Here is a 57,671-nt window from a genome sequence, read left to right on the forward strand (position 1 = left end):
CCGGTCCACTTCGGGAGGCGCTTCTCGACGAAGGCACGCGGGCCTTCGAGCGCGTCCCGGCTGAGCATCCGCCGCTCCTCCCACACGTACCGAGTGGCGAACGCCCGGTCCAGCGGCAGGGTGGCCGAGACTGTCGCGGCTTCCTTGGCGGCGCGCCGGGACAGCGGGGCGCAGCTCAGTACGTCCTCCAGCCAGCCCTCCACACAGGCGTCCAGCTCGCCGGCCGGCACCACGTCGTTGACCAGGCCCAGTTCGTACGCGCGGGCCGCCGTCATGCGGCGGCCGGTCAGCAGGTGTCCCATCGCGATCCGGAAGGGGGCCTGCCGGGTGAGTCGGAACACGCCTCCGGCGCCCGCGACGAGTCCGAGCCTCGCCTCGGTCAGCGCGAACTCGGCGTGTTCCGCGGCGATCACGATGTCGCAGGCCAGGGCCAGCTCGAAGCCACCGCCGAGGGCGTAGCCGTTCACACGGGCGATCAGCGGCTTGGACATCGAGAACCGCTCGGTCAGCCGGGGCCAGCCGGGCTGACCGCGGCTGCCGAACGTCGAGGTGGCGGTGCCCTCCTCGACCCGGCGGACCAGTTCCTTGAGGTCCTGGCCGACGGAGAAGGACCGCTCGCCGGCACCGGAGAGGACACCCACCCAGATGTCGTCGTCCGACTCGAAGTCGTCCCATATCTCAGCCAGTTCGGCATGCATCCGCAGGTTCATCGCGTTCAGCACCTGCGGACGGTCGAGGGTGACGCGGGCGACGTGGCCGTGCTTCTCGTAGCGGACGCACTCCCGTGCCTCAGGCATGCTTCGTCTCCCGTCGGCCGAGTGGATCCCGCTCGCCGGTGCGGGCCGGCGGGCGGCGTTCACGCGGTGCCGGGTGCGTGAGGCGGCCTGCCTCCCCGGCCGTCTCCGTCTCGGAGCAGGGTCCGCGACCACCTCTCCACCGCTTCGGCGGTCGTCACGGAGTGTTCCTCCAGCATCGTGAAGTGGTCACCTGCCACCTCGGCGGCGTCGTGGGGCAGATGCCAGGAGGCGATCCGCGTCCCGTCGGTCCCGTACGGTGTGGCGGCGTGCACCAGCAGGGTGGGGGCGGCGATCGGTTCGGGCTTCCAGTCCCTGAACAGTCGCGTGTAGGCCCCCATCGCGGTCAGCCGGTGGTCGTCGATCGAGACGAGCCGGCTGTCGCGCTCCAGCATGCCGCCGACCATCAGCGCGTACCCGCGCGGGTCGCCCCCGCTCGCCGGGGTGTCGAGCAGCACGACGCCGTCGGGAGTCCGGCCCCTGCGCTCCAGGGCGGCCGCCACCTCGTGGGCCAGCCAGCCGCCCGCGGAGCGCCCGACGAGCAGCAGCGGCACCTCCCCCACCGCCTCGGTGATGGTCCGGGCGTGCATCTCCGCCAGGACCTCCACCGACTCCGGCAGCGGCTCGCCCGCCAGGAACCCCGGATGGACGAGGGCCGCCGCCCGCCAGGCGTCGCTGAAGCCGTCCGCGAAACGGACGTACACGTGCGTGCCGGCGATCGCGCTGAAGGAGGGCAGGCACACGACGGTCGGGCGGGCCGACCTGCGGCCGAACCAGACCGGGGAGCGCCGGACGGCCGGGTCCGCGGGGTCGGTGAAGGTCCTGCGCATCCGTGCGGCGGTTTCCGCGAGAGCCACGGCGTCGTCGATGCGCCCGGCTCCGGCCGCGTCCCGGAACAGCTCCGTCAGCAGGCCGGCGTCGTCGTCCTCGCCGGACCGGCTCTCGCCCGCCGGCCGTCCGGAGGAGGCGTCCTCCAGGCGCGCGTCGACGAAGGCCGCGATCGAGGCGAGGTCCTCGCAGTCGAGGACGAGCGTGGCGGGCAGGCGGAGACCGAGCGCGCGGCCGAGCCGGTTGCGCAGCTCGATCGCGGTCAACGAGTCGAAGCCCAGCTCCTTGCGGGTACGGTTCGCGGTGAGCGGTGTACCGGTGTGGCCGAGGGTCTGCGAAGCCTCGGCCCGTACCAGCTCCGTCACGGCGGCCAGCCGCTCGGCCCCGCTCAGTCCGGCGAGCGCCCCGCCCGCGGCGCCCGGTCCGTTCGCTTCCCTTCCGTCGCCGTCCCCGCGGTCGAGGGCGGGGGCGGCGTGCGGCGCGGACGGCGCGGCGGATGGGGCCGCGGTAAGGGGCTGGTCCTCGATCCAGTACGGCCGGTACTGGAAGGGGTACGTAGGGACGTCCACCAGCCTGCCGTGTCCGTGCGGGAGCAGGCTCCAGTCGACCGTGCCTCCGTCGACGTGCACCTGTGCCAGGGCCACGAGGAGCGATTCGGTCTCCGGGCGGTCGGTGCGCAGTGCCGCGGCGAAGACCTGGTTCTCGGCCTCGGGCACGATCCGTTGCGCGAGCGCGGTCAGGACGCCGCCCGGACCCACCTCGAGCCAGCGGACGGCGCCGGCCTGCCGGGCCCGCGCCACGGCGTCGGCGAAACGTACCGGGCGGCGCACGTGCCGTACCCAGTACTCGGGGTCCACGACATCGCGGAACTCCTCCAGCATCGGGTCCATCAGCGGCGAGTGAAACGCGTGACTGACCGTCAGCCAGTGTGTCCGCAGGCCTTGTCCGTGCCACGCGTCCACCAGCTTGCGGACCGCGCCCTCCTCGCCGGAGAGCACCACGGACGTCGGACCGTTGACCGCGGCCAACGCCACCCGGTCCTCCAGGCCGGCCAGGGACGCCGTCGCCTCGGCCTCGGAGACCTCCACCGCCGCCATGGCGCCACCGGGCGGCAGCGCCTGCATCAGACGGCCGCGCGCCTCCACCAGACGGCAGGCGTCCGCCAGGGACATCACGCCCGCGGCGTGGGCGGCGGCCACCTCGCCCACCGAGTGGCCCACCACGGCCCGGACGTCGACGCCCAGGCCGCGTACGAGCCGGCAGAGGGACACCTCCACCGCGAACAGGGCGGCCTGTGCGTAGCGCGTCCGGTCCAGGAGCCCGTCCCGCGCATCGCCGAAGACCACATCCTTCAGCGGCAGCCCGGTGTGCTCCGCGACGGCGTCGAACGACTCCGCGAAGACGGGGTGGGCCTCGTACAGCTCCCGCCCCATGTGAGGGCGTTGGCTGCCCTGGCCGGAGAACAGCAGCGCGGTCCCGCCGGGCCGCGCGACACCGCTGACCTCGCGGACGCCGGCGCCGCTCCGCAGGAGGACCGCCCGGTGCCGGAAGACGGAGCGCCGGGCGAGCGTGAAGCCCACGTCCACGGGGTCGGCCTTCGCCTCCTCGACGTACGTCCGCAGCCGCGCGATCTGGTCCCGCAGCGCGCCGGCGTCCCGCCCGGAGAGCGGCCAGGGCACCAAGGACGGTACGGCGTCCGGCGAGCCGTCGCCGGTGGCGGCGACGGTGGCGGTGGCGGTGTGCGGCCCGGGTGCCTCGGGCGGGGCCGCCTCCAGGATCACGTGGGCGTTCGTGCCGCTGATCCCGAACGAGGACACCGCCGCCCGGCGCGGCCGGCCCGTCTCGGGCCAGTCGCGCCGGCTCGTCAGCAGCTCCACCGCTCCCGCCGACCAGTCGACGTGCGGCGAGGCCTCATCCGCGTACAGGGTCCTCGGCAGCACGCCGTGCCGCATCGCCTCGATCATCTTGATCACCCGCCGACCCCGGCAGCGGCCTGCGCATGGCCCATGTTGGACTTCAGCGACCCCAGGTGCAGAGGGTGGTCGGCCTCGCGTTCCCGGCCGTACGTGGCGAGGAGGGCCTGCGCCTCGATCGGGTCGCCGAGCTTCGTGCCGGTGCCGTGTCCCTCCACCACGTCGATGTCCCGCGCCGTGAGGCCCGCGTGGGCCAGGGCCTTGCGGATCACGCGCTGCTGGGAGGGGCCGTTGGGGGCCGAGAGTCCGTTGGAGGCACCGTCCTGGTTCACCGCCGACCCGCGCAGGAGCGCGAGCACCGGGTGGCCGTTGCGCCGGGCGTCCGACAGCCGCTCGACGAGCAGCATTCCCGCGCCCTCCGCCCAGCCGGTGCCGTCGGCCCCGGCGCCGAACGCCCGGCACCGCCCGTCGGGCGACAGCCCCCGCTGCCGGCTGAAGGACAGGAAGGCGCGCGGCGTCGCCATGATCGTCACTCCGCCGGCCAGCGCGAGGCCGCACTCGCCGGAGCGCAGCGCGTGCGCCGCCTGGTGCAGGGCGACCAGCGACGACGAGCACGCCGTGTCCACCGTCACCGCCGGGCCCTCGAACCCGAACGTGTACGAGATGCGGCCGGAGGCCACGCCGCCGGAGAGGCCGGTGACGAGGTAGGGCTCCAGGCTGTCCGGCACGTGCCCGGTCGCGTAGTCGTGGTGGACGACACCGGTGAACACTCCCGTATCGCTGCCCCGCAGCGAGGCCGGGTCGATCCCGGCCCGCTCGCACGCCTCCCAGGCGGTCTCCAGGAGCAGCCTTTGCTGCGGGTCCATCGCCTGCGCCTCGCGGGGCGAGATCCCGAAGAACTCCGCGTCGAACAGGGCGGCGTCGTGCAGGAAGCCTCCCGCACGGGTGTTGCACCTGCGGGGCCGGTCGGGATCGGGATCGTAGATGCCGTCGACGTCCCAGCCCCGGTTGGTGGGGAATCCGGAGATGACGTCCCGCTCCTCCAGCACCAGCCGCCACAGGTCCTCGGGCGAACGCACGCCGCCGGGGTAGCGGCACGCCATGCCCACGATGGCGATCGGCTCACGGCTCGCCGCCGTTGCGCTGTTCAGCTGCCGACGGGTCTCGTGCAACTCGGCGGTGACCTTCTTGAGGTAGTCGACCAGCTTCTCCTCGGTGCCCGTCACGTCAGGGTCCCTTCAGTTCGTCGTCGATGAGGTCGAAGAGCTGGTCGACCGTCGTGACCCCGGCGATCCGGTCGCCGAGCGAGATCTCCTCCGCGCTCTCGGGGTGCCCCGGCGAGCCGTCGGTGAGCCGCGCGGCCAGGGCGTGCAGTCGTTCGACGAGCCGGTGGCGCGCGGTGGCGTCGGGGCGGTCCCGTTCGACGGATGCTTCGAGCCGGGCCAGTTCGCCGAAGACCGTTCCCTCCGGTGCCCGGCGCGCGCCGTCCTCCCGGTCGAGGCCGAAGGCGTGCAGCTCGGTGAGCAGGTGGCGTGCGATGGCCGTCGACGTCGGGTGGTCGAAGGCCAGTGAGGCGGGCAGGTCGAGTCCGGTCCGTGCGCCGAGACGGGTGCTCAGGTCCACGGCGGAGACGGAGTCGAGTCCGACGTCGGTCATGCTGCGGTGGGCCTCCACCTCGTGCGGGCCGTCGAAACCGGCGACGGCGGCGACCTCCGCTCGTACCAGCTCGGTCAACGCTCCCTCCCGCGACTCCTCGGAGAGGCGCGTCAGGTCGGCGCGGAGCCGTTGCGCGGCCGAGGGCTCGTCGGGCGGGGCCGCGACCGCCGGTACCTCCGTCCGCGCGGGCAGGCCGGCGTCCGCCGGTGCGGAGGCGAGCCAGTACCGCCGGTGCTCGAAGGGGTAGACAGGCACGTCGACCGGACGGGCGGGGCGGCCGGCGAAGAGTTCCGGCCAGTCGACGGCGACACCGTGCGCATGCGCCTGGGCCACCGCCTCGAGGAGCGAACGCACCTCGGACCGGCCGCGGCGCAGTCCTCCGCACAGCGCCGGTCCGGAGCCGGGCACGCACTCGCCCGCCATGGCGGTGAGCAGCCGGTCGGGGCCGAGTTCGAGGAAGGCGGTGATCCCCTCACCGGGCAGTGCGCGTACGGCGTCGGCGAAGCGGACGGCCTGCCTGGCGTGGCTGACCCAGTAGTCGGGCGAGCAGAGCCGTGCCGTCTCGGCGAGCCGGCCGGTGAGGTCGGAGATCACCGGGAGGAGGGGCGGCCGGTAGGTGAGTTTCCGCGCCGCCGCCGCGAACTCCTCCAGCATGGGGTCCATGAGGGGCGAGTGGAAGGCGTGGCTGACCCGCAGTGCGGTCACCCGGCGCCGCCGTGCCCGGAACGCCTCGCCGACGGCCCCTACCGCCCCCTCGGCGCCGGACACCACGACCGAGCGCGGGCCGTTCACCGCGGCGACGGCCACGGCCGGCGGCGTCGCCGCGAGCGCCGTACGGGCTCCGTCCTCGATCGCGGCCATGACGGTACGGACCTCCTCCTCGGTCGCCTCGATCGCGGCCATGGCGCCGCCGGGCGGCAGTGCTGCCATCAGCCGGCCACGGGCCGCGACGAGCGAGGCGGCGTCCTGGAGGGACAGCACTCCGGCCGCGTGGACCGCGGCCAGCGCGCCCACGGAGTGCCCCATGACGAGGTCGGGGACGACGCCCCAGGACTCGACGAGCCGGAAAAGAGCGCTCTCCAGGGCGAACAGGGCGGCCTGCGTGAAGTCGGTACGGTCGAGGAGCACGGCCTGCGGCGTGCCCTCGGAAGCCCACATGACGTCGCGCAACGGGCGGTCGAGATGCGGGTCGAGGGCGCCGCAGGCCGCGTCGAGGGCCTTGGCGAAGGCGGGGTAGGCGGCGTAGAGCTCCTTCCCCATCTGCGGGCGTTGGCTGCCCTGGCCGGTGAACCCGATGGCCAGCGACGCTTCCGCGGACGCCCCTTCCGGTTCGACGCCGGTGTCCTGGCCGTCGGCGACGGCGGCGAGTCGGCGCTCCAGCTCCGCGGCGCCGTCGACGACGAACGCGGTGCGCCGCGGGAAGGCGGTACGGGTGGTGGCGAGGGCGGCCGCGAGGTCGGGAATGTCGAGCCCCCGGTCCCCGCGGACCATGTCCAGCAGGTCCTCGGCTCGCCGGCGCAGCGCGGATCCGGTGCGGGCCGACAGCACGACCGGCACGGTGTCGGGGAGTCCGGCCGGCACGGTGGCCGGCAGGGGGTCGGGGACCTGTTCCAGGATGAGGTGGGCGTTCGTGCCGCTGACACCGAAGGAGGACACGGCGGCGCGGCGGCGGCCCCCGGTGTCCGGCCAGGCGGTCCGCTCCTGGATCAGACGGACCGCGCCGGAGGCCCAGTCGACGGCCGGGGCCGGCTGCTCGGCGTGCAGCGTGCGGGGCAGTTCGCCGTGGCGGATCGACTGCACCATCTTGATGACGGCCCCGACGCCGGCCGCGGACTGGGCGTGGCCGATGTTGGACTTGAGCGAGCCGAGCAGCAGCGGGCGTTGCGGGTCCCGGTCCTGGCCGTAGGTCGCGAGGAGCGCGTGGGCCTCGATGGGGTCGCCGAGTACGGTCCCGGTGCCGTGCGCCTCCACGGCGTCCACGTCGGCGGGCGTCAGGCCCGCGTCGGCCAGGGCCCGGCGGATGACCTGCTGCTGGGCCGGTCCGCTGGGCGCGGTCAGGCCGTTGCTGGCACCGTCCTGGTTGACCGCGCTGCCCCGGATCACGGCGAGCACGGGGTGGCCGGAGCGGCGTGCGTCGGAGAGGCGTTCCAGGACGACGACGCCGACGCCTTCGGACCAACCGGTGCCGTCGGCGCCCGCGGCGAAGGCCTTGCACCGGCCGTCGGGGGCGAGGCCGTGCTGGCGGCTGAACTCCACGAAGGTGCTCGGGGTCGCCATGACGGCGACGCCGCCGGCCAGGGCGAGCGAGCAGTCACCGCGGCGCAGGGCCTGCGTGGCCAGGTGGATGGCGACGAGCGAGGAGGAGCAGGCCGTGTCGACCGTGAGGGCCGGGCCGTTGAGGCCCAGTGTGTAGGCCAGGCGACCGGAGGCGACACTGCCCGCGGTGCCGGTGCCGAGCAGCCGCTCCAGGTCCTCGGGCAGGGGGCCGGGGTTCTTGGCGTAGTCGTGGAACATCAGCCCGACGTACACGCCGGTGTCCGTCTGCCGCAGGTCGGTCGGGTCGATACCGGCGCGTTCGATCGCCTCCCAGCCGACCTCCAGAAGCAGTCGCTGCTGCGGGTCCATGGCGAGGGCCTCGCGGGGGCTGATGCCGAAGAACGCGGCGTCGAAGTCGCCCGGCGCGTCCAGGAACCCACCGGAACCGGTGGCCGAGGTGCCGGGTTGCGTGCCGTCGCCGCGCAACAGCCGCTCCAGGTCCCAGCCGCGGTCGGTGGGGAAGGGGCCGATCGCGTCGCGGCCTTCGGCGACGAGCCGCCACAGGTCCTCGGGGGACGCGACGCCGCCGGGGTAGCGGCAGCTCATGCCGACGACGACCACGGGGTCGTGAGCGTGGTCGTCCCCACGACGCGCAGGGCGCTGCCCGGTGGCCCCCTCCGGCCGGCGGCCGGACAGCTCGCGGTCCAGGGCGGCGGCGAGCGCGGCGGGCGTCGGGTGGTCGAAGGCGATCGTCACCGGCAGGCGCAGGCCGGTCCGCGCGGCCAGCCGGTCGCGCAGCGCGACGGCGGTGAGCGAGGTGAGCCCGAGGTGGGTCAAGGCACGGCCGGTCTCGATGCGCCGGGGCTCGTCGAGTCCGAGCACCCGTGCCGCCTCGTCCCGTACGAGTTCGGTCAGGGTCCGCTCACGGGCCCTGGGGGGCAGCCCGTCGAGCCGCTCCCGCCACCCGTCGCCGGCGGCCGGGCCGTCGGCGGGGGCGGGGGCGCGCAACAGTCGGCGGAGCCGGGCGGCCCCGGCGGAGCGCAGGGCCCACGGGTCGGTTCGCATGACGAGGGTCCGGCCGCCCGACGTGGCCCGCCCGACGTCGAAGGCGTCGGCCACCGCTCGGGCGCTGAGCCCCGCGAGGCCCGGCGGTGTGGCCCCGGGGGCGTCCCCGTCGGCGGTGATCGGGCCGAAGGCCAGGAAGGTGGCGTGGGGGGCGTCGTGGGTGAGCGCGGCGGCGTACGCCGCGGCCGCCGCCGCGGCGGGGGCGAGGGGGTGGACGCCGGGGTCGACGAGTGGACCGCAGAGGGTGAGCGTCGGGTGCCCGGCGCCGCGGGTCAGGGTGAGCAGCCGCTCCGCCGCCGCCGCGTCGGCGAGGGTGGCCACAGGGTGGACGACGGTGTGGAGGGGGCGGTCCGGGCCGAGGGCGGCGAGCAGCGCGGCGGCGCCCTCGAGCGTGTCCGGGGTTTCCGTGCGTACGGTCACGCCGGCACCGAGCCGCGTCAGTTCGGCCGCCAGGGACTCGGCCGCGGCCGGGTCGGTGTCGGTGAGGGCGAGGTGGCGGACCCCGTGGTCCACGACGAGGTGTGCCGCGAGAAGGTGGGCGAGGCGGGTGCCCGCTCCCGTCACGAGGGCGGCGCCACCCTGTCGCGGTGGGAGCGCGACCTCGGCGGCGGCCCGTACGCGCGCGAGCCGCGGCACGAGGACCTCTCCGCCGCGGACGGCGAACTCCGGCTCCGCCGCCGGTGCTTCCAGGACGGTGCGCCAGGCGGCGACGTGCGCGTCGTCGGTCCGCTCCCCGGGCTCCACGTCGACCAGGACCGTACGTCCGGCCCCGTGGGCGAGGAGCCGGGCGCGCGCGGCCGCGGCGGCCGGTTCCACCCGCTCGCCGGGGCGGCCGGCCACGGCGCCCAGGGTGAGGACCACGATCCGGGGCGCGGGCGCCCGCTCCGCCTCCGGGGCGGGCACCACGACGGCCACGTCGTCCGGCACACCCGCGTCCGGCACGCCCATGCGCGTCGCGCCAGGCACCTCGGCCCGCTCGCCCGCGCCCGGTGCCCCGAGCACACCAGCCCTCGCACCAGCACCCACGTCCAGCCCGGCAAGCAGCTCGACCGGTGCACCCGCGCCCCGCGCCCCGAGCAGCTCGTCCGGTCCTCCGGCGTTCAGCGCGCCGAACGCCAGCAGGTAGCCGTCGAACGGTCCTGCGGCACGGGCCGCCGCCGCGTCGGGGAAGGACTCGGTGACGCCGCCCGCCCGGCGCACGGCCTCCGCGAACGCCGGTTCCTCCGCTCCGATCACGGCCCAGCGCGCCTCCGGGCCGACCGCCGCCTCCGGGGCGGAGGGCGCGTCGGCGGGGCCGGCCTGCGCCGGCTCGGGCTCCCACCGGACCCATCGCGTGCGCCACAGGTGGTCGTGGTGGCTGGTGCCGACGCCGCGCAGTCGGGCGGGAAGGTGCGCCAGCCCGCGGCGGCTGACCTTGCCGGAGGCCGTGAGCGGCAGGGCGGCGACCTCGTACAGCTCCGCCGGGACCTTGAAGTAGCTGAGGCGCTCCCGACAGGCCGTCAGTGCCTCGACCGGTGACCACCCCTCGGCGGCGGGCACCACGTAGCCGACGGGGACTTCGCCCAGCGCCTCGTCGGGGCGGCCCGTCACGGCCGCGTCCGCGATGCCGGGGACACCGCGCAGGACGTCCTCGATCTCGCCGGGCTGGATGTTCTCGCCGGCCCGGATGATGAGTTCCTTCACCCGGCCGGTGATCGTCAGGTGCCCCTCGGCGTCGCGCCGGGCCAGATCCCCGGTGCGGTACCAGCCGTCGCGCAGCGCGGCCTCGGTCTCCTCCGGCCGGCCGTGGTACCTCAGCAGCAGGCTCGGACTCCTGACGAAAACCTCGCCCTCGTCGCCGGATCGCACGTCGAGGCCGGTGCGCGGGTCGACCAGGCGCAGCTCGCCGCCGGGCACCACGGTGCCGCAGGTACCGGGAGGGCGCGGGGAGTCGGGGCGGCTGATGGTGATCGCACCGCAGGTCTCGGTGGATCCGTAGGTGTTCACGAGCGGCGCTGCGAGCACTCGCTCGACGGCCGAGGCGAGCGCCGCGCCGGTCGCCGCGCCGGTGACCACGCAGACCCGCGGCTTCGGGACCGTCCGGCCGCTCTCCTCGACCGCCTCCACCGCCTCGACCAGTTGGACGTACATGGACGGGACGCCGAGCAGCATGGTGAACGGCTCGGCGCGCAGGGCCTCCAGCACGTCCGGGGCGCCGAAGCCGGGGAGGATGCGCGCGGTGGCGCCGGTGACGGTCACCCCCAGGACGCACAGGACGTGCGCGAGGCTGTGGAAGAGGGGCAGCGGCCACAACAGCCGGTCGTCGGGACCGAGGCCGAGGACCCCCCGGTACGAGGAGTGCACGGACCACAGACAGGCCCGCTGGTGGGAGACCACGCCCTTGGCCGCGCCGGTGGTGCCGGAGGTGTAGAGGATCCAGGCCGGCTCGTCGAGGCCCAGGTCGTCCCGGGGTGCCCGGACCGGCTCTCTCTCGGCGAGTTCCTCGAAGGCGAGGGTGCCGGCACCGCGGGCGTCGCCGTGCGCGACGACGACGAGCAGCCCTTCGCGGCTCGCCCTCATGCGCTCGACCTGTTCCAGGTGGGTGCCGTCGGTGATGACGAAGCGGGCCCCGCTGTCGTCGAGTTGGTGCGCCAGTTCGGCGTCCGTGGACTGGGGGTTGACCGGTACGCCCACGGCCGCGGCGCGGGTGACCGCGAGATAGCTCTCCACGGTCGTGACGCTGTTGCCGAGGAGGATCGCGACGCGGTCGCCGCGCTCCACCCCAGAGCCGGCCAGGTGCCCGGCGAGCCGTCCCGTGCGCTCGGCGAGCCGCGCGTAGGTCACCTCACGCGCCTCGTCGGCGAACGCGACCTTGTCCGGACGGTCGAGGGCATGGCCGCGCAGCACTTCGGAAAGTGGCCGGATGTTGTCCACGTGCGTCACTCGTACGCTCCTGCCTGTTTGAGCTTGCTCATACCTCCGCCGTGGCCGGCGAGCACACCTTGGGTAACGCTAGGAAGTTCGGGACGGAAAATACAACCCCTATTTCCTCCCCTGATTCAGCATGCTTTCCGGATTCCACAAGGATTCGTCCAGAGGCTGTGCAGAAGGCATTCAGCCCGCACCCCCGAACCTGGCTGGGTCCAGCCAACGCAGTGCTGCGGATGCCCGCTCGGCGGGATGTGGCACGTCCGAATCGGGAAGGTCGAGCATGCCGTCCACTCTTACTGGCATACCCACTGAATTTGATGTCGTCGTCATCGGAGGCGGGCCGGCCGGCGCCACCACCGGCGGACTTCTCGCGAAGCGCGGACACAAGGTACTCATTCTCGACCGAGAGCGTTTTCCGCGCTACCACGTCGGCGAATCACTTATCCCGGTGGTGATGGCCCCCATGGAGGAAATGGGGTTGACCGAGCGCCTGGAGCAGCGCGGATTCGAGCGCAAGAACGGCGGAACGTTCGTCTGGGGAAGCGAGCAGGCGGCCTGGGACTTCTCCTTCGTCGACGGCGGCGACTACCCGTTCGCCTACCACACCCGGCGCGCCGACCTGGACTCGGTGATCCTGGACCGGGCGCGGGAGCTGGGGGCGTACGTCGTCGAGGACGCCACGGTGAAGGAGCCCGTCGAGGAGGACGACCGGGTCACGGGTGTCCGCTTCACCGTGCGCGGCGGCAAGGAGACGTACGAGGTCAGGTCCTCCATGGTGGTGGACGCTTCGGGGCAGGCGCGCGTCCTCACCCGCAAGTACTCGGAGATCCACTGGCACGACAAGCTCCGCAACGTCGCCGTGTGGACGTACTTCGACAACTGCGAACGGCTGCCCGGCGACCAGTACACCAACATCCTGATCGAGGGCATCGAGAACGGCTGGTTCTGGGGGATCCCGCTCGACAAGGGGACGGTCAGCGTCGGCTTCGTGACGCCGAGCACGGTCGCCGGCGAGAGCGACCAGGGGCTCGAACAGCTCTTCCGCGACGAGGTCGAGAAGACCACGATGCTCAAGCACATGCTGCGCGACGCGCGTCAGTCGGCCGGTTTCCGCAGCGCCCGGGACTGGTCGTACACGAACCAGACCGTCTACGGGAAGGGCTGGGCCGCCGTCGGTGACTCGGCCGCGTTCGTCGACCCCCTGATCTCGACCGGTGTCGCTCTGGCGACGACCGCCGGCAGCATCCTGTCCCGGGTCATCGACAAGGTCCTCCAGTACCCGGAGATCGAGGAGGTGGCACTCAAGCGCTACGCCACCGCCTACCTCAGCTTCTTCAACGAGGTCCGGTCCTTCGTGGAGCGCTTCTACGACCGGTCGCTGAAAAAGGAGGAGTACCACAAGCTGGCCCAGTCGATCATCGACCCGGAGGGGAAGAACACGCCGGCGAACGACTTCGTCACGCTCCTGGCCGGCCTGCGCGGCAAGCACCTCGCCCTGGACATCACCGTCGACGACCTCGTCCCGGAGTCCCGGTCCGCCGCCGCGAAGAACTGAACCGACCCGCCGAACGCCGAAGAAGGGAAGACCTGGTGCACGGCAAGAACTCCGCCTCCGCGGCGAATGACCGGTACGACGTGGTGATCCTCGGCAGTGGCATGGCCGGGGGCATGCTGGGCGCGGTACTCGCCCGCAACGGGGTGAAGACCCTCATCCTTGACGCGGGCACCCACCCGCGCTTCGCGGTGGGCGAGTCGACCATCCCGTACACCTCGGGCATGGCTCGGCTCATCGCGAAGCGTTACGACGTCCCCGAGCTGAAGGCGCTGTCGAACTACAAGGGGACCATCGAGGAGATCTCCCCCAACTGCGGCCAGAAGCAGAACTTCGGCTTCGTCTACCACCGCGAGGGCCAGAAGCAGAATCCGCAGGAGATCAACCAGTTGGTGGTCCCGGTCGACCTGCGCACGGAGACCCACCTGTTCCGTCAGGACGTCGACGCGCACCTGTTCCACGTCGCGATCACGTACGGCGCCGACGCACGGCTCGCGACCCGGGTCACCGAGATCGACATCGACCCGGACGAGGGCGCGGTCCTGCGCACGGAACACGGCGAGGAGTTCCGCGCCTCGTACGTGGTCGACGGCAGCGGCTTCCGCTCGCCCCTCGCGGAGAAGTTCGACCTGCGCGAGACGCCCACCCGGGCACGGACCCACTCGCGCTGTCTGTTCACGCACATGATCGGGGTGAAGCCCTTCGACGCGTCGCCCACCGCGCAGCAGCACGACCAGCCCAGCCCGTGGCACCACGGCACCCTGCACCACGTCTTCGACGGCGGCTGGCTCTGGGTGATCCCGTTCGACAACCACGACGCGGCCCGCAACCCGCTGTGCAGCGTCGGCCTCACCCTGGACCCGCGGAAGTACCCGAAGACGGACACGCCCCCGGAGCGCGAGTTCCAGGACTTCCTCGCCCGGTTCCCGGAGATCGCCTGGCAGTTCGAGGGCGCGAAGGCGGTCCGCCCGTGGGTCTCCACCGGCCGGCTCCAGTACTCGGCCAAGACGGTCGTCGGCGACCGCTACTGCCTGACGTCCCACGCCGCCGGGTTCATCGACGCGCTGTACTCGCGCGGCCTGGCGAACACGCTGGAGCTGGTCAACGCGCTGGGCTGGCGGCTCATCGCCGCCTCCCGCGACGGTGACTGGTCCAAGGAGCGGTTCGCCCACGTGGAGGCCCTCCAGCAGGGACTGTTCGACTTCCACGACGACCTGGTCTACAGCTCGTTCGTCGGCTTCGGCCACTACGAGCTGTGGAACGCCGTCAACCGGACCTGGATGCTCGGGACGATGAGCGGCAACATGATGGTCGAGGACGCCTACTACCGGTTCAGCGAGACCGGCGACCCCGACGTCTTCCTGGAGGCCGAGCGGTCCGGGAACCCGGGGTCCCCCCTCCCGATCAGCGAGACCTACGTCCGCATGGGCGAGCTGACCCGTGAACTGTGCGAGGCGGTCGAGGCAGGGACCGTCGAGCCGGGCGTCGCCGCCGCGCGCATCCACGAGTACATCCAGAAGGAAGTGGACTTCATCGCGCACGCCGACAAGTTCGGGCTGCCGGAGAACCGTTGCTTCAACATGACGCGGGAACGGATGGAGGCGGCCGAGGAGTGGTCGCGCACCCAGGCCCCCCCGGAGATCGGCAAGCGCATGCTCAACGCCGCCCGGGGCATGGAGCTGGCCAAGGAGGCGGAGACGGGAGTCGGGCACTACTGATCCGGATCCGCTGAACCGGCCCACCGGCGCGGGCCTCCCGGACCCCCGGAGCGGGACTCCGCCCCCCGGCACCTCTCCGCCGAACGACCTCGTGGAACCGCCCCCACCCCGCGAGGTCGGCCGGCAGCCGGGTCCGCGCCGGCGGATCCGTACCGCGAAGCCATGTGGCCAGGGCCCTCCCTGTCCGCATCCACCGTGACCGAGGCGAGTGAGGACCCATGTCGCACCAACGGTACGAAGCCGATCCGCGCCGTCTGTTCGCCGGATTCCCCACGGGTGTCTCGGTCGTGACGGCGCAGGCCCCGGACGGCACCCCCTGGGGAATGACGTGCACGTCCCTGTGCAGCGTCGCTCTCGACCCGCCCACCCTGCTCGTCTGTCTACGGGACGGCAGTCCCACGCTCGGCGCGGTGCAGGAGAGCGGGTCGCTGTCGGTCAACCTCCTCCACCAGCACGCGCGGTCCACCGCCGAGCTGTTCGGCTCGGGGGCCGCGGACCGGTTCGACCGGGTGCCGTGGGTGCCGGCCGGGCAGGGCGGCCCGCATCTGACCGAGGCCGCGCACACGATCGCCGACTGCACGGTCACCGCCGAACAGGCCGTCGGCGACCACACGGTGGTGATGGCCCGCGTCACGCTGGTCACCTCCCTGCGCCGGCCGATCCCCCTGCTGTACGGCATGCGCCGGTACGGGTCCTGGGCGGAGGACATGGAGAACGCCTTCCTGTCGTACGACTTCATCTCCTGACGACCGCGGCGGAGGGAACGGCAGACCATGGACGTGCCCGTGATCGATCCGTATCCGATGCCCGGTCCGGACCAGCTCGTCGAGAGCAGGGTCGACTGGACCGCGGACCCAGAGCGATCCGCTCTGCTCGTCCTGAACATGCAGGGCTTCTTCCTCCGGCCGTACACCCGCGCCGCGCCGCCGCTCGACACCCTGCTGGCCAACTGCTCAACGCTGCTGCGGACGTGTCGCGGGCTGCGCGTGCCGGTCGTCCACACAGTCCAGCCCGGCACCCAGGCGCCGGGCGAGCGCGGGCTGCTCACGGACTTCTGGGGCAAGGGCCTCGACGACGTCCTGGAGGACGCGGCCATCGTGCGCGAGCTGGCCCCGGACGCGAGCGGCGCCGTGCTGTCCGCCTGGCGCTACAGCGCCTTCTTCGGCTCGGGCCTGGCGCGGCGGCTGCGCGAACTGGGCCGCGACCAGCTCGTGATCTGCGGCGTGTACGCGCACCTGAGCTGTGTCACCACGGCGGTGGACGCCTTCAGCCACAACCTGGAGGTCTTCCTCGCGGCCGACGCGGTCGCGGACTTCAGCTCCCACGAGCACCGGGCGGCGCTCGCCTGGGCGGCGAGCTGCTGCGCCGCCGTGAAGCCCACCGCGCGGCTCACGGCGGAGCTGCTGCACGCCTCCCGAGCGCACGGGGGGTGAGGGGCCGGCCCGACGGCGATTGCGCGGCAGGTGGGCCCCTCCGCTTTCGCTCGACAAGGACATTGCGCGAAGCTACTATTTTTACATGTACAAAAACTCGGCACGAGAGGAACGGGCCGTAAGCCCCGGAGGGGTCCTGTGGACCGTGTCCATCGCCCAGCTCATGGTCTCGCTCGATGTCTCGGTGGTGAACGTCGCTCTGCCGTCGATGCAGACGGCACTAGGCTTCGACGAGTCGGGACTGTCCTGGGTGGTCAACGCCTACACCCTCACCTTCGGCGGACTGCTGCTCCTGGGCGGACGGGCCGCTGACAGGTTCGGCCGCAGACCATTGCTCCTGATCGGTCTCGCGCTCTTCGGCATCACCTCGCTCCTGGGCGGTCTCGCGCAGGGGCCGGGCCAGCTGATCGCCGCGCGCGCCGTGCAGGGCGTGGGCGCGGCACTGATCGCCCCGGCCGCGCTCGCGGTCCTGACGACGAGTTTCCCGGCCGGGCCGCAGCGCGGCAGAGCCCTCGGTGTGTACAGCGCCGTCACGGCCGGCGGTGCCGCCGTCGGCGTGGTGGTGGGCGGTCTGCTCACGGAGTACATCAACTGGCGGTGGGTCATGCTGGTGAACGTCCCGATGGCGCTCATCGGCATGTGGCTCGCGCATCGTCACGTGGCGGCGGCCGGTGCGGGCGACACCGCGCGCAAGCTCGACGTGGTCGGTGCGGTCCTGGCCACCCTGGGCACCTCGCTGCTGGTCTTCACACTGGTCAGGACCGAGACCGAGGCATGGGGATCGACGAGCACCATCGGCGGTCTGATCGTCTCGGCGGTTCTGCTGACCGGATTCTTCGTCTACGAGGGCACCGCCGCCCGGGAACCGCTGCTGCGGCTGCGCATGCTCACCAACCGCTCGGTGGCCGGCGCGAACCTGTACATGATGATGGTCTCCATCACGATCTTCACCTCCTTCTACTTCGTCTCCCTCTACCTCCAGCAGGTCCTCGGGTTCGGTGCGCTGAGCGCCGGCCTGGCGTTCCTGCCGTTCTGCCTCGGCCTCGTCGTGGGGTCGCTGTACGCGGTGAAGCTGCTCGCCCGGTTCTCGGCCCGGCAGCTGCTCATCGTGGGCGGGATCATCGGCGCCGCCGGAATGTACTGGTTCAGCCTCATCAGGCCCGACGGCACCTTCCCGGTCGACGTCCTCGGGCCGTCCCTGCTTACCAGCTTCGGCATCGGACCGCTCCTCGTCCCCATCGCCAACGCGGCGACCGCGGGGGTCGCGCCGAACGAGGCCGGCATGGCATCGGGTCTGCTCAACAGCGCGCGCCAGCTCGGCGGCAGCATCGGCCTGGCCGCGATGAGCACGGTCGCGGCCGCCGCCACCTCCGACGCCCCCGGGTCGGACTCCGCCCGGTCACGGCTCACCGACGGGTACGGCACGGTGTTCGCGTCCAACAGCGGCCTGCTGATCTTCGCCGTCCTCGTCGCCGTGTTCCTCCTCCCCCGCGTCAGCCCGAGCCCCAAGCCGGGCCCGGCGCCGGCCCGCGAGGAGGCCGGACCCGGGCCCCGTCCGGCCGTACGGACGCAGGAGGGGACTCCGGCGGAACGGGGCTGACGCCATCGACCTCACCCACCCACCACCCCGACCGGCCGCGAACGGGAACCCCCGTGCGGCCGGTCCTTCATGTGCGGGGCCTCGCGGACGCTCGGCGCCCTCGACTCCCCCCACCCCGCCACTCCCGCACCCCGCGCACCGCGCGCCCCGGCACCGTCCCCACCGCAGGCATTTCAGCATCTCCCCACCCCCTCGCACCCCCGCACCGCAGACACCTCAGCACCTCGCGCATCCCCCGCACCGCAGACACCTCAGCACCTCGCGCATCCCCCGCACCGCAGACACCTCAGCATCTCCCGCAGCGCAGACACCTCGCGCACTCCCCGCTCCCGCACGCCCCGCCGCTCCTCGCAGCGCGCCGGCCTCGGGGAGAGAACGTCCAGCACTCCTTCAGAGCACTCCGCGCAGACTGGAGCCGTCACGGCCCGAGGAGGTGCACACGGATGGTGCTGGTCGAACGGGAGCCCCAACTCGTTCAGCTGTCCGACCTGTTGGAGAACTGTCTGCGCGGTGCCGGCAGCGTCGCCGTCCTCCGGGGCCCGGTGGCCGTCGGCAAGACGGAACTGCTGCACACCTTCGCGGAGCGGGTGGCGGGTGCCCGAGTGCGCTTCCTCGGCGCCGCCGCCTCCCCGACAGAACGGCAGCTGCCCTTCGGCCTCCTCAGCCAGCTCCTGCACGGCGTCGACGCCGGGTACGCCCGACGGGCCGAGGCCGTCATGGGCGGCGGAGCCGGTACGGACAGCACGGTCGGCCCCGAGGTCCTGGAGGGTGTCTCCCGGATCTTCCTCGACATGAGCGACGAGGAGCCGCTGCTCATCGGGGTCGACGACATCTACCACGCGGACGTCGACTCGCTCCAGTGCCTGCTCTTCCTCGCCCGGCGGCTGCGCCGGTCGCGCATCATGCTGGTCCTCGCCGACCAGGACCGCTCCGGCTCCCGGCACGCGGATCTGCGTACCGAGTTGTCCCGCCATCCGTACTGCACGCAGATCCGGCTCGCCCCGCTCACCTGCGACGGTGTCGCGGCACTGCTCGCGCACGACCTCGACGCGCACGTGGCGCACAGTCTCGCCGCGGGCGCGTTCACCGTCACCGGCGGCAATCCCCTGCTCGTGAGAGCGCTGGCCGAGGACTGGGAGGCGTCCACCCGGTCGGCGGGAAAGGAGCCGCCCACCGGCCTGGTGGTGGGTGACCGCTTCACCGAACGGGCCGTGAGCTGCCTGCACCGTCTCGAACCCGACGCACTGGCCGTGGCTCGAGCCGTCGCCGTGGTCGGGGAGACGCACCGTGCCGAGTTCATCGCCCGGCTCGGCGGAGTCGGCGCGATCGAGGCCCGCGCGCACGTCGAACTGCTCGACGGGTCGGGGCTGCTGCACCGGGGCCGCTACCGGCACCGGGCCGTCCGGGACGCCGTCCTCAGGGACTTCGGGGCAGCCGGGCGCATCGCGTGGCATCGGCGCGCCGCCGCGATGCTGCACGCCGAGGGCGGTCGTTCCACCTCGATCGCCCACCAGCTGATCGCCGCCGGGGAGACCCACGAACCATGGGCGCCGGCCGTGCTCCGGGAATCCGCCGCCAGCGCCACCGCCAGCGGCGAGGTCGACTTCGCCCTCGACTGCCTCGAACTGGCCCACTCCCTCGCCGACGACGAGCAGCAGCGCGCCGTGAGCCGTGCGGTGCTCGCCGAGGCCGAGTGGCGCATCGAGCCCGCACGCGCGGTGCGCCATCTCGGCCCGCTCGGGGACGCGGTGAACCGGGGCCTGCTCACGACACGTCAGTCCCTCGCGGTGCTCGAGTACCTCCTGTGGCACGGCCGGGTGGACGAGGCGGCCACCGCGCTCGACCGGCTCGCCGCGACGGCGACCGGGCGGGAGGCGGCGGAGCTGGGGGCGGTGCGCGCCTGTCTGGAGCTGTGCTATCCCGGCCAGCGCCGCCGCGCGGGCACCGGTGCCGCAGCTCCGGCCTCCGCGCACGTCGATCCGCGCGTTGCCTCCTCCCTCGTCGGCACCGTGCTCACGGCGGTGCGGGGCGATGTGGCGGTGTCGGGCGACCACCTCTGGCAGGGCCTGCGCACCGACGAACCGCTCTCCCGCATCTGCCTGGGCCTGCTCGCGCTGGCCAGGCCGGAGCGCCTGGCGACGGTGGCACCGTGGTGCCTGCCGATGCTCACGGACGCGGCGGGCCACGACGGCCCGGACTGGCAAGGCCTGTGCACGGCGGCGCGCGCCGACGCGGCGCTGCTCCGGGGTGACCTGCGGGCCGCCGCCGAGTTCGGGTCGGCGGCCCTGGACGAGACCTCCGGGGCGAGTTGGGGAGTGCTGGCCGGCGCGCCGCTGTCCTGTCTGCTCGTCACCGCGGTGGAGACGGGGCGTTACGAGGACGCCGCCGCGTATCTGAACATGCCGACGCCGGCCGCGATGCTCGAGACGCCGTTCGGCCTGCGGTACCTGCGAGCACGCGGGCAGTACCACCTGGCGGTGGGCCGGCCGTACGCGGCCTTGAGCGACTTCAGGACCTGCGGCCGGCTCCTGCGCGACTGGGACACCGAAGGCCCCCGGCAGCTGCCGTGGCGGATCGACGCCGCCCAGGCCCTGGTGCACCTCGACCGCCGGGTCGAGGCGCGCGGGCTCCTGGAGGAGCAGCTCGACGGCCTTCCCGCCGATGACGAGCGCACCCTCGGCCGCGCGCTGCGGCATCTGGCCGCGACCCTGGAGACGCACGAGCGGCCGCCGCTGCTCAGCGACGCCGTCGAGGCCTCGCAGGCGGCGGGTGACCGGGTGGGGTACGCCCACGCCCTCGCCGACCTCGGCGGCGCCTACGCCGCGACCGGCGACTCACGGCGAGCCAGACCGACCCTGCGCCGGGCCTGGCGGGCTGCGCGGGAGTGCCACGCGGAGCGCCTCGCCAGGTCCCTGCAACCAGGTCTCGCGGGGGTGCCGTCGACCGGGGCCGCCTCCGGGGGACCCCGCCTCGGCGGCGACCGCGCGGAGGAACTCAGCGCCGCCGAACGCCGGGTCGGGGGTCTGGCCGCGCAGGGGTGCAGCAACCGCCAGATAGCGCAGCGGCTGTGCATCACCGTGAGCACCGTCGAGCAGCATCTGACGCAGGTCTACCGAAAGCTCCAGGTGCGCAGCCGCACCGATCTTCCGGTTTTCCTGGAGAAACCGGAAAACACGACGCGAGCGGACCCCTTACGCACCGAGACTTATTCGGATTCGGCCCCCTATTCCCCCTAGAGGGCACGGTGACTGCCTTCACAGAAGGAGGGGTATCCGCAGCCCCGAATGGTTCGACTAGGCTGAATCCGCGACTCTTTCACGGGTCATCGAGAGCCTTTCCACCGACATGAGCGAGGGGCAGCCAAAATGATCCTCCGTGAAAACACGAAGCCCTGGGCGCAAACACGGATCGGACCGACCGTTCTCGGTGTCGGGACCGCGACCCCGGATTCCTCCTATTCCCAGCAGGATCTCCTGGACATGTACGGGATCCAGGACAGCCGGATCCGTTCGGTGTTTCTCAACAGTGCGATAGACCGACGTTTCCTGAACGTTCCGCCCTACGGTGACGACGGCCGGCCGCAGAGGGAGACCCAGGGCGAACTGCTCGCCAAGCACAAGGCTCGGGGCACCGAGATGGGCGCCCGTGCGCTCCAGTCCTGCCTCAAGCGTATCGAGGCCGCGGTCAGCGACATCGGTTATCTGGTCTGCGTGACCTCGACGGGCCTGCTGACCCCCGGTTTCAGCGCGCTGCTCATCCGGGAGTTGGGCATCCCCACCGACTGCGGCCGTCTCGACATCGTCGGCATGGGCTGCAACGCCGGTCTCAACGCGCTCAACGCGACCACCGGCTGGGCCTCGGCCAATCCGGGGAAGATCGCCATGATGGTGTGCATCGAGGTGTGCTCGGCGGCGTACGTCTTCGACGGCACCATGCGCACCTCCGTCGTCAACAGCCTCTTCGGCGACGGCTCCGCGGCGATCGCCGTCGCGCACGACCCGCAGAAGTCCGGCCCGCAGGTGCTGAAGTACGCCAGCTGCATCGTCCCCGACGCCGTCGACGCCATGCGCTACGACTGGGACGAGGAGCAGGGCAGGTTCAGCTTCTACCTGGACCGCGAGGTGCCCTACGTGGTCGGCGCGCACGCCGAGCGGGTCGTCTCCGACCTGCTCAACGGGACCGGGCTGCGGCGCAGTCAGATCGCGCACTGGCTGGTGCACTCCGGAGGCAAGAAGGTCATCGACTCAGTGTCGGTCAACCTCGGCCTCACCCGGCACGACGTGCGGCACACCACCGACGTGCTGCGCGACTACGGCAACCTCTCCAGCGGCTCCTTCCTGTTCTCGTACGAGCGGCAGCTGCGGGAAGGCGTGACGCGCCCCGGCGACTACGGCGTCCTCATGACGATGGGCCCCGGTTCGACGCTCGAGACGGCGCTCGTCCGCTACTGAACGGCTCCCCGCGCCGGACCCCTTGTCCCGTTGTCCCGCCTTTCCCTTCCACACCGACGATCAGGACTCAGACATGTCTTCCTCGGACCTCGCCCAGGCCCCGTCCCCGCACACCCTCGACATCGAGAGCGACCGCCCGCTGTGCCCCCTGCTGGTCGCCGACGTCAACGCGTTCTGCGACCGCCTGGAGGACACGGGGGGTACGACGAGCGCCGTGATACGGCTGTCCGGCACGGGCCCGGCGCAGAACTGGCCGGGCGATGTCGGCATCGATGTGGTGAGCCGCTGGGAGAAGGCGCTGCGGCGGCTCGAACAGGGCCGGTTCGCCAAGATCGTGACCGTCGAGGGAGTGTGCAGCGGTCCCGCGCTCGACGTGCTCCTCACCGCCGACCACCGGATCGGCGCGCCGGGGCTGCGGATCGCCGTGCCGGTGAACAACGACGGTGTCTGGGCGGGGATGGCCCTGCACCGCCTCACCAACCAGCTCGGCGGCCTGCACGCCCGCCGGCTCGTCCTGTTCGGCGCCGAGCTGTCCGAACAGCGGGCCCTGGCCATGGGACTGATCGACCAGACCACCAAGGACCCGGCCGCCGTCGCCGCGCGGCTGGCGGAGCGCTTCGCCCGGCTGGACCCCGCCGAGCTGGCGATCCGTCGGCAACTGGTCATGGAGGCCGGTGTGACCGCCTTCGAGGAGGCACTGGGCAAGCATCTCGCCGCCTGCGACCGGACGTTGCGCCGGACAAGGGGTGAGTTCGCGGGCGCCCGCGGCAACGCGTGATGAGCGGCACGGAAGGAGGGGGGAACATGACGACACAGCCCATGGCGGACGCGGAGCGGTGGTCCGCGCGCACACCGGTCCTCGGTGGCTCCCTGCTGGCCGACGCCAACGCCCTGATGACCTACACGGCCGAGGCCGAGAAGCTGCTCGCCGAACTCCCGGCCAAGTCGGGGCGGGATCCCGGTCAGCAGCAGCTCGCCGCCGAGGTGATAGCCGACCAACGGCGTCTGCGCAGCGCGTTCCTGGAGCTGCACGCCGAGCGGGTCTACCGGGAACTGACCGGGGGCCTGCGGGAACAGCGCTCGCTGTCCGAGCTGGTGCTGGCCGCGTCCGAGGCCTTTCCCGGCCTCACGCCGACCGAGGCGCAGATGGCGGCGGAGCGCGAGTGTGCGACGCAGGCCGACAAGGACGGGCGGGAGATCGACCAGGGCATCTTCTTCCACTGGGTGCTGCGCTCGCCGCAGGCGGGTCCCCACCTGATGCGGGCCCTGCTGCGGCCCACCCGGCGCGCCCGGTCGCTGCTGGGCGAGTTCGACCGGACGGGAAGCCTCGAACTGGGCACCGTACGGCTGGAGAGGGTCGACCGGGCGGCTCACCTCACGTTGTGCAACGGCCGGTTCCTCAACGCCGAGGACGACCAGCTCGTGGACGACCTGGAGACGGCCGTCGACCTCGCCCTGCTCGACGACCGCGTGAAGGTGGGGGTGCTGCGCGGCGGGAAGATGACCCATCCGCGCTACCAGGGCCGGCGGGTCTTCTGCGCCGGGATCAACCTGGTCGATCTGCACCACGGCCGGATCTCGTTCGTGGACTTCCTGCTCCGCCGTGAACTCGGCTACCTCCACAAGCTGATCCGCGGCGTCCGCGTCGACGACGCCTGGCCCCGGCCGCTGGTGGAGAAGCCGTGGGTGGCCGCGGTCGACAGCTTCGCGATCGGCGGCGGCATGCAGATGCTGTTCGCCGTCGATCACGTCATCGCCGCCGCCGACTCCTACTTCAGCCTTCCGGCGGCCCAGGAGGGCATCGTGCCGGGTATGGCCAACCTCCGGCTGACCGCGCTCGCGGGCGGGCGGCTGTCGCGGCAGGTCATCCTGTCCGGCCGCAAACTCTGGGCGCGCGAGCCCGAGGCGGGGGCCGTCTGCGACGAGGTGGTCGACCCCAAGCTGATGGACGCGAGCGTCGAGGCGGCGGTCGCCCGGCTGGCGTGCCCGGCGGTGGTCCCGAACCGCCACATGATCAATCTCGCCGAGGAACCGATGGACCGTCTGCGCGCCTACGCCGCCGAGTTCGCCCTCGAACAGGCGCTGCGGCTGTACAGCGCCGACGTCATCGACAAGGTGGACCGGTTCAGCGCCGGCGCCTCCGCGGAGCGGCGGACGGGAAGCGGCTCGTGAGGCCCGTCGACGCGATGCTGGAGGTGCTGCGCGACGAAGGCGTGACACGGGTCTTCGGCAACCCGGGCACGACAGAACTCCCCTTCGTCGAGGCGGTCACGGCGGCCCCTGACCTCCAGTACGTCCTGGGGGTGCAGGAGGCCTCCGTGGTGGCGATGGCCGACGGGTACGCCCGCGCCACCGGCCGGCCCGCCTTCGTCAGCCTGCACATCGCCGCCGGGCTGGCCAACGGCATGGTCGGTCTGCTCAACGCCGGCCGGTCGCGTACGCCGCTGGTGGTGACCGCCGGGCAGCAGGACCGCCGCCACCTGGCACAGGACCCCATGCTCTCCGGCGACCTCGTGGGGATCGCCCGCGCGGCGGTCAAGCACACCTTCGACGTCCAGCACGCCCATGACCTGCCGGGCATGCTGCGCCGGGCCTTCGCGCTGGCCGTCCAACCACCGGCGGGCCCGGTCTTCCTCTCGATCCCGATGGATCTCCTGGAGGAGGAGACGCCCGTCGCCCCGCCCGCGCCGAGGTCCCAGCTCGGCGGACTCGGCGCCGCCGCCGCGTGGCCGGAGGCCGCCGAGCGGCTCGCCGCCGCGAAGCGACCGCTGATCGTCGCGGGCGACGGGGTGGGCCGCGACGGCGCCGTGGCCGAGTTGGTGGCGGTCGCCGAGGCCATCGGGGCGACCGTCTTCCACCAGCCGATGCACGACGGCGTGGACTTCCCCACCGTGCACCCGCTCTACGCGGGCATGCTCGACGCCCGCTACTCGGCGATCCGGACCGCTCTCGAAGGCCACGACGTGGTGCTCATCGCCGGCACCCGGGCGTTCATGGCCCACCACTACGAGCCCGGTTCGCCGATTCCCGCGGGCACCGCCGTCATCCAGCTCGACGACGACCCGGCCGAACCGGGGCGGACCTTCCCCGTTGCGCTCGGTCTGGTCGGCGGGATCCGGGCCACGCTCGCGGCGCTCGCTTCGCAGCTCGCCGGAAAGGTGCCGGAGGCGCCGTCGCGCACCGAGGAGCTCGGCCGAACGCACGAGGCCGCCCGTGTCCAGGTGCGCAGGCGCGCGCTGGCCGGCTACGGCGATGCCCCGATGGACCCGCTGGCCGCGGTGCACGCCGTCGTCTCAGGGCTTCCGGCGGACTCCGTCGTGGTGGAGGAGGCGATCACCAGCGGGCTGCTGCTGCGCAGTGTGCTGCCGCTGGAGCGGCCCCGTTCCTATGTCCACACGGTGGGCGGCGGGCTGGGCTCCGGCATCGGCGCCGCTATCGGTTCCCGGATGGGGGACCCCAGCCGCCCGGTGGTCGCCGTGCTCGGCGACGGCTGCACCCTGTTCGGACTCCAGGGGTTGTGGAGCGCCGCGCACTACCGGGTCCCGGTCACCTTCGTGGTGATGAACAACGGCGAGTACCGCACCCTGAAGGAGACGGCCGCCCGACGGCGACGGAGCCGGGCCGCCCGCCGCGGCGCCGGCGGCCCGGCGTTCACCGCGCCGCGGCTCGATCTGACGCCCGCCACACACTTCCTGGGCCTCGGGGACGGAGCGGGCGGCCCGGACGGCCTCGATCTCGCGCCGCCGGAACTGGACTTCACCCGCGTCGCCGAGTTCTTCGGCATCACCGCGGTACGGGCCCGCTCGACGGACCACCTCGCCGAGGCCGTGGCGCGGGCCGCCGCGGGGGCGGAGCCCGTCCTCATCGACGTCCCCGTCACGAGCCACGCCGACGGCGTCTGACCGGCGCGCGGACGCATGCCAAGACAACAGCAGCACGTCAGGAGGAAGCCATGACAAGCCTGGTCGACACGGTCGGACTCGCCGGGACGGTGTTCAGCGACGGCTGGCGGCCCGCATCCGACGCTGCCGTCGTCGAGGTGCTCGAACCGGCGACCGGCAAGGCGCTCGCCCAGGTCGGTGTCGCCGACGCCGCGGACGTCGCTCGCGCCGCCGCCGGGGCGGCGCGGGCGCAGCCGACGTGGGGCGCCCTGCCCGCCGCCGCCCGTGCGGCGGTACTGCGGCGCGCGGCGGCCGTGCTGGAGGACCACCGTGCCGAGGTCGCCCAGTGGCTGATCCGCGAGGGCGGTGCGGTACGGGCCAAGGCCGAGACCGAGATCGCGGACACGGTGGAGGAACTCCTCCAGGCGGCGGCGTTGCCCACCCAGCCGCACGGACAGGTGCTGCCCGGTGCGCCGGGCCGGTCGAGCGAGGCCCGCAGGGTGCCGCTGGGCGTGGTCGGGGTGATCAGCCCGTGGAACGTGCCGCTGCTGCTCGCCCTGCGTTCGGTGGCCCCGGCGCTCGCCCTGGGCAACGCCGTCATCCTCAAGCCGGACGTCCGTACGCCGGTCTCGGGCGGCCTGGTCGTGGCGCGTCTCTTCGAGGAGGCGGGGCTCCCGGAGGGGGTCCTGCACGTGCTGCCGGGCGACGCGGTCGCGGGCGGCGCGCTGACGGCCGACCCGACCGTGGCGATGGTGTCGTTCACCGGCTCGACGGCGGTCGGCCGGGAGGTGGGAGGGGTGGCGGGGCGCGCCCTGAAGCGGGTCTCGCTGGAGCTGGGCGGCAACAACGCGCTGATCGTCCTGGACGACGCCGGCCTGGCAGCGGCCGCGGCGGCGGGAGCCTTCGCGTCCTTCTTCCACCAGGGCCAGATCTGCATGGCGGCGGGGCGGCACATCGTGCACGCGTCGGTCGCCGAGGAGTACGTGCGCCGGCTGGTCGAGGAAGCCCGGCGGCTCACCGTCGGCGATCCGTGGACCGACGGGGTCGACCTGGGTCCGATGATCGACGCCGGTCAACTGCGGCGCACGCACCGGATCGTCCGCGACAGCGTCGCGGCCGGCGCGGAACCGCGGTGCGGCGCCGAACCGGACGGACCGTTCTACCCGCCGACCGTCCTCACCGGGGTGACCCGGAGGATGCCCGCGTTCACCGAAGAGATCTTCGGTCCGGTGGCACCGGTCGTCGTCGTCCGGGACGACGACGAGGCGGTCGCCGTCGCCAACGACACCGAGTACGGCCTGGTGGCCGCGGTGCGGACGGGTTCGGTCGAGCGAGGCCGACGTCTGGCCGACCGGCTGCGGACGGGCATGATCCACATCAACGACCAGACCGTCAACCACCAGGCGGTGGTGCCCTTCGGCGGCTTCGGCGCCTCCGGCAACGGCGCCCGGCACGGGGCGCCGTTCGCCTGGGACTCGTACACCCAGTGGCAGTGGATCACGGCCCGGAGCGACGAGCCGGCCTGACTCCGTGCCGGTGTGACGGAGGCTCCGCGCGACCGCTGAGACGACGTCACACGGCCTCCGGGGCCACGCGTCCGGGAGACAACGACGAGGCCGCGGCCCACCGGGCCGCGGCCTCGTCGTCCTCGCCGCTCGTACGGTGCCGGGGCGCGACCGCGGGTCCGAGGCCCGTGAGGACGACGTCCCCGTCCGGGTTCCGCCGTCCGGCGAAGCCGGAACGCAGGAGAGACCCTCCGCGGCCGGGGACGAAGCCGTCGCCGATGACGTCGAAGGGCAGGGTCCGCCCCTGGGCGCACACCTCCCCCGCCTGCCCGGCGCGGAGGTTCTCGCCCAGGGCGCCGCGCACGGTCAGCCGTACGCCGGGCGCCGCCCCCACCACCTGGCTCGCACCGCAGGACGCGTCCTGTCCGGCGGGATGCGTGCTCACTGCCCAGGGCAACACGCTCCCGCCGGGCGCGAACTCGGCGCGCAGTACCGTGTCGGGCAGGATGCCGACGTGCCGGGCCGCCAGTTGTGGGGTGCAGGGGGCGCCCACGAGAAGGACCATCCGGGGCCGCGGGGGGCGGGGTTCCCGCGCCAGGGCGTCGAGTACGCGCGTGTACTCCTCCGGTTCGTACACCGCGACGCCCCCGTCGGGGCCCGTGACGGGTTCGCCCGGCCGCGCGTGCAGCGTGCTGCCGGATCCGAAAGCCCACCACATCGCGGACAGGGTGGCCGGCCCCGTGGGATGTTCGGTGACGGTGACCGTCTGGCCGGCGGGTCCGGTCTGCTCGGACCTGGCGGCCATCGCCAGGTGCCAGGCCCGATGGTCCACGAGGTGTCCCGAACTCCACGCCCCGCCCTCCCCGGCCGTCAGCAGATAGGCGGGCTCGGCGGGTGCGGAGCGCGGCAGCGCCCGGTCCGTGGGGCGTGCTCCGAGCCGTTTCCACAGCTCGGGGTCGTCGAGGACGAACCGCCGCCGCCGTCTGTCGTGCCGCCACACCTCCTGGGTGCCGCTGGTGCACAGCACCGTGCCGGCACCGCTGACGACGGCGATCCGGCGGGCCCGCGAGGTGGGGAGGCCGCGGGGCACCGGGACGCACACCCCGCCCGCCTTCATGACCGCCAGGTGGGCGACGAGCGTCCGCCGGTGGTCGTCGCCGTGCACGACGACCGGGTCCCCCAGCTGTACGTCGGCCCTTAGCAGCGCCGTGGCGAGCTGGGCGGAGAGGAGGTCGGCCTTGCCGTAGGAGAGCATGTGCGGCCCCTCGCGCACCACGACGGCGCGCGGGTGCCGCCGGGCGGCCCGGGTGAAGAGTCCGTCGAGTGTCCGGACCGACCCGGCCGGGTGATCCTGACGGCGGATGCCGGGCCGGACGGGCTCCCGGAGTTCGGCCGAGGGCATGTCTGCGTCTCCTTCTGGTCCTTGTCCTGCTTTCGCTACACGGCGGGGGTGACGGAGGAGGAGCGGTCCGGCTGCTCGGGTGCGGACTCCGGCACGGTCACGGGCTTCGCGTACGTCCGGGTCAGCAGGGGGCCGGTCATCGCCGTGGTCACCAGCGCCATGACGACCAGGAGGGAGTACAGCCCGCCGTCGAGCAGCCCTGCCTGGAGTCCGACGCCGAGGATGACCAGCTCGGTGAGACCGCGGGTGTTCATCAGCGCGGCGAGCGCCGTGGCGGCCCTGGGAGGCAGCCCGGTGCTCCGGGCGCCCAGGTACGTCCCGCCGAACTTGCCGAGCACGGCGACCAGCAGGACGGCGGCCAGTTCGGTGACCCTCGTCCAGCCGAACTCCCGGAGATCCACCTTGAGTCCGGCCACGACGAAGTAGACGGGCAGGAGGACGGCGGTCACGGTGCGGGTGCGCTGCATGAGGTCGACGCGCAGCCGATCGGCGCCCTCGCTCGGCATGATCAGGCCGAAGAGAAAGGCACCGAAGATGTAGTGCATGCCCATGGCCTCGGTCGCCGCGCCGCACAGGAGGGCACCGATCAGCACGAGCGGGTACCACCAGGACGGCGCGGGCCCGCGGCCGTCGCCCCCACCGGTGCGGTGGCGCAGCCAGGGGCGCACGACCAGGACCAGCACCAGGATGAACGGGATCATGAGGGCCACCCGCCAGTGGGCACCGCCGCTTCCGATCGCGGCCTGCACCCCTGCCAGGGCGGTCCAGGCCACCATGTCGACGAGGGCCGCCGAAGCCAGCGCGATCCCGCCGAGCGTGGTGCTGCTGAGGTGCCGGTCGGAGAGGATCCTCGCCAGTACCGGGAAGGCCGTCACGGACACGGCCAGGCCGATGAAGACGATGAAGGCGGCCTTCTGGTCGGTCTCGTGGTTGCGCAGCAGGAAGAAGCCGAGTCCGGTGCCGAGCACGAACGGCACCGCCGTCGATCCGAGTGTGACGACCGCGGCCATCCGCCCTCGGCCGCGCAGCGCCTGGCGTTCGATCTCCAGACCCACACCGAACATGAACAGGGTGACGCCGACGTCGGCCATCGCGCTCAGCAGCGGCCGTATCCCTTGGGGGAAGAGGGCGTCGGAGACCGCCCCGTCGAGGAGCGTCGGGCCCAGGAGGACGCCGGCGAGGATCTCGCCCACCACGGGTGGCTGTCCGATCCTGGTGGCGAGGTGCCCGAGTCCCTGGGCCAGCACGAGGATGAACGCGAGGTCGAAGAGGAGTAAGGCCACCTGATTGCTGCTCATGGCGACCACTCTCCTTCAGCCACCTACAGATGCTCTGAACGGTCTCTAATGCCCGCCGCGCCCCCACCCCCGGGCGCCCTGACGGGGTGCGGACATGCGTGTGTCCCGTGACCCGGGGGGCGTCACGGGACACACGGATCCGCCGGCCCCCGAAGGGCGTCCGTGGGCCCGCGGCGGACGGGCACGCGGCGCCGGACGCGGTACGGCTTCCGACGCGGTGCGGCGCCGGACGCGGTGCGGCGCCGGACGGAGGAACGTCCGCACACCGGCTGTGTGCGGACGTTCCGGCAGCGCGGCGGCGCGTCCCGGCCCGCGGCGAGCCCATCGGAGGACGGGACAGCGCTCAGGCGACCGAGGCGGTCGCCTGGAGCAGACGGGCGACGGCCGCGCTGCGGTGGGTCAGCGGCTCGCGCTCGGCGCACTCGGCCGCGTAGAGCCGCATCAGCTCGTGGAAGCGGTACTCGTCCCGGCCGGCCTCGACGAGCAGGTGGCGGCGCGCCAGCAGCCGCAGCGTGCCGGCCGCCTCCGGCTCGGTGGTGCCGGTCAGGTCGGCCGCGGCCGACACCGTGATCAGCCCGTCGCCGAAGAGACCGAGGAGCCGGAACATCCTCGCCGCCTCGGGGGGCAGCGCCTGGTACGACGTCTCGAACAGGCCGTGCAGACTGCTCGAGGTGTCACCTCCCGACGCCAGCCGGTCGAGTCGGCCGTGCTCCTCGGCGAAGCGCTCGACCAGGGACGCCAAGGGCACGTCCTGGTTGGCGGCCAGCGTCTCGGCCATCATGCGCAGTGCGAGGGGCCGTCCGCCGGACAGTCCCACCAGCCGTCTGGCCACGGCCTCCTGACGTCGCAGCCGGTCCCCGCTCAGACAGCGCAGCAGTGCCAGGGCGTCCTGGGTGCCGAGCGGGTCGAGCCGGAGCAGATGCGCGCCGTCGCGGACGGCGAGGCCGCCCAGGCGCCGCCTGCCGGTGCTGAGCACGCAGGAGGAGCCGCCGGGGATCAGCGGCCGTAACTGGTCGGCGCTGAGCACGTCGTCGAGCATCACGAGGACGCGCTTGCCGTGCAGCAGGCTCCGGTACAGCGTCGCGCGGCTCGCCTGGTCCGCGGGGATGCGGGCCTCGTCGACCCCGAGGCTGCGCAGCACCTGACGCAGGGCGTCGCAGGCGCTCAGCGAACGGCCCTCCATGCTCGTGCCGCGCAGATCGACGTAGAGCTGCCCGTCCGGGAACCGCTCCGACAGCCGGTGGGCCAGTTCGAGCACGAAGGCCGTTTTGCCCACCCCCGCCGGACCGTCGATGACGACGATGGGGGTGGAGGCCCCTCTGCCGTCGTTCTCGGTGAGCAGCCGTGTCAGTTGTTCCAGCTCCCGGGAGCGCCCGACGAACCCCCTGGCCACCGGCGGAAGTTGGGCGGGCCTGGGCGTTTCGGCGAGCACCATGCGGGTCGTGGCGGGCTCCGGGGCGCCCGCGGCGGTGACCGTGACGGTGCCCGTGCTGTCGGCCGCGCCCGCGCTGACGAGGCTGCCGGTCAGGATCTGCTGGTGCAGCGTGCGCAGTTCGGCGCTGGGATCGATGCCGAGTTCGTGCCGCAGCAGCCGCCGGGTCTCGGAGTAGACCTCCAGGGCATGCGCCTGGCGTCCGCAGCGGTACAGCGCCGTCATCAGCAGCCAGCGCAGCTTCTCGCGCAGCGGCTCCTCGGCGACGGCCCCGAGCAGCACGGTGACCGCCTCGACCGGGCGGTCCGCCGCCAGCATGTCGGCGGCCCACTCCTCGACGGCCGTGAGACGGATGTCCTGGAGCCTGGTCCGTTCCATCGCCGCGAACGGTCCGGGAACGCCGGAGTGCGCCTCCCCGTGCCACAGGGACAGCGCGGACTCGGCGGTCTCCAGCGCCTCCTGAAGCCTGCCCTCCGCCCGTGCGCGGCGCGCCTGGGCGTGGCGGCGGGCGAAGAGCGTGGCGTCGACCGCCTCGGGATCGGTCCGCAGCGTGTAGCCGCCGGCGGTCGAGATCAGCAGTTCACCACTCTCCCGCCTGCTGCGCTCGGGCTCGAGGATCCGGCGGAGTCCGGCCACGTAGGTGTGCACGCCGTTGGCCGCCGTCTGCGGGATGTCTCCGCCCCACACCGCGTCGATGATGTGGTCGACGTTCACCACGTCGTTCGCCCGGCCGGCGAGCAACGCGAACACGGCTCGCTGCTTGGGTGGGCCGAGGACGACTTCTCTTCCGTGCCGCCAGGCACGCACCGGGCCCAGCAGTTGTACTGCCAAGGGCTCCCCCGTTATCGGCATTGCCCTGTCGCCTCCTGAGATCGTGGTCACGGTCGACGGACCGTTTCTGCCAGTGCTTCAGACGTACAGACGCTTCTCGGGCGCTTCGTCCGGCCCCACAGCTGCGCACTCGGCCGCGAGCGTCACGAGAGAGCCGGCCACACACCTCAGTTTCTCCCTGGTCTCCTCCAGTTCCCTCTCTGGCACGGACTGTTCGACGATGCCCGCGCCGGCCTGGAGCCAGGTCTCGCCGTTTTGGCGGAAGACGCTGCGAAGGGCGAGCGCGGCGTCCATGGAGCCGTCCTGTGACACGGTCATCACGGTGCCCGCGTAGAGGCCCCGGTGCCGCGGCTCGACGGCGGAGATGGCGTCGTACGCCGGGTGCTTGGGCACGCCCGAGGCGGTGACGGCGGGGAAGACGGCGGCGAAGGCGTCCCAGGGGCCGGCCTCCCGCGCCATCCGGCCCACGACCCTGGAGGCCAGGTGCTGCACGGAACCCCGTTCCTTGATCACCATGTACTCCTGGACGACCACCGTCTCCGGCTTGCAGGGTCCGGCGAGTTCGTCGACCGCGACCTTCACCGAGATGGCGTGCTCGTGGAGTTCCTTCGGGTCGGCGAGGAGGTTCTCGCGCAGCCGCCGGTCCTCGTCGGCGTCGCCCGTCAGGGCCCGGGTACCGGCCAGCGGCTGGCTGGAGACGGCGCCGTCGGGCTCGACCTCCACGACGGTCTCCGGGCTGAAGCCCAGCGCCTGGAGGCCTCCCATGTGCAGCAGGTAGGAACGCGCGGGGGTGTTGGCGCGGCGTCCGGCGAGATAGCTCGCCGGGAAGTCGATGTCGGAGGTGACGGGGACCGTCCGGGAGACCACGGCCTTCTGGAGTCTTCCGGCGCGTATGCGGTCCACGACGGTGGTCACGGAGGCCCGGTAGGCGTCGGCCCCGGCCTCGATGTCCACGACGACGGGCCGGTGCCCGGTGAGCGCTTCCGGCTCCAGGCCGGTCAGGGTCTTCTCGACGAGGGCCGTCTCCTGCGGGTCCAGACCGCGCACGTGGGCCTGGTTCCCGGACAGGCGGATCTCCGTTCGGGGAACGACGAGATGGAGCAGGACGTCGTTGCCGACCGGGCGGCCGGCGACTGCGTAGGCGAGTTCGAAGGCACTCCAGCCGTACGCCCGCCAGTCGGCCACTTCCAAGCCGTCGAGGAACTCACGGACCTGCGTCAACGGATCGCCCCGCCAGGGGCGTTCGACGGTGGTGCCGTCCTTCGTACATCGCACGGTGTCCGGTCTCAGTATGACCTCGGCCGCCACCCCGCCTGCCACCGACCAGCCGTCTGCCGACTCGTACACGACATAGGTGGAGAACAGGCCCGACGCGGCGAGACCCGTTGCCGCGACCAGCGGTTCGACACCAATGGGTACGGTATTTGTCTGGTACGGGAAAACCACGGTTCTTCCTCCTTGAAGCCAACGACCGAAATGACCACTACAAGGGCGGAAAGCGCTCGGCCGTTCTCCACAGGAGAGAATCAGGAGGATATTGCAACCGGGTTACTGGAAAGCATCACCAGGCGGTGCGGCCGGTGGTCACCGGCCGATCAGTGCAGCCCAAAGGGGAAATCTGGGCATGCCGAAACCCGCGAAGCCTTCCTCCCACACAGGATGCCGTTCCCCAGAAACGAGTCATTACCTCTGGGCGGCTGAATTTCCTGCGACTCCCTGAAAAAAACAAGAGCAGCCGAACCGAGGTTGACTGTACCTAACGACTTCGACTCACATCAACAACATTTCGGCAACCTCCGAGAATACGCCTCGACTTGACTGGTTTTCGCCCGTCCGACATTTACCGCCGCGCGATCCGACCGAACTCAATTCCCTCTGTGGTAACCGATGTGAAGGCGGCCCGGTGCTTTGGCACGGGGGAGGTGACCGGGCCGCCCAGACCCTGCCCGCGACGCCGCGTGGCGGCGCGCGACAGAGCCCGCCTCATCCGGGCGCCGGACCTCCCGTCCGGACCGGCGCCGCCACGCGCCGCCCCTGCCGCCGGTTCCGCGTCGGCTCCCCCACCAGATCCTCCCAGGGTTTTTATACTTGTAAGTCTTACGCGTACAATAACTGTAGCCCGGACTCCTGTCGTTGTCACCACCGTCCCGGAGATCCCAGTACAACGCAGTGATCCGCCGGCGGTCGGAGCGCGGACGGACGGCTCCACGACTCGGTTGGGAGACAGGTATGAAGCCCCGGAACGGGCGTAGAGGCGGTGCGCGTCAGTCCGCGCCCCTGTCGCAGGAGACCATCGTCGCGGCCGCGCTGCACATCCTCGACAGCGAGGGACCCCAGCAGTTGACGATGCGGCGGCTCGCCAGGGAGCTCTCCATCACGCCGATGGCCCTCTACCACCACGTGCGCGACCGGCACGAACTGCTGCTCCTGCTCGTCGCCTCCCGCTCCCGGGGCCGTGAGCGGCCGATCCTGCCCGAGGACCCGCGGGAGAGGCTTCTGGCGGCCGCCCAGCTCCTCCACGACGTCCTCGCCCAGTACCCCTTCCTCCACGAGATCCTGGCCTCCCCCGACCTCCTGGCCGTCTCCTCGCTCTGGGTGATGGAGGCCCTTCTCGACGCGGCGGTCGAGTGCGGTCTCCCCCTCGAGGAAGCGGTCCGGGCGCACCAGGCCATCTGGCACTTCACGGTCGGCGTCCTGCTGATCCGCACGACCAGCCACCAGCACCATGCCGAACTGACCCGGCCCACGCAGCGCGAGCGGGTCTTCGCCACCCTGTCGCCCGACGACTTCCCCCGTGTGTCCTCGCTCGCCGACCGCTGGTCCTCGCTCACGGCGCGGGACACCCATCGGGAGGCCTTGGAGGACATCGTCGAGGGACTGCTCGGCGGGCGTCCGGCACACCCGGGAGAACACGGATGACCATCGACACGGCACCCATGATCGCGATCCTCGGCGGGTACGGGCGCGTCGGCGCCACCGCGGCCCGCCTCCTCGCCGACGAACACGGCTACCGGCTGCGGATCGGCGGACGCTCAGCCGACAGGGCCTGGCGGTTCGCCCGGACACTGGGCGACCGCGCGGAGGCCGCGGTGGTCGACGCCCGCGACAGCCAGGGCCTGATGCACTTCACCCGTGGCTGTGCCACCGTGCTCGACTGCTCCGGGACAGCGTTCTCGCTCCGCGGCCGCATCCGCGCCTCGGTCCTCGCGGCCGGCGTCCACTACGTCGGCATGACGGACGACGGCGGTTCCCGCACCCCGGAGGGGACCTGTTCGGCCGTGCTCTTCACAGGCCTCTCGGGCACCCTGGCCGGCTGGGTGCCGCGCTGGCTGGCCGACGGACTCGACTCCGCGACCCGCTTCAGCGGCTGGTGGGGCGGCCTCGGCGCCATCCCGTCCCATACGGCGGTCTCCTGTCTGCTCGGCAAGGAGCGGGCGGTCGACCTCCCCGGCGACGGGCCCGCCGCGGACCTCCGTACCTGTGACGGCGAAGGACCGTGGGGCGAGGAGGTCGCTCCCGTGCCACCGGGGTTGGCGTCGCCCCCGGCCCACGCCGTCGCCGTCCGGCACGTCCTCCCGGACGAGCTGCGGCAACAGGCGTACCTGCTGCGACTCCAGGACGCCCGCTGGCACGAGGTGCTCAAGGGCCCCGGTGTGCCCGCCTTTCTGGACCGGTTCGCCCTGCGCCGGCCTAGGGCGGGCCACGGCGGGGACCTCATGGCCGCCGCCCGGGAACTGGCCAAGGTGAGTGTGCGGGACGCGGCCGGGAGCTCCCCGTACCAGGTCCTGTACGGCACCCTCGACGGACTCACGGCCGACGGCGTCCCCGTGCGCAGGAGCGCGCTCCTGCACTGCACGGACGTGACCGGACTGGTGGGAGTGATCGCCTCGATCACCGCGCACGAGGTCACGAGGGACCGGGTCCCGTCGGGCGTCCACGCCATGGCGGCTACGCTGCCCCCCAGGGACACCGCCGACTGGATCGTGCGTCACCTTCCGCGGACCACCGCGCGGACTACAGAGGTCCCGGCCGGCGAGCCGGGCCTGATGACGACGTCGCCGGCCGCCAGGCGTCCCGGGTGAGGCCGCCGTCCGGTGGTGTGGCCGGGCGACCGCGGGCCGGACCGCCACCGCCCCACGAGCGACGGCCCACTCCGCACCCGGCACGAGCAACAGGAAGACACAGGGATGACGCCTCAGCCCCGACGCACCGGCAGAACCGGCCGCCCACCCCGCCTCTCCCAGGAAGCCGTCCTCACAGCGGCCCAGCACGTCCTGGACCAGGAAGGGCCGGAGCACCTGTCGATGCGCCGACTGGCGCAGGAGCTGTCGAGCACCGCGATGGCGCTCTACCACTATGTGCGCGACAAGGACGAGCTGCTGCTCCTGCTGCTCGAACGTCACGCCCAGCGGTTCCCGCGCCCCGAGCTGCCCGCCGATCCACGTGAGCGGCTGATCTCCGCCGCCCAGGCGCTGCACGACATCCTCGCCGAGTGCCCGTGGATCGTGGAGGTCCTCGCCTCCGACGACCTGATGGCCGTGTCCGCGCTGTGGATCGTGGAGAACATCATCGACGCCGGGATCCAGTGCGGATTCACCCCGGAGGAGGCCGTCTACGCCTACCGCGTCATCTGGTACTACACGGCGGGCGAACTCACCATCCGGGTGAACCGCGAGCGGCACCACGCGGAGCTCGGGCGGCCTCCGCACCGCGACAAGGCGTTCGCCGCCCTGACGCCGGAGGAGTTCCCCCGGCTCGCCTCGCTCGCCGACCAGTGGGACGAGATCACCACTCGGGACACCCACCGCGAGGGTCTGGTGGCGATCGTGGACGGACTGCTGTCGCGGACGCGGGCGACGCGGAAGGCGACGTGACCGGGGGCCCGGATCACCGGCCGGCCGTGGCACGGCGGTGATCCGGGCCCACGGCCCACGGGTTCGGTCAGGAGTCCAGGTGCGCGCGCAGGGCCCGTTTGTCGACCTTGCCGACACCGGTCATCGGCAGCCGTTCCAGGACCACCAGTTGGTCGGGCACCTTGTAGGCGGCGACCCCCCGGCCCTTGAACACCGCCTGCACGTCCCGCAGGGTCGGCGGGTGCGCGCTGTCCTTCGGCACGACGCACGCGCAGGTGCGCTCCCCCATCAGGGGATCGGGCAGGGCGAGCACGGCGGCACCGAGGAGCGGGAAGGCGGCGAGCAGATGCTCCTCCACCTCCAGCGTCGGTACCTTCTCGCCGCCCCGGTTGACGACGTCGTTGATCCTGCCGACGACCTCGAAGTCGCCCTCCGCGGTCCGACGCACCAGATCGCCCGTGCGGTAGAAGCCGTCCTCGGTGAACCGGGTGAGGTTGCGTTCCTGCGCGCGGTAGTAGCCGCGCAGGGTGTACGGCCCGCGGGTGAACAGCTCACCCGTCTCCCCGGGTCCGGCCTCTGTCCCGTCCTCCCGGACCACCCGCACCTCGTCGGCCGGTGACAGCGGTCGTCCCTGCGTGTGGACGATCACGCTCTCGGGGTCGTCGAGCCGGGTGTAGTTGAGCAGCCCCTCCGCCATCCCGTACACCTGCTGGAGGGTGCAGCCGAGGGCTTCCGGCACCTGGCGGGCCGTCTCCGGATCGAGCCGGGCACCGCCCACCTGGACCACCCGCAGCGAGGACAGGTCGTGCTCCGTCCACTCGGCCGCGTCGAGCCACAGCGGCACCAGCGGCGGCACCAGCGAGGTGATCGTCACTGCGGCCCGCGCGATGAGCGGGAAGCACACGTCCGCGGTGGGCGCCGGGGCGAGCACGGCCGTTCCGCCGGCGCGAAGTGTGCCGAGGACGCCGGGGCAGCCGAGCGCGAAGTTGTGTTCCACGGGCAGCGCCGCCAGATAGACGCTGTCCCGCCCGACTCCGCACAGCCGCGCGGTCTCCCTCAGCTGGTACGCGTAGTCCGCGTGGGTGCGCGGTATCAGCTTCGGCGGTCCGGAGGTGCCGCCGGACAGGAGGAACAGGGCGACGTCCTCGGGATCCGGCGGGCGCAGGGCGACGGGATCGGCGTCGACCGAGGACAGAGCGGTGTACGGCCCCGGGTCGCCGGCCACGAACACGTGCCGGAGGCTCTCCGTGCGGTCGAGCACCTCACGGGCGACGAGCCGGAAGTCACAGTCGAGCACGCGTTCCGGGCAGACGTAGGCCGCGGCCCCGGACGTGCCCACGAGATGGGTGATCTCGGTCGAGCGGTGCGCGGGCAGGGCGTACACCGGCAGGATGCCGGTCCGGAAGAGCGCCAGGCTCAGCACCACGAGGGACGTCTCGTTGGGGAGTTGCACGACGACCCGGTCGCCGGGCACCAGGCCCGCGCGCAGCAGGCCGGAGGCCATGCGGTCGGCCGCCCGGTCCAGCTCCTCGTGGGTCATGTCGCCGGCCGCCGTCACCAGCGCGGTCCCGGACCGCCGCTCCGGCGCGGTCCAGGTGCCGAGGACGTCCGTGTTCCAGTACCCCTGCTCCCTGTACGTGCGGGCCGCCGATTCCGGCCAAGGCACGCAGCCCTCCAGCATGGGGATCCTCTCTTTCTGTCCAACGGCGGAAAGGGGGTGTGCGGCCGGCGTCGTACGACGGTGCGTCACGGTGTGCACGGCCAGGCGGTGTCGGTCGCGGGCAACGCCGCCCGTACCCTCTCGAAGACGCGCGCAAGCACGGTCGCGCGCCGGGTCTCCAGATAGAAGTGGCCGCCCGTGAAGACCTCCACCTCGCAGGGCCCCGCGGTGACCTCGCACCAGGCGGCGGCCTCGTCCGCGGTGACCTCCGGGTCGTCGTCGGCGTACAGCACGGTCACCGGCATGTCCAACATCCCACCGGGCAGCGGGCGGTAGGTCTCGATGAGCCGGTAGTCGCTGCGGATCGCGGGCAGCAGGGCCGCCAGGAGCGCGTGGTCGGCCATGACGTCCCCGGCCGTGCCGCCGAGCCTGCTCAGGTCCGCCAGGAGTTCGGTGTCGGTGGCGCGGTGGAGGTCGCCGCCCCGGGTTCGCCGCGGGGCGGGTTGGCCGGAGACGAGGAGCGCCGCCGGCGGGTGGCCGGTCACGGCGAGCCTGCGTGCGGCCTCGTAGGCCACCGACGCGCCCATGCTGTGCCCGAAGAACACGGAGGACGCCAACTCCTCGCGGGTGAAGTCCCTGATCAGTGCGGGGACGAGGTCGTCGAGAAGGCCTTCCATGTCGGTGGCGGCCCGTTCGTGGAAGCGGTCGCCGCGGCCGGGGTACTGCACGGCGCGCACCTCGATGTCCCAGGGGGCGTCCAGGGCCCAGCCGCGATAGCCGCCCGCGGCCCCGCCGGCGTGCGGGAAGCAGACGAGCCGGGAGCGTGCGTGCGTGCGCCGGGAGAAGATCCGCGGCGCGGAGGACACACAGTGGTCCGCCGGGATCACAGCTCACCCTCCTCGAACTCCTCGACCGGGGCGCCCGCGTCCGGGTCCTCGCCCCGCCCGGTCCTCAGCTCGTTCACCAGCGCGGCCATTCCCGCCACGGTCGGGGCCCGCAGGACATCGCGCATGGGCAGCTCCACGCCCAGCCGGCCGCGTACCGCGGCCACCAGGCGGGTCGCCGCCAGGCTGTCCCCGCCGAGCGCGAAGAAGCCCGCGCCTCGCGCGGTGACGGGCGTGCCGAGGACGCGCGCCCAGAGTCCCGCCACGGCTTCCTCCACCGGACCCTGCGGGGGGTCCTCGACACCTTCGCCGAGGACTGTGGCGTGGCGGAGTGCCTGCTCCAGCCGCCGCCGGTCCACCTTGCCGTTGGCGCTCAGCGGCAGTTCGGCGAGGCCGGCGAGGGAGCCGGGGATCATGTGGGCGGGGAGCCGGTCGGCGAGCCAGGAACGGATCGCCGCCGGCTCGACGACATGTCCGGCCTCCTCCACGGCCGGACGCCGGGCGGTGATCAGTGCCACCCCGTCGGGTTCGCAGCGGGACACCTCACTACGGGTGAACCCGGCTCGTTCCAGTGCTCGCAGCCAGCGGGACGCGTCGGCGGCCTGGGACGGGGTGGGCACCGTCGGGACCGCGAGGGGGGTCGCCGTCTGCCTCGCGACGAGGAACAGCCGGCTGCCGGGCCTGCCCAGCAGGGCCAGCACCCGTGCGGCGGCGTCCGGATCCGGCTCGCGGCCCAGGGCGTCGTTGGCCACCAGGACGTCGAAGGCGGCGAGCCTCGACTCGGGTACGGCGAAGGTGTCCTGCCGGGCGGTCCGTACCTGGTGTCCGCAACCGGCGAGCCGGGCTCCGGCGGCGGCGACGCGGTCCTCCCGCTCGTCGAGCACCAGGTAGTCGACGGTGCCTGGCTTGAGCCGCTCCAGCAGTGCGGCCGCGGTCCGGCCGCCCCCGCCCGCCCACTCGGCGACGTCGAGCGGGCGGGCACCGTCGTCGTACGAGGCCTCCACGTCCTGTGCCACGGCGTCCAGGCAGGCGCCGACGCCGGGCAGTCGCAGCGCGAGCCCGTCGGGAGACAGGACGGGGTCGTCGGCCAGGGCGTCGGTGTCCGCCATGCCGGCGAGCACCGCCGTCAGCAGGGGCATCGCCCCGGTCCAGCCGTCCACGACCTGCTGGAGATGGCCGCCGGCGATCCGAGCGCGCAGTGCGCCGGCCCGCGCCCCGTCGCGGACCGTGCTCCAACGGGGGCCGCGGGCCACCGTCCCTGCCGAGCGGGTCAGGACCTGTCGTTCCCGGAGGAAGTCCAGCCAGCCGGAGAACAGTCGGCGGCCTCGCTGCGCCACGGGAAGCGCGCTCACCTCGACGGGCCGCTCACCGGAGCCGAGCAGGGGATCCAGCAGTGCCGCGAGAAGCGTCTCGGCCAGCTCCGCCTCCTCCTCGTGGGCCCGCCCCCGGCCGTCGGCGCTTCGCCGGGTCGGGGCGTCGGCGGTGTCGTGGGCCGGGGCCGGAACGGAGACCGGAGCAGGGGCGGTGCCCGGGACCGAGGCGGGCAGAAGGGCAACCGCGATCTCCCGCGTACGGTCTCCGACGACGGCGGCGAGGGCGTGGGAGACGGCGGGGTGGGTCTGGAGTACGGACTCGATCTCACCCAGCTCAACCCGGAAGCCGTTGATCTTGACTTGGTGGTCGATGCGTCCCAGGAACTCGAGCGTGCCGTCCGGCCAGTAGCGTCCCTGGTCGCCGGTGCGGTACCAGCGTCCGTCCGACGCACGGGGGAAACGTTCCCTCGTCAGCTCGGGGTCGCCTCGGTATCCCTGCGCCACGCCGGTCCCGCCGATCCACAGCTCCCCTGGCACCCAGTCCGGGCAGTCCCGGCCGTGCGGGTCGACGACCCGGAACCGCTGGTTGGCCAGCGGCCTGCCGTACGGGACGGAGCGCCAGTGCGCCGGCACGGCGCTCACCTCGTGGGCGTTGGACCAGATCGCGGCCTCGGTGGCGCCGCCGAGAGCGACCAGCCGGCACCGGCCGGCCGTGGCGCGGTCCAGCCGGCCGGGAAGGTCGAGGCCTATCCAGTCGCCCGAGAGCAGCGCGAGACGCAGGGGTGCCGGAAGGGGCGCCCCGTCGGCCGCGGTGAGGAGCATGTCCATCAGCGCGGGCACGGAGTTCCACACGGTGACCGCGTGGCGCTCGCAGAGGGCGAGCCACCGGTGGGCGTCCCGTCGGTCTCCCTCGTCGACCAGCACCAGGGCGCCGCCCACCGCGAGCGGGCCGAAGACGTCCCACACCGAGAGGTCGAAGTCCAGGGCGGAAACGGCCAGCACGCGGTCCGCGGGCCCCAGTCCGTACCGCTCGTCGACGTCCTCGACGGTGTTGACCGCGGCACGGTGGCTGACCTCGACGCCCTTGGGCGTACCGGTGGAACCGGAGGTGAAGATGACGTACGCGGTCCGGTCGACGGAGGTGGCCACCGGCGCGTCGAGCGGCGCCGCCCGGAGGGCCTCCGCGAGGGACAGGACCGGGATCGCGGGGCCGGTCGGCGGCGTCGCCCCGGTGCCGTCCAGGACGACCACGCTCTGGCTGAGTGCGTGGATGCGGTCCCGGCGCTCGGCGGGCTGGTCGACGCCGACGGGTACGTACGTGCCGCCCGCCGCGAGGATGCCGAGCACCGCCGCGATCTGGTCGGGACCCTTGGGCGCGGTGACGACGACCGGGCTGCCCGGCCCGACCCCCCGTGCGGCGAGCGCACCGGCCACGCGCAGTGCCCGGTCCGCCAGTTCGCCGTGGCTGAGACGGCCGTCCTCTCCCCACAGCAGCGCGGGATCCCCGGCCCGTTCGGCCGCCCGCTCGAAGAACGCCTGGTGCAGGAGACGACCGCTCTCCCGCCGGGTCACGGAGTTCACCTCGGAACGACATCGGACCTGGGACTCGGGCAGGGGTATGTCCGGCGGGAGGCTCCAGTCATGGGTGGCCAGCCGGCGCAGCAGGCTGGTGTACGCCGCGAACATCGTGGTGATCACACACTCCGGGAAGAGCGCCTCGACGGCGTCCCAGGCCAGCAGCAGGCCGCCCTCGCGGGTGCCGTACACCTGGTGGTCGAGCCAGACCTGGGGGGTCTGGGAGACCATCCAGGACAGCTCGCCGAAGCGGGCGGCGAAGTCGTCGGGCACCAGCGGGGCGTCGAGGTTGCAGGCGAAGACCACGGGCGCCGTACGGGGGGTTCCGGTGTCGGTGCGGACGAAGTCGCGCAGCACGTCGACCCCGGTGTACGCGGCGTGGCCGACGTCGTCGTGCAGGCGCAGCTGGATGGCGCGGGCCCGGTCGGCGAAGCCGGCGTCACCGGACAGGTCGACATCGAGGAGCAGCAGGCTGGTGAAGTCGGCCACGATGCGCTCGATGTCGGGGTGGAGGCCCTGATCGCGGTCGAACAGCGGGACGTTGAGCAGGAACCGCTGCTGTCCGCTCCATCGCGCGAGGATCTCGGAGAAGGCGGTGACCAGTAACGTGGCGGGCGTCAGGCCGTGTTCGGCGGCCCGGTGCCGAAGGGCCCGCCACTCCTCGGGAGTCAGGGTGTGGCTCCGTCGTACGAAGTGCGGCACGCCGATGTCGCCGGGGTCGACGGCCAGCGGCAAGGCAGGTCCGCCGGGGAGTTCCGGAAGGCGCCGCTGCCAGTACTCCCGTGCCCGCTCGCGCGCGGCCGCACGTGGGGCGGCGGTGTCGGCGAGGTACTGGGGGAAGGTGTACCGCGGGGCTGCGGCGCTCGCCGGGTCGGCGTAGAGCACCGCCAGGTCGGAGAGCAGAAGTCGGATGCTGTGCACGTCGGCGACCAGCAGATCGGCGTTGACATGGATGCGCTGCGTCCCGCCCGGGTGGAGGCTCAGCGCGACGTCGAACACCTGTCCCCTGGCGACGTCGAGCACCCGGTGGGAGAGACGTTCCCGCAGATCCAGCAGGGCGTCCTCGGCGGCTTGGGCCGGCAGCCCCGTCAGGTCGTGGACCGTCAGGCCCGGCCAGGTGACGTGCTCGGCGATCCGCTGTGTTCCGTCGTCCGCGAACGAGGCGCGCAGCATGGGATGCCGCCCGACCAGAGCGTGGACGGCCCGCTCGAGGCGGTCCGCCACCACGTTCCGGGTGTCGATCTCCAGATAGGCGTGGCACCCCACGCCGCCGAGGGGCCGGTCGGTGCCGCGGCCGATCCAGTACGCCTGCTGGACGGCGGTCAGCGGGAAGGGCACGTGCTCGTCCACGGGCGCGACCGGGCGGACCGCGGCCCCCGGCCCCGCCTCGGGCTCCTGCTCGCGCGCCGCCCCTCGGCTGGCCTCGCGCGCCGCCCCTCGGCCGGCCTCGCGCGCCGCCTCGCGGGAGGCGAGCAGGCGGTACCACGCCCGCAGCCGCGGGTCCTGGGCCATCTCGGTGAAGTCGACACCCGCGCCCCACCGGTTCATCCGGTTGACCAGGGACATCAACTGAAGGGACTGGAGCCCTCGTTCGAACAGGTTCGCGTCGTCGTCATCAGGGCCCAGCTCGACCCCGAGGAGCGCGGCGACCTCCTCCCGGAGATCTCCCGGCTTCCCTGCGGTACTGCGTGACATCCCTACCCCCGTGTGTCGAACGGTGTGCCGGATGAACGATCGCCATCGTGCCTTCAGGCCGCCGCGTGTGCGGCGATTCGCCAGAATTCGGCGTACCGGCCGTTGAGGCGGACGAGTTCCTCGTGCGTGCCCTGCTCGACGATCCGGCCGTCCTCCATGAAGACGATCAGGTCGGCGCTCTCGACGGTGCTCAGGCGGTGGGCGACCATGATCGTCGTACGGCCCGCCATGAGCCGGTCGAGGCCCTCCTGGACGGCCGCCTCGCTCTCCGGGTCGAGGGCCGAGGTGGCCTCGTCGAGCAGCAGCACGGGGGCGTCCTTCAGCAGGGCGCGGGCGATCGAGACCCGCTGCCGCTCGCCTCCGGACAGCGCGGCGCCGCCCTCGCCGACCTGGGTGGCCCAGCCGTCGGGAAGTCGGTCGACCACCTCGTCCAGGGACGCCGCCACGGCCGCCGCGCGCAGTTCCTCGGGCGTGGCGCCGGGGCGGCCGATGCGGACGTTGTCCTCGATGGTGCCTTCGAAGAGGTAGACGTCCTGGAAGACCATGGAGAGCCGGGACATCAGCTCCTCGCTGTCGATGTCGCGTACGTCCACCCCGCCGAGCCGGACCACGCCCGAGTCGACGTCGTGGAACCTGGCGACGAGCTGGAGCAGGGTGCTCTTGCCGGCCCCCGAGGCCCCGACGACGGCGACACGCCGGCCCGGCTCGACGTCCAGGGAGAGCCCGTCGAGCACACGGCGGTCACCGCGCCGGAAGCCGACGGATTCCAGTCGGACGCCGTGGTGAGCCGGAACGGCCGGCCGCTCGGCGTGTGGCAGCGGAGGCTCGGTCAGGACCGCGTCGATGCGCTCCAGTTCACCTCGGGAGACCCGCATGATGCCGCCCAGGTCGGCGAGGGACAGCAAGGGTTCGACGCAGCGTGCGGCCAGAACCATGATCGCCAGCAGCTCCGCGGCGCCGAGGCTGCCGTCCAGCGTCAGATACACGCCCAGGGCGAGGACGGCGGTCAGCACGGCCTGGACGGAGAAGGTGAGGCCGAGCATGCCCGGCACACCGCCGAGAGCCGCGCGCCGGCTGCTGCGCCACTGCTGGTGCAGCGCGTCGTCCAGGAGGCCGAACCGCTCGCCCGTCCGTCCGCCGGCGCGCAGCACCGGCTGGGCGCGGACGAACTCGACGACACGGCCGGCGGCCTCGTCGCTGCTCCGCGCCCGCTCGGTGTCCTGGCGGGCGGTCGCCTTCGACGTCCAGCGCTGCACTCCGGCGATCAGCGGGACGGCGACGAGACCGGCGAGGGCGAGGCGCCAGTCGAAGAAGAAGAGCATCACGACCACGGACAGCGGGGTCAGGGTCGCGTTGATCAAGGGTCGCAGCCGGTGGGCCGGTACCGACATGACCTCCATCACGCTGCGGCTGGTGAGCCCGGAGACCTCCCCGACCCGGCCGGGGGTGAACCACCCCAGCGGCAGTCCGGCGAGGTGGTCGCCGAGGCGGTGGTGCAGACCCCGGGACAGCTCACCACCGGTGCGGAACCCGGCCTTGTCGCTGAGGTAACCGAGCACGGAGGTCACGAGGACGGCCACGGCGAAGGCGGCCAGCCACGGCCAGGCGTCGTGCGCGTCGTCGTCGAGCAGGGCGCGGAGCAGCGGGATGAGCAGCGCGTAGGACAGGCCCTCCACGACGGCGCAGACGGACATGAGTGCGACGGTGCGCCGCAGGGGGCCGGAGTGCCGCTCCCCCAGGACCCGCAGCAGCAGCCTGATCATCGGTGGATCTCCCTCTTCTGGCCGGCACGCGTGCGCCGGGCACGCCACATGGCGGCGAACTTGCCGTCCAGGGCCATCAGTTCGCTGTAGGTACCGCTCTCCACGATCCGCCCCTCCTCCATGACCACGATCCGGTCGGCTCGGGCGACGGTCTCCAGCCGGTGGGCGATCACCAGTTGGGTACGGCCCCGGACGAGGTTCTCGAGGGCCACGCGGATCTCGGCCTCGGTCTTGGCGTCGGCGAAGGACATCGCCTCGTCCAGGACCAGCACGGGGGCGTCGATGAGCAGGGCGCGGGCGATGGACAGACGCTGCGCCTCGCCGCCGGAGAGCCCCACGTCCTCGCCGATCACGGAGTCGTATCCGCGGGGCATCGCCTGGATGCGCTCGTGGATGCCCGCGGCGCGTGCCGCCTGCTCGACGGTGGCGCGGTCCGCCTGCGGGACGGCGAGGGCGATGTTCTCGGCGATGCCGGCGCGCAGCAGCCGGACGTCCTGGAAGACGAAGGAGACGTGTCGGTAGAGCTGTTCGCTCCGGATGTCGCGAACGTCGACACCGCCGAGGAGCACGGAGCCGGTGGTCGGGTCGGCGAACCGCGGGACCAGTTGCGCCAGCGTGGACTTCCCGGCACCGGAGGGTCCGACGAGCGCGGTGGTGGTGCCCTCCTCGAGGACCAGGTCGATCCCCTGGAGCACGGGGCGGCCGGAGTCGTAGGCGAAGCCGACACCACGGAACTCCACGCGGGAGCCGTGCGGTTGGGCCGGCGTGACCGGCTCGGCCAGCGGAGGCACGTTCAGCATCATGCGGATCCGCTCGGCGGACCGTTCGGCGGCGTGCACGTTGTCCAGGCCGTGGCCGAGCGCGGCGATGGGGGCGGTCAGGGCGACGGCGAGCAGCGGGAAGGGCAGCAGGTCGGCGGGGGGCATGGCGTCGGCCGCGATCAGTGCGGTGCCGCCGGTGAGGACGAGCAGCAGGACGAAGGGCGGAGAGAGCACCAGGGCCGCCAGCGAGGCGAGACCCGCGGCACCCGCCACATAGGTGAGGAAGAAGTCGGCGAAGTCGTCCGCGGCCTTGCGGTAGCGCCGGTGGGCCTGGCCGCCGCCGCCGAAGGTCTTGACGACCGAGATGCCCTCGACGAACTCCACGGAGGCGGCACCGATGCGCCCCATGGCCTCGCCCATCCTGCGGCCCTCGCGCTGCCGGTCCTCGCTCTGTAGCCGCCGCTGGAGCAGCAGGCCGAGAAGGACCGGCACGAGTGCGACGAGCGTCAACCGCCAGTCCACCCAGGCGAGATACACGAAGGAGGCGAGGGGGACGACGACGGCGGAGGTCGCCTCGACGGGTGCGTGGGCGATCAGGTGGTGCAGTTGGTCGACGTCGCCCTGCACCACGCCGTTGATCTCGCCCGAGCTGCGGCGGGAGTACCAGCCGAGCGGCACCTTGCCGAGACGCCGGGCGAGCAGCCGTCGCAGTGACAGCTGGAGCCGGCCGTCGACGAGGTGCGCGATGCCGCCGGACGCGGCGGCGAGCACGACACGGGCGAGCAGCCCCGCGACACCGATCCAGACGGCGAGCCAGGCGGCGCCGTCGTCCACGGGCCCCGGTGCGAGCAGCACACGTCCGAGTTCGACCACCGCGATCAGCGGCGCGAGACCGGCGAGGGAGCTGACGATCTGGAGGACGAAGACGGCGACGAGGCTGGTGCGATAGGGGCGAAGCAGGCGCAGGAGCACCTGCCGGGAGGTCGGGGCGGCGCCTCCCGAGTCGCCCTCCGGGCCGCCGTCGTCGACCACCGTCCTGTCGTCGGCACGGCTGTGCAGACCCTCTGCCGTGGCCATGGGATTCCCCACCTTTCAGGCGCGACCGTCCGGCCCGGGAGCGGTCGGCGCTGCCACCACCGGACGGCAAGTTCCATGAGGACAGCAATAACTTTACACGTATAAGAACCCGCGTCGCAAGCGCCCGCGGAAGCGCCGCCGGGCCGCGCCCAGGGACCCCCGGCGCCCGCTCCAGCGGGGAAATGGCGGCCCGCAGTTTCCGTCCAGACGATGCCCAGAAGTGGCTGGAACGATCGTGTCAACCCCTGTCCGGGGCGGCCATGACCCTCACCACAGGAGAGCTGGGACGCGTGCGCTTCCTACTGTTGAGCGGGCTCGGGCCCGCAAACCTGAATTCGCCCTATCTGGAAGGATCGCTTTTCATGGCGGATCCCTCCGACGCGGCCCGCGAGATGCTCCGCAGGGCCGGAAGCCCGGACCTCGATCTGGGGCGCCTCGCCTTCACCCAGCACGGTCGGGAGTACGCCCTGCTCAGGCCGCGCGCGGCCACGACACCCCATCTGACGACCGTCACCCTCCTGTCGATCCTGGAGAACAGCGGCCACGGTTTCGAGCGCCTGGACCTGGCGGACGTCTGGGAGGGGCGCGCGAAGGCGCCCACGGGCGACGTCGACGTGGTGCTCCTGTCGACCACGTACATCTGGAACGGCCCGATCCTCGGCTCGGCCGTGCGGTGGGTCCGGGAGAACCTCCCCGGCACGCCGATCGTGACCGGCGGGCAGTTCACCAACCTGAAGTTCATGGCAGCCATGCGCGACTTCCCCGAGATTCTCGCGGTGGTGCGCGGCGACGGTGAGATCGCCCTGCCCAAGACGCTGGACGCGCTCGCGGGGCGGGGCGAGCTGAGCGCCGTACCGAACCTCGTGTGGCGCGACGGGGACAACATCCGCATCAATCCGGTCGAGTACGTCGACATCGACGAATTCCCCTCACCGCAGGTCCTCGGCGATCAGTCGATCGTCCCCTACGAGTCCATGCGGGGCTGTCCCTTCGACTGTAAATTCTGTTCGTTTCCCGCGGCTTCACCGAAATGGCGATTCAAGACCGCCGAGAAGATACGCGACGACTGGCTTTCCTATGCCGAACGGAACGGCGCGGACGTCATCTCGGCGATGGATTCGACCTTCACCATTCCACCGACCCGGCTGCGCCGTCTCCTGGAGATCCTCCCGGGTTCGGGTGTGCCGAGGTGGGAGGGGTTCAGCCGCGCCAACACGCTCAACTCGGCGGACGTGGTGGCCGGCCTCAGGGCCTCGCACTGCTTCCAGCTGCACATCGGTTTCGAGTCGATGAACGACGGCACCCTGAAGCGGATGAGCAAACGGGTCTCGGTCAAGCAGAACCGTCGGGCCGTCGAACTGCTCAGCCAGAGCGGGCTGTCGTACTACGGCCTCTTCATCGTCGGTTACCCGGGCGAGGACCCGGAGATGTTCCAGGACACCCAGGACTACCTCCTGCGGGAGTACTCGGGGCACTACGCGCTCTCCAGGTTCTCCATCACCGACGAGACCATGCCGCTCTGGCAGGACCGGGAGGAACTACAGATCGTGGCGGAGGACCCCACCGATCCCGCCTCGCCGTGGTCCCACATCGGCATGGACAGCGCACAGGCCGCCCGGTTGCAGAAGGAGACCCTCGACAAGGTACGGCTCACGAACGACAAGACCGTGCTCAGTCTCTGGCAGCACGACTACCAGCACTGGCTGATGCCCCGTCACGACCACTCCGCCAACATCGCCGTGGAGAAGTGCCTGGAGCGGATGGCCATGGCGCCTGTCGACTACCCAGACCTGGACGAGGGAGCCGCGGTCATCCGGGACAACCTTCACCGGCTCAAGGACTTCGGTGTCGAAGTCGCCGCGCCGGGGCGGCAGCTGTCCTGCGAACCGGTCTGACACCGGCGCTGCGGACACCGACGCGCGCCGGGAGCCCGCCGCGCGTCGGTGTCCGTCCCGGGGCATGTCACAGCACGCCTTCCTCCATGACCGGGTCCGCGCAGACTCCTTCCCCGGTGAGCACGTCGTCGGAGAAGGCGACGACCGTGCCGGGCAGCTGCCGCCGCAGGGCGTCCAGGACGCCTCGGGCCGGCAGCACCTGCGCGGCTGCGTGCACGCCCTCGGGGACGCGCCCCCGAGCCACCTCGCGGGCCGCGACCGCGCCCACCACGCCGGTCATCGCCGAACCGTCCTCGCCCCGGAGCACCACGCGGCGCACCAGGGTGCCGGTGCGCTCGGGCAGCTCCAGCACGCCGTACAGCACGTGGTACGGGGAGCGTCCCAGCGCGTCGAGCGTGCTGGCCCGCACCACGCCGGCCGCCTGCGCCTCCAGGTCGCCCGCCCGGTCGTCGCCGGCCCGGTAGCGGTTCAGCGCGTCGAGCAGGTGGGGGCCGTCGAAGCCGTTGTACCAGCGGGCCTCGGCGAGGCCCAGGGCGCGGGCCTGGCCCACCAGCTCCTGCGTGAGGTAGGGGTACACGGTGACCGGGTGCGGCACGCCCCCCACCGCGCGCTCCTCCGCGCCGCGCAGCGAGCCGGGCAGGACGTGCCCGTCGCGCCACCGGGCGCGCGGTGTGCCGTAACCGCGGTCCAGGCTCAGCAGGTAGTCCATGGCACCGGTCCGGGTGAACGCCCCGCGCGACACGTAGTACCCGGTGAACCGGGCGCCCCCCGGCGAGGGCCGCTCCTCGGTCAGGATCCGGGGCAGCAGTCCGGACAGGCCCGGCGAGAGACCGGCCGACAGGACCGCCGTCCGCTCACCCGCCGGAGCGGGGCCCGGGCCGCAGCCGTCCATCACGTCCACGTAGTCGGCGCCCGCGGCCGCTGCCGCCCGGCGCGGACGGTCGGCCAGTTCGTAGGCGGGGCCCGCGCAGTGGAGGACCACGTCGCAGCCGCGGGCGAACCGTTCGAGGCTCGCGTCGGACCGGGCGTCGACCTCCCTCACCTCGGCCGGCCCGCCGAGGGCGGCCGCGACGCGTGCCGCCGCCCCGACGTCCCGGCCGCCGATCCGCAGCCGGAACTCTCCCTCGGCCGCGAGTGCCCGGGCGGCGGCCGCGCCGACCGCCCCGTAGCCGCCGAGAATGCCGATCAGGGGCGCCTCGCCGCTCACCGGCCGTCCTTCCGCGCGAGCAACGCGCGGGCCACGGCCCCGGCGTTGGGCGGCTGGACGCAGGTGAAGTGGTCACCGGGCACGTCCACGACGTGCAGACCCTCGCCGCACACCTGCTGCCAGTAGTCGGTCATGTCACGGTGCATGCCGGGGAAGATCTCCGCCTCGCCCGTCTGACGGACGAACGTCGCGGGCAACTCGCAGGGCGTCGCCTCGTGCGAGGCGACGGACACGAGGCTGTGCTTGACGATGCGGTACAGCCTCGACAGCCGCTCGTCGGAACGGAGCCCGGCGTCCTCCACCGGCATCGACGCGCCGACGGCGCGCAGCCGCTCCTCCTGGGACCGCTCGGCGAGCGCCCGGAAGGCCCGCAGCGCTTCCCGTCCGGGACCGGTCAGGGCCGACTCCGGCCGGTCGACGAGGCTGCCCTGCGGGACCGTGTCCGTGAAGCGCTCGGTGGTCGCCCGCACGAGGTCGCGCGTCCCCGACTCGTCGCGGGGGTAGCCGAGTGCGACCAGGTCCGCCCGCATCAGCCGGGCGAAGATGTACTCGGCCAGCAGGTCGTCCTCCACGAGGTAGGGCACCCGGTAGCTGCTGATGATGGTGAGGCCGGTCACCTCGGCGCCGGCGGCGGTCAGCCGACGGGCGAGTTCGGGCACCAGCAGGCCGCCCATGCAGTAGCCGACGAGGTGGATCGGCCCGAGCCCGGCGGCGAGCAGGGTCCCGGCGTGCCGGTCGGCCAGCTCCGCCACCTGCGTGCGCGGATCCGCTTTCAGGAACGCCTCGATGTCGTCGACGACGAGACCGGCCAGGGGAAGCCGGTCCCCCAGTTCGCGGATCACGGCCCGGTAGGGGATGAGGGTGCCCGTCCCGTCGTGCACCAGGACCCGGGTGGCGGTGTCCGCCGTACCGGCGGCACCGTCGCTGATCCGGACCAGCGGGGAGGTGGGGGCGGCACCGGCGAGGCCCGGGACGCCGCCGCGCGTGGCCCCGAGGTGCTCGGCCAGCGCCGCCACGGTCGGCCGGTTCATCACCAGGCGCAGCAGGTCGTCCCATTCCAGGTCGGCGGCCTCGGGAAGGCGTTCGCGCATCCTGGTGACGAGCCGGGCCACGAGGAGTGAGTCGCCGCCGAGGTCGAAGAAGTTGGCGTCGCGGCCGACGAAGGTGACGGGCAGCACGTCCGTCCAGAGTCCGGCCAGGATCTGCTCCATGCCGGCGCGCGGCGCGTCACCGCCCTCGTCGGCCCGGCCCCGTGCGGCGGAGGCGGTCCACGCCTCCAGGCGGGCGCGGTCGACCTTGCCGTTGCCGGTGAGGGGTATGCCGTCCACGACCTGGATCTCGGCGGGAATCATGTACGGGGGAAGCCGGTCGGCGAGATGGGCGACGAGCGCCTCGGGCCGCAGCCGGGTGCGGTCGGCCTTGAAGCGGGACGCGAAGACGTGCTGGCCGATGCGGGACAGCGGGCTGTCCTCCTCGGGCAGGCAGAAGGCGACCTCGGCGTCGGCCTCGCGGAGCATCCGCAGCCACTGCTCACGTCCGAAGAAGGTCTGCCCCGTCTCGCGGCGCTCGTCCTCGAAGCCGTGGAGGCCGGCGTTGAACTCCATGGACGTCATGACGTGGTAGGCGTCGCGGGTCGCCTCGATGAAGACCAGCCAGCCGCCGGGGGCGAGGAGTTCCCGCAGCCGGGCGAGGACGTGCTCGGCGTGCACGGAGTTGTGCAGGACGTTGGCCAGCAGTATCACGTCGAAGGAGTTCGGGGCGAAGCCCTGGGCCCGGTGGTCACCGTTGAGGTCGAACAACCCGTAGCGGACCCAGGGGTGGTCCTGGAACTTCTCCTGGGCCGCGGTGAGGAAGAAGTGGGACAGGTCGGTGAACAGGTAGTCGACGTTCAGGCCGGCCAGTTCGGGCACCAGGACCGTGCTCGTGCCGCCCACCCCGGCGCCGATCTCCAGGAGACGGAGCGGTTCGGGGCCGTCGTGCCGCCGGGAGATCTCCCGCATCGCGGACACCACGACCGCGTTGTTGTGGCGACTGATCAGGTTGTCGCGGTACGCCGCCTCGGCGGTCTCCAGGCGACCCTCGGGGAAGAGCAGGGTCTTGAGGTCGATCTCGTTGCGCACGAGCGGGGCGAGGTTCTGCTCGGAGACCCGGTGGTAGCGCAAGAGTTCGGCACCCCACCGGGTCCGGGACTCGAGCGCGTCGATCCGGGTCAGGACGGCCTCGTGCTCCCCGGGTGCGTCCTCGCGCAGTTCGCGGTAGCGGCCGGTGTCCGCGTCCTGTATCACCCGGCCCTCCCCCTCCAGGGCGGTCAGCCAGCGCCGTACGAGGTAGTGGTTCTCGGGGGCCGCGCCGACGGCCTCGATGATCTCCTCGGCGGTGTGCCCGGCCGTGGCGTCGGGGAAGAGCCCGCAGGACCGGAAGAGGGCCGCCATCGACTGGAGGGCGGAGAGGTCGAGCAGGTCGACCATCTCGGCCACGTCCTCCGCCTCGACCGCGCGGACGGCTTCGCCGACGCTCGTGGCCGCCTGGTTCCGGAGCACGGTGGGAAGGGCGGGTGCGGCGGTCCGCGCGGGCTCGGCGAAGGCGACGAGCCGACGGGCGGTTCCCTCGCCCTGGACGATGGCCGCGGCGGTCTGCACGCCGGGACAGGTCTGGAGCGCCGCCTCGACCTCGGCCAGCTCGACGCGGTGGCCGTTCAGCTTCACCTGGCGGTCGACACGGCCGAGGAACTCGATCGCGCCGTCGTCCAGGCGGCGGCCCATGTCGCCGGTGCGGTACAGCCGTTCGCCGGTGACCGGATGCGTCACGAACCGCTCGGCGGTGCGTTCGGCGTCGCCGAGGTAGCCGAGGGCGAGGCCGGCGCCGGCGATGTAGAGCTCGCCGGTGACGTGGGCGGGGCACTCGCGCAGGAACGTGTCGAGGACGTGGAAGCGCTGGTTGGCCAGGGGCTTGCCGTACGGGATGCTGCGCGCCCCGGGGTCGACCGTGGTGATCGGATGGCAGATCGACCAGATGGCCGCCTCCGTGGCGCCGCCGAGGCTCACCACGTTCAGCCCGGGGACCCGGCGCCGAACGGCGTCGGGGAGGGTGACGGGTATCCAGTCGCCCGACAGCATCGCCAGCCGCAGCCGGGAGACGTCCGCACCGGGGTCGGTGCGGAGGTACTCCTCCAGCATCTGCATCTGCGCGGGGACGGAGTTCCACACGGTGACGGCGTGGTCCGCGAGCAGTCGCGCCCAGTGTCCGGGGTCGCCGTGGCGCGCGGCGTCGGGCAGGACGAGCGCGCCACCGGTCGACAGGGGGCCGAAGACGTCGTAGACCGACAGGTCGAAGCCGAGTTGGGCCAGTCCGAGCACGCGGTCGTCGGCGGTCACCGAGAAGCGGGTGTTGATGTCGTCGACGGTGTTGAGCGCGGCGGCGTGACTGATCATCACGCCCTTGGGGGCGCCGGTGGAACCGGAGGTGTAGATGACGTACGCGAGGTCGTCGGGCGCTGCCCGGTGGCCGCGGTCCGCCCGGTCCCGCGGGTCGACGGGGTCGAGGGTGTCGACGGTGACCGCGTGCGTCCCCTCCGGGAGGTCCAGGGAGGGCAGCAGCGAGGACCGGGTGAGCACGAGGTGGGCCTCGGCGTCGTCCAGTACGGCGTTGCGGCGCAGCGCCGGCTGTGTGGTGTCCACGGGCAGGTAGGCGCAGTCGGCGAGCAGCACGCCGAGGACGGCGACGATCTGTTCCCAGCCCTTCTCCATGACGATGCCCACGCGTTGTCCCGGCCGGCCGCCGACGCCGAGGACTGCGTCGGCCACGGCCCGTGCCCTGCCGAGGAGTTCGGCGTAGCTGAGGCTCCGCGAGGGGGTCACCACCGCGGTCCGGTCGGGGGTGCGTTCCGCCTGCTCGACGACGGCGGTGTGCAGGAGCTGGTGACGGCGCGCGGCGGCGGTGTCGTTGGCGTCGGCCACACGTCGCGTCTGGCGGGCGGGCAGGCCCAGCGGGTCGGCGTCCTCCCAGGCGGTGGGGGTGTCGAGGAGCCGCGTCACGAGATCCGAGAAGGCGGCGAACATGTCGTCGACCACGCCCTCGGGGAAGACGCCCTCGCGGACGTCCCAGTGGGCGAGGAGCCCGCCGCCGTCGTTCATGACCTGGCAGTCGATCCAGACCTGGGGGGTCTGGGTGATGCCGTGGACCAGCCGGCCCCCGGGCATCAGCGAGAGCCCGGACTCGGCCCCCTCCGCCCCCGCCGAGCCGCTGACCGTACTGGTGAAGGTGACCGGCAGCAGTGCCTCGGCACGCCCGCGGCGGCGGGCCAGCTCCCGCAGCACCTCGACGCCCGAGCAGAGGCCGTGGTCCATGTCCTCCCAGAGGCGGGCCTGCACGGTCCGCATGCGGTCGACCAGCGTCGTTCCCTCGGTGAGGTCCACGCAGAGCAGGCTCGTGGAGCTGAAGTCGCCGACGACACGGTCGACGTCGGGCCGCAGCGGGAGCCGGTTCTGCACCGTGAGGCTGAGGGTGAAGCGGGGGTGGCGGCTCCAGCGGCCGACCGTCTCGGCGAAGGCCTGGAGGAGGACGCCGGACGCGGTCACTCCGGCCTCGGTGGCGCGGCGGGTCAAGGTCTCCCACTGCGCGGGCGTCAGCCGCAGCCCGTGCCGGGTGAAGCGCGGCGGGGCGCTGAGCGAGTCGGAGCGCAGCGGCAGGTCGGGGGCGGCGGGCAGGTCGTCGATCCGGGACCACCAGTAGTCTCGGTCCCGCCGGTAGCGGGTCCCCTCGGGCACCGCGCCCGCGGCGAGCACGTAGTCACGGAAGGTGGTGCCCAGCGGCTCGGGCCGCCGGGCGCCCGTACACAGCTCCCCCAGCTCGGTGAGCAGCAGCCGGATACTGCTGTAGTCGCAGATGAGCAGGTCGACGGCCACGTGCAGGACCAAGGCCTCGTCGGTGTCGGTGGCACGCAGTTCGAACAGGGGCCACTGCTCGGTCGGGCGCACCTGGTGCGACATCTCGTTCCGGGTCGCCGCCAGCGCGCACTCCCGGACCTCGTCGGCGGCGCCGCGCAGGTCCTCGCGACGGATCCGGTAGCGCGGAACCTCCGGCAGCACCCGCTGGTAGCCCTCGGCGGAGACGACGGCACGCAGCATGGGGTGACGCAGGATCAGCTCGTTCCAGGCCTCCTCGATCCGCTCGGCGCCCCAGTGCGGGAGAGCGATCTCCAGATATCCGTGGCAGGCCACGCCGCCGTAGTCGAACGCCCCGCTCCGTCCGAGCAGATACGCTCCCTGAACATCCGTGAGGGGGAAGGGTTCGTGTGCCGCCGCGGGATCGGCGACGACGGTGGGCCCGTACTCCTCGGCCCTCAACAGGGCGAGGACGGCGTCGCGGTGGGTACGGAGCGTCTCCAGGCGCTCCGCTGTCATGACCCCTTGTGGCGTGCGATAGCGAAGCTTCCCCCCTCCTCGTACATCACCACTCCGGCCGCCTTCAGTTCGGCCACGAACTCCCCGACATTCATGATCCGTTGCCCTTCCTCGCCCTGGTGTGCACACCCAGCCGAAACAGCCACGCGAGATGCCAGCCTCGTGCATGGGCACTGGCGAAGTTCTGGATGTCCGTCCCAGTGACGCCGTCCTCGAGGTCACGCCCGGCAGGATGCGGACGGGGGTCGCCGGGCGCGTCTTTCGGATCGCTCCGTGGTCCGCACCGCTCGGCCGGGTGCCCGCGGTCCGGGGGCCACGTGGTGTGCGGCCCGCCCTGTGCGGACGGCCTCGCACGTAGGCACAGGCCGCCCGCCAGGACCGCCGACCGGGGTCCCGCTCGGGTACCCGACGGCCTCCGGGCGCGGCTGGGCGAGCGTGGTCCGGGCCGTCCTCGCCCGGTCCTGACCACCTGCGACCGGGCGCGGGAACGGCTACGGCTCGGAGGAGGGCTCCGCCGGAGCCGTCAGCAGGGTGAGGTGGGCGAGGTCGCCGGGTGGGGGCGTCGTCACCGACCACAGCGGGGCGGCACTCCCGTCGGCGACGGCGGCCGGGGCGTCGGTGAGGTTCATCCGCTCGCGCAGCCGGCCGTAGAAGTCCGTCGGACCGAGCCGGACGGCCCGCAGCCTGCGCGGCGCCGCGTAGACGCCGATCCAGTCGCCCGGGTCGAGGACGCCGCGCAGCTGGCCGTCGATGCTGACGGCTGCCCGGCCCGACCGTTCGAGGACGCGCAGCCCGACGGGCTCGTCCGGCGCCGTCACCACCGACCGGTCGAACGTCATGTGCGGGGCGACCGGGGTGAAGACGAGGACCTCGGCGCGCGGCGAGACGACGGGGCCGCCGGCGGCGAAACTGTAGGCGGTCGAGCCCGTCGGCGTCGCCACCAGCAGCGCGTCGGCGGAGTAGGAGGCGAGGAGTCGTCCGGCGACGTAGACGCCGACGGACACCTGGCGGTCGCGCGACAGCTTCTCCAGCACGATGTCGTTCAGCGCGAACACGTGCAG

At 72.8% G+C, this 57,671-nt stretch carries 29 protein-coding genes and 1 pseudogene (2 of these 30 only partly in view); 15 read left to right on the forward strand and 15 right to left on the reverse strand.

The features are described from left to right. From dpgD to ACZ5Y0_RS24280, 3 genes and pseudogenes are all read right to left on the reverse strand, one after another. A protein-coding gene (gene dpgD, locus ACZ5Y0_RS24270; RefSeq protein ID WP_469130779.1) for an enoyl-CoA-hydratase DpgD crosses the window boundary here: on the reverse strand, nucleotides 1-797 show its 5' portion. 7 nt of this gene lie to the left of the window's left edge; only the first 797 of its 804 coding nucleotides appear in the window; the start codon lies at nucleotides 795-797; the stop codon falls past the left edge of the window. Between the two features lie 59 nt (nucleotides 798-856). After that, nucleotides 857-4,752, reverse strand: a pseudogene (locus ACZ5Y0_RS24275) (type I polyketide synthase); the annotation flags it as partial. A gap of 10 nt (nucleotides 4,753-4,762) precedes the next feature. Next, nucleotides 4,763-11,434, reverse strand: coding sequence for a beta-ketoacyl synthase N-terminal-like domain-containing protein (locus tag ACZ5Y0_RS24280; RefSeq protein ID WP_469130780.1), 6,672 nt, complete (start codon nucleotides 11,432-11,434; stop codon nucleotides 4,763-4,765). A gap of 268 nt (nucleotides 11,435-11,702) precedes the next feature. Between ACZ5Y0_RS24280 and ACZ5Y0_RS24285 the strand changes: the two genes are divergently transcribed. The 11 genes from ACZ5Y0_RS24285 (at nucleotide 11,703) to ACZ5Y0_RS24335 (ending at nucleotide 27,583) form a co-directional block, all read left to right on the forward strand. Further along, entirely contained in the window at nucleotides 11,703-12,977 is a 1,275-nt protein-coding gene (locus ACZ5Y0_RS24285; protein ID WP_252550939.1) for an NAD(P)/FAD-dependent oxidoreductase, read from the forward strand. A gap of 35 nt (nucleotides 12,978-13,012) precedes the next feature. Beyond that, on the forward strand, nucleotides 13,013-14,692 hold the full coding sequence (locus ACZ5Y0_RS24290) for an NAD(P)/FAD-dependent oxidoreductase (RefSeq protein ID WP_469130781.1): 1,680 nt from the start codon (nucleotides 13,013-13,015) through the stop codon (nucleotides 14,690-14,692). Nucleotides 14,693-14,910: 218 nt separating this feature from the next. Beyond that, entirely contained in the window at nucleotides 14,911-15,438 is a 528-nt protein-coding gene (locus tag ACZ5Y0_RS24295) for a flavin reductase family protein (RefSeq protein ID WP_252550936.1), read from the forward strand. Between the two features lie 27 nt (nucleotides 15,439-15,465). After that, nucleotides 15,466-16,125, forward strand: coding sequence for an isochorismatase family protein (locus ACZ5Y0_RS24300; RefSeq protein ID WP_469130782.1), 660 nt, complete (start codon nucleotides 15,466-15,468; stop codon nucleotides 16,123-16,125). Nucleotides 16,126-16,210: 85 nt separating this feature from the next. Further along, on the forward strand, nucleotides 16,211-17,725 hold the full coding sequence (locus tag ACZ5Y0_RS24305; protein ID WP_469130783.1) for an MFS transporter: 1,515 nt from the start codon (nucleotides 16,211-16,213) through the stop codon (nucleotides 17,723-17,725). A gap of 443 nt (nucleotides 17,726-18,168) precedes the next feature. Continuing rightward, nucleotides 18,169-20,961: a helix-turn-helix transcriptional regulator gene (locus tag ACZ5Y0_RS24310; RefSeq protein ID WP_469130784.1), complete on the forward strand. Its 2,793-nt coding sequence runs from the start codon at nucleotides 18,169-18,171 to the stop codon at nucleotides 20,959-20,961. Nucleotides 20,962-21,090: 129 nt separating this feature from the next. After that, nucleotides 21,091-22,176 (forward strand): 3,5-dihydroxyphenylacetyl-CoA synthase DpgA, encoded by a 1,086-nt coding sequence (gene dpgA / locus ACZ5Y0_RS24315; RefSeq protein WP_469130785.1) that lies wholly within the window; start codon nucleotides 21,091-21,093, stop codon nucleotides 22,174-22,176. Nucleotides 22,177-22,249: 73 nt separating this feature from the next. After that, entirely contained in the window at nucleotides 22,250-22,954 is a 705-nt protein-coding gene (gene dpgB / locus ACZ5Y0_RS24320) for an enoyl-CoA-hydratase DpgB (protein ID WP_469130786.1), read from the forward strand. A gap of 26 nt (nucleotides 22,955-22,980) precedes the next feature. Further along, nucleotides 22,981-24,348: a (3,5-dihydroxyphenyl)acetyl-CoA 1,2-dioxygenase DpgC gene (dpgC, locus tag ACZ5Y0_RS24325; protein WP_469130787.1), complete on the forward strand. Its 1,368-nt coding sequence runs from the start codon at nucleotides 22,981-22,983 to the stop codon at nucleotides 24,346-24,348. Continuing rightward, the gene (locus ACZ5Y0_RS24330; RefSeq protein ID WP_469130788.1) at nucleotides 24,345-26,078 is read left to right on the forward strand and encodes a thiamine pyrophosphate-binding protein; all 1,734 of its coding nucleotides are present in this window, start codon (nucleotides 24,345-24,347) and stop codon (nucleotides 26,076-26,078) included. The genes dpgC and ACZ5Y0_RS24330 overlap by 4 nt, the downstream gene beginning before the upstream one ends. A gap of 50 nt (nucleotides 26,079-26,128) precedes the next feature. Continuing rightward, nucleotides 26,129-27,583, forward strand: coding sequence for an aldehyde dehydrogenase family protein (locus ACZ5Y0_RS24335; RefSeq protein ID WP_469130789.1), 1,455 nt, complete (start codon nucleotides 26,129-26,131; stop codon nucleotides 27,581-27,583). A 46-nt stretch (nucleotides 27,584-27,629) separates the two neighbouring features. On the opposite strand, the gene ACZ5Y0_RS24340 is transcribed toward ACZ5Y0_RS24335, so the two are convergent. From ACZ5Y0_RS24340 to ACZ5Y0_RS24355, 4 genes are all read right to left on the reverse strand, one after another. Further along, on the reverse strand, nucleotides 27,630-28,964 hold the full coding sequence (locus tag ACZ5Y0_RS24340) for an AMP-binding protein (protein WP_469130790.1): 1,335 nt from the start codon (nucleotides 28,962-28,964) through the stop codon (nucleotides 27,630-27,632). 35 nt (nucleotides 28,965-28,999) lie between these two features. Then, nucleotides 29,000-30,262 carry a cation:proton antiporter domain-containing protein gene (locus ACZ5Y0_RS24345; RefSeq protein ID WP_469130791.1) on the reverse strand — a complete coding sequence of 421 codons (1,263 nt, stop codon included), beginning with the start codon at nucleotides 30,260-30,262 and terminating at the stop codon, nucleotides 29,000-29,002. Nucleotides 30,263-30,605: 343 nt separating this feature from the next. Then, entirely contained in the window at nucleotides 30,606-32,525 is a 1,920-nt protein-coding gene (locus ACZ5Y0_RS24350; RefSeq protein ID WP_469130792.1) for an AfsR/SARP family transcriptional regulator, read from the reverse strand. A gap of 78 nt (nucleotides 32,526-32,603) precedes the next feature. Then, nucleotides 32,604-33,971, reverse strand: a complete 1,368-nt coding sequence (locus tag ACZ5Y0_RS24355) for a salicylate synthase (RefSeq protein ID WP_469130793.1) — start codon at nucleotides 33,969-33,971, stop codon at nucleotides 32,604-32,606. A 783-nt stretch (nucleotides 33,972-34,754) separates the two neighbouring features. On the opposite strand from ACZ5Y0_RS24355, the gene ACZ5Y0_RS24360 reads away from it, so the two are divergent. The 3 genes from ACZ5Y0_RS24360 to ACZ5Y0_RS24370 all read left to right on the forward strand — a co-directional run bounded on the left by ACZ5Y0_RS24360 (nucleotide 34,755) and on the right by ACZ5Y0_RS24370 (nucleotide 37,399). Beyond that, nucleotides 34,755-35,444 (forward strand): TetR/AcrR family transcriptional regulator, encoded by a 690-nt coding sequence (locus ACZ5Y0_RS24360; protein WP_469130794.1) that lies wholly within the window; start codon nucleotides 34,755-34,757, stop codon nucleotides 35,442-35,444. Then, complete coding sequence (locus tag ACZ5Y0_RS24365; protein ID WP_469130795.1) at nucleotides 35,441-36,607, forward strand: saccharopine dehydrogenase NADP-binding domain-containing protein; 1,167 nt, start codon at nucleotides 35,441-35,443, stop codon at nucleotides 36,605-36,607. Before ACZ5Y0_RS24360 ends, ACZ5Y0_RS24365 begins: the two co-directional genes overlap by 4 nt. A 105-nt stretch (nucleotides 36,608-36,712) precedes the next feature. Beyond that, a complete protein-coding gene (locus ACZ5Y0_RS24370) occupies nucleotides 36,713-37,399 on the forward strand; it encodes a TetR/AcrR family transcriptional regulator (RefSeq protein WP_469130796.1) in 687 nt (228 codons plus the stop codon). Nucleotides 37,400-37,466: 67 nt separating this feature from the next. Here ACZ5Y0_RS24370 and ACZ5Y0_RS24375 read toward each other — a convergent pair whose 3' ends face one another. The 5 genes from ACZ5Y0_RS24375 to ACZ5Y0_RS24395 form a co-directional block, all read right to left on the reverse strand. Then, on the reverse strand, nucleotides 37,467-39,059 hold the full coding sequence (locus tag ACZ5Y0_RS24375) for a (2,3-dihydroxybenzoyl)adenylate synthase (RefSeq protein WP_469130797.1): 1,593 nt from the start codon (nucleotides 39,057-39,059) through the stop codon (nucleotides 37,467-37,469). A gap of 65 nt (nucleotides 39,060-39,124) precedes the next feature. Next, nucleotides 39,125-39,925, reverse strand: coding sequence for a thioesterase II family protein (locus tag ACZ5Y0_RS24380; protein WP_469130798.1), 801 nt, complete (start codon nucleotides 39,923-39,925; stop codon nucleotides 39,125-39,127). Next, entirely contained in the window at nucleotides 39,922-44,505 is a 4,584-nt protein-coding gene (locus ACZ5Y0_RS24385; protein WP_469130799.1) for a non-ribosomal peptide synthetase, read from the reverse strand. Before ACZ5Y0_RS24385 ends, ACZ5Y0_RS24380 begins: the two co-directional genes overlap by 4 nt. 53 nt (nucleotides 44,506-44,558) lie before the next feature. After that, nucleotides 44,559-46,268, reverse strand: coding sequence for an ABC transporter ATP-binding protein (locus ACZ5Y0_RS24390; RefSeq protein WP_469130800.1), 1,710 nt, complete (start codon nucleotides 46,266-46,268; stop codon nucleotides 44,559-44,561). After that, nucleotides 46,265-48,106, reverse strand: a complete 1,842-nt coding sequence (locus tag ACZ5Y0_RS24395; RefSeq protein WP_469130801.1) for an ABC transporter ATP-binding protein — start codon at nucleotides 48,104-48,106, stop codon at nucleotides 46,265-46,267. The genes ACZ5Y0_RS24390 and ACZ5Y0_RS24395 overlap by 4 nt, the downstream gene beginning before the upstream one ends. Nucleotides 48,107-48,468: 362 nt before the next feature. On the opposite strand from ACZ5Y0_RS24395, the gene ACZ5Y0_RS24400 reads away from it, so the two are divergent. Further along, the gene (locus ACZ5Y0_RS24400; protein ID WP_469130802.1) at nucleotides 48,469-50,001 is read left to right on the forward strand and encodes a B12-binding domain-containing radical SAM protein; all 1,533 of its coding nucleotides are present in this window, start codon (nucleotides 48,469-48,471) and stop codon (nucleotides 49,999-50,001) included. Nucleotides 50,002-50,068: 67 nt separating this feature from the next. Here ACZ5Y0_RS24400 and ACZ5Y0_RS24405 read toward each other — a convergent pair whose 3' ends face one another. The 3 genes from ACZ5Y0_RS24405 to ACZ5Y0_RS24415 all read right to left on the reverse strand — a co-directional run. Further along, nucleotides 50,069-51,208 carry a saccharopine dehydrogenase NADP-binding domain-containing protein gene (locus tag ACZ5Y0_RS24405; RefSeq protein WP_469130803.1) on the reverse strand — a complete coding sequence of 380 codons (1,140 nt, stop codon included), beginning with the start codon at nucleotides 51,206-51,208 and terminating at the stop codon, nucleotides 50,069-50,071. Further along, on the reverse strand, nucleotides 51,205-56,610 hold the full coding sequence (locus ACZ5Y0_RS24410) for a non-ribosomal peptide synthetase (protein ID WP_469130804.1): 5,406 nt from the start codon (nucleotides 56,608-56,610) through the stop codon (nucleotides 51,205-51,207). Before ACZ5Y0_RS24410 ends, ACZ5Y0_RS24405 begins: the two co-directional genes overlap by 4 nt. Before the next feature lie 491 nt (nucleotides 56,611-57,101). Next, nucleotides 57,102-57,671 carry the 3' portion of an NAD(+)/NADH kinase gene (locus ACZ5Y0_RS24415; protein ID WP_469130805.1) on the reverse strand. The gene runs 504 nt beyond the window's last position, so only the last 570 of its 1,074 coding nucleotides appear in the window; its start codon lies beyond the right edge, outside the window; its stop codon occupies nucleotides 57,102-57,104.

It is taken from the genome of Streptomyces sp. NPDC033216 (assembly GCF_055577115.1).

Bases quoted from the DNA above. Each gene is read 5' to 3' on its own strand.
- ACZ5Y0_RS24285 (WP_252550939.1), top strand. From the start codon at position 11,703: ATGCCGTCCACTCTTACTGGCATACCCACTGAATTTGATGTCGTCGTC.
- ACZ5Y0_RS24295 (WP_252550936.1), top strand. From the start codon at position 14,911: ATGTCGCACCAACGGTACGAAGCCGATCCGCGCCGTCTGTTCGCCGGA.
- ACZ5Y0_RS24300 (WP_469130782.1), top strand. From the start codon at position 15,466: ATGGACGTGCCCGTGATCGATCCGTATCCGATGCCCGGTCCGGACCAG.
- ACZ5Y0_RS24305 (WP_469130783.1), top strand. From the start codon at position 16,211: ATGTACAAAAACTCGGCACGAGAGGAACGGGCCGTAAGCCCCGGAGGG.
- ACZ5Y0_RS24310 (WP_469130784.1), top strand. From the start codon at position 18,169: ATGGTGCTGGTCGAACGGGAGCCCCAACTCGTTCAGCTGTCCGACCTG.
- dpgA (WP_469130785.1), top strand. From the start codon at position 21,091: ATGATCCTCCGTGAAAACACGAAGCCCTGGGCGCAAACACGGATCGGA.
- dpgB (WP_469130786.1), top strand. From the start codon at position 22,250: ATGTCTTCCTCGGACCTCGCCCAGGCCCCGTCCCCGCACACCCTCGAC.
- dpgC (WP_469130787.1), top strand. From the start codon at position 22,981: ATGACGACACAGCCCATGGCGGACGCGGAGCGGTGGTCCGCGCGCACA.
- ACZ5Y0_RS24335 (WP_469130789.1), top strand. From the start codon at position 26,129: ATGACAAGCCTGGTCGACACGGTCGGACTCGCCGGGACGGTGTTCAGC.
- ACZ5Y0_RS24340 (WP_469130790.1), bottom strand. From the start codon at position 28,964: ATGCCCTCGGCCGAACTCCGGGAGCCCGTCCGGCCCGGCATCCGCCGT.
- ACZ5Y0_RS24345 (WP_469130791.1), bottom strand. From the start codon at position 30,262: ATGAGCAGCAATCAGGTGGCCTTACTCCTCTTCGACCTCGCGTTCATC.
- ACZ5Y0_RS24360 (WP_469130794.1), top strand. From the start codon at position 34,755: ATGAAGCCCCGGAACGGGCGTAGAGGCGGTGCGCGTCAGTCCGCGCCC.
- ACZ5Y0_RS24365 (WP_469130795.1), top strand. From the start codon at position 35,441: ATGACCATCGACACGGCACCCATGATCGCGATCCTCGGCGGGTACGGG.
- ACZ5Y0_RS24370 (WP_469130796.1), top strand. From the start codon at position 36,713: ATGACGCCTCAGCCCCGACGCACCGGCAGAACCGGCCGCCCACCCCGC.
- ACZ5Y0_RS24375 (WP_469130797.1), bottom strand. From the start codon at position 39,059: ATGCTGGAGGGCTGCGTGCCTTGGCCGGAATCGGCGGCCCGCACGTAC.
- ACZ5Y0_RS24385 (WP_469130799.1), bottom strand. From the start codon at position 44,505: ATGTCACGCAGTACCGCAGGGAAGCCGGGAGATCTCCGGGAGGAGGTC.
- ACZ5Y0_RS24390 (WP_469130800.1), bottom strand. From the start codon at position 46,268: ATGATCAGGCTGCTGCTGCGGGTCCTGGGGGAGCGGCACTCCGGCCCC.
- ACZ5Y0_RS24395 (WP_469130801.1), bottom strand. From the start codon at position 48,106: ATGGCCACGGCAGAGGGTCTGCACAGCCGTGCCGACGACAGGACGGTG.
- ACZ5Y0_RS24400 (WP_469130802.1), top strand. From the start codon at position 48,469: ATGGCGGATCCCTCCGACGCGGCCCGCGAGATGCTCCGCAGGGCCGGA.
- ACZ5Y0_RS24410 (WP_469130804.1), bottom strand. From the start codon at position 56,610: ATGACAGCGGAGCGCCTGGAGACGCTCCGTACCCACCGCGACGCCGTC.